Consider the following 56,688-nt stretch of genomic DNA (forward strand, 5'->3'; position numbering starts at 1 on the left):
CGCACTCCCGCCTCGCCTCCGGCATGGACATCGCCCCCACCCAGCTGTTCCTGGACAAGGACGAGACGAGCGGGCGGCGGGTGTCGTACTGGATCGCCGACCGTGACCCGCTCGCCGTCCCGGCCGGCCGCACCCCGCTGCTCGGTGCGACGCGGGTGGACTTCTGGAAGCCGTTCCCGTGGGGTGTCGACGAGCGCGGCAACCCGGTCATGGCGTCGATGCTGTGGCTGTCGCTGCTGGTCGGTGCCGTGCCCCGGCAGGGCAAGACGTTCTCCGCCCGCACGATCGCGCTGGCCGCCGCGCTGGACCCGTACGTGCGGCTGATCGTGTTCGACGGGAAGGCGTCGCCGGACTGGCGTGCGTTCACCAAGGTCGCGCATCGCATCGGGTTCGGCATCGTGCCCCGCAACGGTGTCGACCCGGTCGAGCACCTGATCAGCGCTCTTATGGAGCTGAAGGCGGACGTGGAGGACCGCTACCACCGGCTGTCCGAACTCCCGCTGCACATCTGCCCGGAGGGCAAGCTGACCCCGGAGATCAGCCGGGACCGGAAGCTGAACATGCCGCTCACGCTGGTCGTGGTCGACGAGGTGCAGGAGTACTTGCAGCACCCCGTGCACGGCAAGACGGTCCTCGAGCTGCTGGTCTACCTCACCCGCGTCGCGCCCGCGGTCGGTGTCTCGGTGATGAACTCCACGCAGAAGCCGGACGACACCGCGTGCCCGTCGGTGCTGCGTGACCAGCACCAGGGCCGTTTCTCCCTGCGGGTCGGCTCCTGGCAGGTCTCCGACGTCGTCCTCGGCGCCGGCTCCTACAGCGAGGGCCTGGACGCGTCCAAGCTGCTCAAGTCCCACAAGGGCGTCGGCATCCTCAAGGGCATGTCCGACGACTCCGGGATCGTGCGCACCTACCTCGCCGACGGCCGCGACGCCGACACCGTCCTCACCCGCGCCCGCACCCTGCGCGAGGAGGAAGGCACCCTCACCGGGGACGCGGTCGGCGAGACGACCAACAAGCGCGGCACGGACGCGATCCTCGGCGACGTCGCCGCCGTCCTCGGACGGCGTGAGGACAAGGTGTGGTCCGAGACGATCGTGGACCGTCTCGCCGAACTGAACGCGGACGCGTACGGGGAGTGGGCCGCGCTCGAGGGGCGCGCCAAGGCCGACCAGCTGGCCGCCGCGCTCAAGCCCTACGGCATCAAGACGGACCAGGTGTGGGGCAAGACGGAGTCCGGCAAGGGTGCCAACCGGCGCGGCATCGAGCGTCAGCACATCATCAACGTCGTCACGGAGCGCAACAAGAAGCGGTCCGAGAAGTAGCCGCGAAACGTCGCTAGGTCTAGCAAGCCACGTCGCTAGACCTAGCAACCTCGCTAGCGACCAAAACCGCCCCTGATCAGCCCGCTAGCGCCTAGCGGATGACCTGCGGAAACCCTCCAACCCCGTCTGGGAGCCCCCTCATGGCCCTCTCGTTCCTCGCTAGTGCCTGCCTGCTCACCATCACGTTCTGTTACGGCGTTCGGTGCTGGCTCCAGCCGTTCGGACCCTGCCGCAAGTGCGACGGCATGGGCCACGCCCTCACCTACGACCGCAAGGGCAAGCCCAAGCGCGGCAAGGACTGCCGCCGCTGCCACGGCCACGGCATCCGCATACGCGTCGGCCGCCACCTCTGGAACGTCTGGACCCGCACCCGCCGCGCCGGCACCCGCTGACCACCGAAAGGAACCCACCCGCCATGACCAACCACCAGCACCACCCCGCCGTGCGGACGGCCGTGGACGTCCACCGGCCCACCCCCCTCGCTCCCGCCGCGCCGTACGCGGCACCCCTCGTACCCATGCAGCCCGGGGCCGTCCCGGCTGTGGCGAGCGTGGTCCTGCCGGACGGCCGGATCGTCACCGGCTACGCCGTCAGCCCCATGCAGCCCGAACCGGTCGCCACCCGGCCGGCCGTGCCCAGGACGGCGGTGAACGTCGCCCTCGGGGGCGTCGGGTTCCTCGCCGTGTGCGGCGGGCTGCTGATGCTGACGACGTTCATCACCGCACTGGCCACGCTGGTCTCTCAGCTCATCACGCTGGCCGCCGTCATCTTCGGCGGATGGATCGCCGTACAGATCTTCAGCGGGCGCGGCCACGGGGCCGGGACGACGGTCAACATCCGCAAGGCCGTGATCAAGCGCAACCGCTTCTACCAGTAGCTACGCCAAGGGCGACCCCCGCATCTCGCCAAAGAACTGGGGTCGCCCTTGCCAATCAGTCAGCAACTGACCTGTTGGAGGTCTCCCAGCATGCAGCAACCCACCGCCATCCGGCGAGTGCCCCGAACCGCCACGCTCGCCGTACCCTCCCTGCTGGGCACCGCGCTCACGCTGGCCGCGCACGGCGTCCCGGTTCTGCCCCTGCGGGCGGGGAAGGTGCCGTTCGGCAACTGCCCGGAATGCGCGCGGAACGCGTGCGGCGGCCGGCCGAACATGAAAGCCCCCGGCCCCTGCGCCTGCCCGTCCCCGTGCCACGGTTGGGCGGCCGCCACCACCGACCCGCAGGTTCTCAGCTCCACAGCGTGGGGTCCGGCTTGGCGGCACGCGGTGACCGTCGCCTATCACCCCGGGGGCGCCGGCGTGACCGTGGTCGACCTGGACGACCCCGCCGCCGTCCAGTGGGCCCGGGAGACCCTGCCCGCGACCCGGACCGTGACCACCACCCGGGGCGAGCACTGGATCTACCGGGGAACCATGCCGTCATCGAACGCCGTACGGCCCGGCGTCGACATCAAGTCCCTTATGGGATACGCCCGTTGGCTCGGTTCCGGCACTGGCGCCACAGCCGCTCTCCCGGACGCTGTGCGCGCGCTGACGGTAAAGGAGCCGTCCCCGGCCCGTAGGGCACCACACACAGTGCCTCTGAGGGCCCATGGGGGCGAGTGCAGGCACCGTACGCCCGCCTATCTGGACCGTGGCATCTCCATGGCCGTGCAGCGCATCACCGACGCCCAGAGCGCCATCCACGCGACCGTGTACCGCACGTTCCTGGCGGTCCTGTCGACGCACGGCCGATGCGGCTGCCTCACCGAGGCGCACACCGCGCGGCTGTTCACCGCCGCGCAGGCCAAGGGCGAATCGCCGAGGCACTGCACGGACGCGTGGACCAACGCCCTGACCACGTTGGGACTGAGTCATGCCTGAGGACGAGAAGAACCCCGCCCGGCAGATCATCGCGGACTACGCGCAGTCCCACTTCCGGTACTTCCGCACCGCCGACGGCACCGTGTACGCGCAGAAGAACGGGCACCCCGTCGCCCGCCCGATGCGCTCGCAGGGCACCACCGGCAGCCACCGCCAGGAACTCATGGTCGGCCTGTTCAAGGACGGTCGCGGCGTGTTCAACGGATCGGCGATGAAAGAGGCACTGGACTTGATCGAAGCCCTCGCGCTGGAGGCGGACACGCACGCCGTACACATCCGCGTCGCCCCCGGCTTCGACGGGGCGACGTGGCTGGACCTGGGCCGCGACGACGGGAAGTCCGTCCGCATCCACCCCACCGGCTGGGACATCCTCACCCCCGACCCTCGGGAAGTCTGCTGGAGGCGCACCCAGCTCACCGGCGAACTCCCCCTTCCCGTCAAGGACACCGACGGCAAGGGCATCGACCTGCTCATGCGGCTGTGCAACTTCGCCAACGCCGAAACCGAATGCCTCGCCATCGCGTGGCTCATCGGCTGCCTCGGGCCGTCCGTGCCCGTCCCCGCGCCGTTCCTCACCGGACCCCAGGGCGCGGGCAAGTCCACCGGCGGCCGGATGCTCACCAGGATCATTGAGGGCATGAGCGGTGACCTGCGCCGGGCACCGAAGGACGAGGAGAACCTCATCGCGGCTGTGGCGGCGGGATGGATCACCGCGCTGGACAATCTCTCCCACATGACGCCGGACCTGTCGGACGCGATGTGCTGCATCGTGACCGGGGCCGAGAGCGTCAAGCGGGCCCTGTTCACCGACGGGGACGTCTTCCGCGTCGGCTACCGCCGGCCCCTGCTCCTGACCGGAATCGACGTGGGAGTCATCCGGCCCGACCTCGCCGAACGGCTCCTGCCCCTGCGCTTGGAGCGGCCCCGCGTCCGGCGCACCGAGGCCGAACTGTGGGCGGACTACGCGGAAGTCCTGCCCGTCGTCCTCGGCTCGCTCCTGGACCTCACCGTCAAGGTCCGCGCCGTGGAGGCGGAGACGCCCACCGACCTGCGGATGGCGGACTTCGCGCACCTGTGCGCGCAGCTCGACGCGGCAACCGGGCTCGGGGCGCTCAACGCCTACCGGGCCAGTCTGGACGACCTGAACGACGACGTGATCGAGGGCGACCTGTTGGCGCAGACCGTCCTGCGGCACGCCGACACCATCGAGCCGGGAGGGGAGCAGCGGATGACGTCCACGGAGTGGCTGCACTGCCTCAGCCTCCTCTACAGCGGCGAAGACTGCCGTGCCCTGCCCAAAGGCTGGCCGACCACCGGCAAAGTCCTCTCCGACCGGCTCAAGCGCCTCCAGCCGACCCTGGCCGCCCGGGGCGTCCTCATCGACACCGGCCGCACCAGCGAGGGCCGCTACCTCGAAATGACCCGAACGGCACCCACACCCCCACACGAGCAACAGCGGATGCATTGACCCGCGCCCGCTCGCCCGGACAAGCAAGAGGAGCACCACCGGCCGGGCGTGCTCCTCTTGCTGTTTGGCGGAACGCCGCCCAAGGGTCGCGCCGCGCAGCGGCTCCTTCTTCGCGTTCTGAGCCGCACCAGCACCGCAACAGACGCTCCCTCTTTTGTCCTAAGAGGGAAGACGCTGCGTCATCTGCGTCATGCGGGCCGGAAAACGGCACTTGACCTGCGGCTACAGCCATGACGCAGACGGCCGTGTCTGCGTCATCCTGCGTCATCTGCGTCATGGGCTGCGTCACGGATGACGCCGCCCATGACGTGGCGATGACGCACCCCCAAACCGCTGCGTCACATAAAGCAGCAGGTCACAGGCCTGAATGACGCTGATGACGCAATGACGCAGAAATCCGCACCTCGGACAGGCACGCCCCGAATCCGGATCGCCACCCGCGCACGGAGGACATGCGATGAGCACCGCACGTGAACAGCCGGACCCGCGCGCCACGCTCCGTGGCGGGTTGCCGGACCGCTACCTCACCCCCGACGACATTGCCGAGATCTTCGAGGTACCCAAAGAGACCGTCTACCAGTGGCGCCGGAAGCGCATCGGGCCGCCCGGATTCCGCATCGGCAAGCACACCCGCTACGACCCTGCCGACGTGCTCGCTCACGTCGCAGAGCGCAAGAGCACAGACCAAAGCGCTGCCTAACCCAACACCCATCGCAGACAGCAGGGAGAGCCGCTAACCGGCGGCTCTCCCTGCTGCGTGTTGAGAGGACCGCCGCCTCATGGCAGGCCACATCCAAGACCGCTGGTTCAAGACCGAGACGAACGCCGGCGGAAAGACCGTCCGCATCAAGAGCGACCGCCACGGAAGTGGTCTGCGCTACCGGGCCCGGTACATCGGTCCAGACGGCGCAGAGAAGTCCAAGAGCTTTCCCGACGGAAAGAAGCGACTCGCCGAGAAATGGTTGAGCGCCATTGAGACGGACATGACGCGCGGTCAGTACACCGATCCCAAGTCCGTGCGGATCACGTTCCGGCAGTACGCCGACAAGTGGTTGGACAGCAAGACGTCCAGCCCGATGGCCCGGAAGGAATTCGGCCGGCGTCTGCGACTGCACGTCTACCCGGTGCTTGGCTCCCGGCCGATCGGGACCTTCCGGCCCGAACACATCCGGGAGCTCCTGGCCGCGCTGGACGCGAAGCCCGGAGTAGGCCCTTCCTACACCCGGAACATCTTCGCGGACGTTCAGTCGGTCCTGTCTGCCGCTGTGGATGACGCGCTGCTGTCGCGCAACCCGTGCGGTGCACGGACCGTTCGGCGCCCCAAGCCTGACCCGCATCGCGTAGTCCCATGGGTGCCCGCGCAGGTGTTCGCTGTTCGAGCAGCCCTTCCGGAGCGGTACCGGGCGATGGTCGACGTCGGTGCCGGGTGTGGTCTCCGGCAGGGCGAGGTGTTCGGGCTGGCTGAGGACGCCATCGACGCGGACGGGCGCACGCTTCACGTGGTCCGGCAGATCAAGCACGTGGAAGGGCACCCCGTGTTCGCTCTCCCCAAGGGCGGCAAGAAGCGGGACGTGCCGCTGCCCGACTCCCTGGCGGAAGCTCTCCGGGCCCACATGGACGCCTGCAAGCCCGTGGAGATCACGCTGCCCTGGGACGTGCCCGAGGGCCCGAAGGTGTCCGCCCGGCTGATCTTCACGGCTGAGCAAGGGGGCATGGTGTGGCGGAGCAACTTCAACGGCAAGGAGTGGAAACCCGCCCTCGCGGACGCGGGCCTCATCCCGCCGGAAGCGGATGAGAACGGGAAGTACGAGTCGGCGCGTGAGCACGGGATGCACGCCCTGCGGCACTTCTACGCCTCTGCGCTGTTGGACGCGGGCGAGAACATCAAGGCCGTCAGCGAGTACATGGGCCATGCCGATCCGGGGCTGACGCTGCGGGTGTACGCCCACCTGATGCCCGAGAGCCGCGAGCGTGCCCGTCGTGCCATCGACTCCGTGTTCCAGCGCATCTCTCAGGAAGCTCACGGCCCACAGACGGCCCAGTGAGACTCAGACGGCCCCTGACCTGCCCTTCTGTGCAGGTCAGGGGCTTTTTCCTCGGGAGAACCCTCTGAAGTTCCTCAACTCTGCTTTGGCAGATGAGACGGACGGGCATCCCCCGTTCACGTGGCGCTCAGACGCCACGCGAGGCGCCCACGGGGGGCCGCTTCGGGGGACACGGAAGGAGGGTGACGTCATGGTCTTCGGCATCATCCTGGCGGTGGTCGGAATCTTGTTCGTGGCGGCCTTGCTGGTCAACGTCCGCACTCGCGGCGCCGCGAGGTCGTACCGCGGCGGCCGGTCGCGCCGGTACAGCGGCGGCGGCAGCGCGGCCGGCGGCAGCGGTGGCAGCTGGTGGGCCGGCGGGGGAGACGGCGGCTCCGGCGGCGGCCACCACGGGGGCCACTCCTGCGGCGGAGGGTCGTCCTGCGGGGGCGGCGGGTCGTCCTGCGGCGGAGGCGGCGGCGGATGCGGCGGAGGCAGCTGACACGGGGCAGCTGAGCTCCCCGCGGGGGGAGCCGCATCCGGACCGCGGGGCCCGACCCTGACCACGGGCTCCGCGGTCGCACCGATCGCACCGGTCGCACCAGTCACACCGATCGCACCGGTCCCACCGGTCGTGGCAGCCGGGGCGCTCATGGCGGCCACCTCGACTACCCGCGGTCGCGCCTTTCATGTGGGGCGCGTGGATGCACGCCTGGGCCGCCTGGGGGACGCCATGGTTGAACAATTGAGCTGTGGACCCCCCGAGGGATGGAAACCCCACGAAGTTGGGTAAAAACGCTGTGGAGCCACCGCAGTTCATGATTCCCTCTAAACCACCAACGCAGCCCCTCGGACCCCTTCGGACGTCCCCTGCGGACGACCTTCCGGACCGGGCCGACCGGGGCCGTTCTCCCGGCTTCGACCGGGGTGCGCCGACCTGCCCCCTCTCTTTGCGTCTCCGCGGAGCCGATCCATGCTCACCACCCTGAACACCTCCTACACCGACACGCGCGCGGCCGATCTCGCCTGGGCCCTGGGGCGGGAGCCGCTGCCCGCCCTCGCCACACTCGACCTCGAACTGTCCGCTGCCAAGCTGCAGCTGAGACTGCTCGGCGCATCGCACCAGGTGCTGCTGGAGGAGGAGCAGGGCTGTTGTTCCGAGACGGTGGCCTGCATCCCCGGCAGCAGTACCCCGCTCCCGCTGGGCGTCGCCAAGCGGGTCGGCGACTGGGAGTACGAGTTCGCCGCCCGCGTCGAGGTGCTCTCGCCCGGCCAGTTCGCGGGCCGCGCCCAGGAACTCCTGGCCCTGGTCTCCGAGCACCCGCACGGCCTCGCCGGCGTCTTCCCGGGCAGCCCGCACGCCTTCACCGCCCTGCTCGCCCACCGCAGCGAGGGCCAGGTGCACTGGCGCACCTGGCACGCCTATCCGCAGGACGGGCAGCTGGTGGCGACCAGGACGAGGGTGGGTATCCGCGTGCCGTCGGGCGATCCGGGCCTGCCCGTGAGCGCCTCCGCCCAAGGAGTCTGAGGCGCCGGCGGCTCAAACGTCCGGTGCCCGAACGACCTCGGATTCCACACGTGTGGGTGACGAGGGGCACCCACGCCGTCACGTAACGTCGCAGTCGTGATCGAACCGCACGCGCCGGCCCCGCCCGGTGTCCGGCCGGACCGGGAGCCGCCCCCGCAAGGGTCCGCGCGGCTTCCGGTCCGGCCGGCCACCGGGCGGTTCCTGGTCCTCGCCTGCGTGTTCGTCTGCGCGGCCTGCGGTCTCGTCTACGAACTGGAACTCGTCGCTCTCGCCTCCTACCTGATGGGCGACTCCGTCACCCAGGCCTCCGTCGTGCTGTCCGTCATGGTCTTCGCGATGGGCATCGGCTCCCTCGCCGCCAAACGGCTCCGCCGGTTCGCCGCGGCCGGCTTCGGCGCCCTGGAGACGACCCTCGCCCTGGTCGGCGGATGCAGCGCCATGTCGCTCTACGCGGTGTTCGCCTGGACGGGCGACTGGGGCGGCCTGTGGGCCCACGGCCCCCGCGTCCTCCTCGTCGCGTTCTCCCTCGCCATCGGTGTGCTCATCGGCGCCGAGGTGCCCCTCCTCATGGAGCTCATCCAGCGCATCCGCCGCCAGGACGCGGGCGGCGCGGTGGCCGACCTGTTCGCCGCGGACTACGTGGGCGCGCTGGTGGGCGGCCTCGCCTTCCCCTTCCTGCTGCTGCCGTTCCTGGGCCAGCTGACCAGCTCCCTGCTGACCGGCGGGGTCAACGTCGTGGCCGGGGCCGCCCTGGTACTGGGCCTCTTCCGGCGCGACCTCACCTGCCGGGCCCGCTGTCTGCTGCTCGTCGCCAACATCACCGTCCTCGGCGTCCTCGCCTCCGCCGCCGTCCTCGTCGACGACTTCGAACGAGCGGCCCGGCAGGCGGTGTACGGCGACGATGTGCGCGTGGCGGTGCGGACCGGCGTCCAGGAGATCGTCCTCACCGGCGGGACCGGCGGCCGGCCCCTCGACCTCTACCTGGACGGCCTCCTCCGCTTCGCGGGCCGTGACGAGCGGCGGTATCACGAGGCACTGGTCCAGCCCGCGATGAGCGGTCCGCACGCGCGCGTGCTGATCCTCGGCGGCGGCGACGGTCTGGCCGCCCGCGAGGCCCTCGGCCACCCCGGGGTGCGCCGCGTCGACATCGTCGCACTCGACCCCGGCCTGGTCCGGCTGGCCCGCACCGACCCGGGCCTGTCCCGCCTCAACGACCACGCCTACGGCGACCGGCGCGTCCACGTCGCCACGGGGGAGGCCTTCCAGTGGCTGCGCGGGGCCCCTCCGGCGACGTACGACGTGGTCGTCGTGGATCTGCCCGACCCCGGCATGACGGCCAGCACGAAGCTCTACTCCCAGGAGTTCTACGGCCTCGCCCGCCGGGCCCTCGCCCCGGGCGGCCGCCTCGTCGTGCACGCCGGCCCGGTCGCCGGCCGGCCCCGCGCGTTCTGGACGGTCGAGGCGACGATGCGCGCGGCGGGCCTGCACACCGCCCCCTACCGTGTGGACGGCAGCGGCACCGGCACCGGCCGCACCATGGCCCCCGACCGCGGCACCGGCAGCTCCCGGGCCCCCCGCGACTGGGGCTTCGTCCTGGCCACCGCCGACACCCGCCCGCCACTGCGCCTGGACCCACAGGCGCCGCGCACCCTGACCCAGGCGGAGCTGACGGCGGACGCGCGGGCGGCGGAGGCGACCCGGGTGACGGGGCTGAGGCCCTCGACGCTGGTGCATCCGCGGTACTGACCCGGCCGCCCTTGGCCTACCACCGGCCGGAGCCCGGCGGAGCCGATTCCCGGTTTCGCCGGGTGCTTTCCCCTGCCCGCTGGGTAGGCTCCGATGTCATGGAGCAAGAGGTGTTCGTTCCGGTTCCGGCCGAGCGGTTGAGGGCGGCCCTCGCAGATCCGGCGCTGGTGGCCCGGGCGGTCCCCGGGCTCCAGCAGGACGCGGGCACCGAGCCCGTCGCGGGGCGGCTGAAGGTACGGGTCGGCGGCCACACCATCACGTACCGGGGCGCCGTACGCGTCTCGCCGCGCGAGGACGGCGCGTACACCGTGGAGGGCGACGCGACCGAGGTGCGCGGCAGCGGGGTGGTGAAACCGCTCCTCACGCTGTGGCTGCGGGAGGCCGAGACGGGCACGACGCTCCGCTTCGAGGGGACGGCGTCGGCCGACGGCCGGATCGCGGAGCTGCCGCCGGAGGCGGTGGAGTCGACGGTCACCCGACTGCTCGACCGATTCGCGACGAACCTGGCCACGGAAGCCACGGAAGCAGTGGACACCGTGGAAGCCACGGAAGCAGTGGACACCGTGGAAGCCGCGGAAGCCGTGGATGCGGACGCCGTCGACGAGGTCGATGGCGTGGACGACGTCGACACGTCACCGGCGCCCGGGACCGTCTTCGAGGCGGAGGTGTCGCCCGCCGGGCTCGAGGACCTCACGGGGCCCGGAGAGCCGCCCGCCGAGGCCGCGCACGCGCGCCGGACGATGATCGGGCGCAGCGCCGAGGAGGTGGACCACGCCCCGCCGCGCGGCCGCTACGCGCCGGTCCCCGCCCCGCAGACCGTCGTACCCAACAGCACACTGCGGTGGGCCGCTCCGGCTGCCGCGCTGGTCGTGGCGTCGGCGATCGTCGTGGGCAGGGCACTGCGCCGACGCGCCTGACGCCCGGGACGCCGCACGCCGACGACGCGGGCACGCATGCCGAACCGCCCGGTTCCGGGGCGGAGCGGCCCTGTTCCTCGCGCCGCATCTCGGCCGGTCCGCCACCGCGCCGGTCTGATCGTCCCAGTAGGGTCGTCCCGTGAGTTACGAAGACATCACGCTGACCGCGGGCGACGCGGAGGTGACCGTCCAGCCGGGCAACGGCGGCCGGGTCGGTGGGCTGCGCGTCGGTGGCCTCGAACTGCTGCGCCAGGGAGAACGCTTCGGGTGCTTCCCGATGGTTCCCTGGTGCGGCAGGATCCGGGACGGCCGTTTCCGGGACGGCGGAGCCGTCCACCAGATGCCGCTCAACGCGGCGCCGAACGCCATCCACGGCACCGTCCGCGACGGCGCCTGGAAGGTGGCGCGGCGGACCGCCGCCGAGGCCGTGCTGACGTACAGCCTGGTGGACCCCTGGCCCTACCCCGGTCTCGTCACCCAGGTGTTCACGCTGACCGAGGACAGCCTGACCCTCGCGATGGCCGTGGAGACCCACGGCTCGTCCTTCCCGGCGCAGATCGGCTGGCATCCCTGGTTCAACCGCAACCTGGGCGGCCCGGACGACCAGGACGTGCGGGTCTCCTTCGACCCCGCGTGGCAGGAGGAGCGCGGCGACGACCATCTGCCGACCGGCAACCGCGTCGAGCGGAAGCCCGGCCCCTGGGACGACTGCTTCGGCATGCCCGGCGGTGTCGAGGTCGGCCTCACCTGGCCCGGCCGGCTGGCGCTGAAGGTGACCAGCCCCGAGGAGTGGGTCGTCGTCTACGACGAGCAGGAGGCGGCCGTGTGCGTGGAGCCGCAGACCGGCCCGCCCGACGGCCTGAACACGTTCCCGCGCCTGGTCACGCCCCTGGAGCCGCTGGAGGCCGGTACCACCTGGCGCTGGACCAGGCTCTGAGCCTGCCCTCCGGGCTTCGCCTTAAGCTGAGCGGCATGACGGACGTACGTGGCGTGCTGCTGCAGCAGATCAAGGACAAGGCCGTGGTGCACGGCAAGGTGACCCTGTCGTCGGGTCTGGAGGCGGACTACTACATCGACCTCCGCCGCATCACCCTCGACGGGGAGGCCGCGCCGCTGGTCGGGCAGGTGCTGCTGGACCTGACCGCCGAGCTCGACTTCGACGCGGTGGGCGGTCTGACCATGGGCGCCGACCCGGTGGCCGGCGCCATGCTGCACGCGGCCGCCGCGCGCGGCCGGCGGCTGGACGCCTTCGTCGTCCGCAAGGCGGCGAAGGCGCACGGGCTCCAGCGGCGGGTCGAGGGCCCGGACATCAAGGGCCGGCGCGTCCTGGTGGTCGAGGACACCTCCACCACCGGCGGCTCGCCGCTCGCCGCCGTGGAGGCCGTCCGTGAGGCGGGCGCCGAGGTCGTGGCCGTGGCGACGATCGTGGACCGGGCGACCGGCGCCGACGAGAAGATCCGCGAGGGCGCGGGCGTGCCGTACCTGTTCGCCTTCTCGAAGGATGAACTGGGTCTGGACTGACGGCCCGTATTGACCTGCACTGTGACCTGCACGTCGACCAGCCCGTTGACCTGCACTTGACCGGCGTGTGGACCAGGCGTGGACCATCCGCCCAGGTCTGGAAAGATGGGGACGACGATGACGTCGCACCCCAGGTCTAGGTCAGGGCCGTAGTACGCAGATCGACAGATCGCCAACCCGCAGACACCAAGGAGCGGACAGATGCCCATCGCAACCCCCGAGGTCTACAACGAGATGCTCGACCGGGCGAAGGCAGGCAAGTTCGCCTACCCGGCCATCAACGTGACCTCGAGCCAGACCCTGCACGCGGCACTGCGCGGCTTCGCGGAGGCGGAGAGCGACGGCATCGTCCAGATCACGACGGGTGGCGCCGAGTTCGCGGGCGGCCAGTACAGCAAGGACATGGTGACGGGCGCGCTGGCCCTCGCCGAGTTCGCGCACATCGTCGCCGAGAAGTACCCGGTCACCATCGCGCTGCACACGGACCACTGCCCGAAGGACAAGCTCGACGGGTTCGTCCGTCCGCTGCTCGCGATCTCCGAGGAGCGCGTGAAGGCCGGCCGCAACCCGCTCTTCCAGTCCCACATGTGGGACGGCTCGGCCGAGACCCTCGCCGACAACCTCACCGTCGCGCAGGAGCTGCTCGCCCGCACCGCCGCCGCGAAGATCATCCTCGAGGTGGAGATCACCCCGACGGGCGGCGAGGAGGACGGCGTCTCGCACGAGATCAACGACTCGCTGTACACGACGGTCGACGACGCGGTGCGCACCGTCGAGGCGCTGGGTCTGGGCGACAAGGGCCGCTACCTGCTGGCCGCGTCCTTCGGCAACGTCCACGGCGTGTACAAGCCGGGCAACGTCGTGCTCCGCCCCGACCTGCTCAAGGAGCTGAACGAGGGCATCGCCGCGAAGTACGGCAAGCCGGCCGGCTCCCAGCCGTTCGACTTCGTCTTCCACGGCGGTTCCGGCTCCACCCCGGAGGAGATCGCGACCGCGCTGGAGAACGGCGTCGTCAAGATGAACATCGACACGGACACGCAGTACGCCTTCACGCGTCCCGTCGCCGACCACGTGCTCCGCAACTACGACGGCGTCCTGAAGGTCGACGGCGAGGTCGGCTCCAAGAAGACCTACGACCCGCGGACCTGGGGCAAGCTGGCCGAGGCGGGCATGGCCGCGCGCGTCACCGAGGCCACGCAGCACCTGCGCTCGGCGGGCCAGAAGATCAAGTAACTCCTGAAGGCACCTCCGGAGGCATCTGCCGAGATACCCCCGGAGGTACTACGGGTACGGGTGAGCCCGGCGTCTGTCTACGACGCCGGGCTCGCTGTATACCTGGGGGCATGCCTGACGTCCGGTTGGCCTCGCCGCAGGGCAAGTGGATCCTGCTCACCACCGTGCTCGGTTCCAGCATGGCCCTGCTGGACTCGACCGTCGTCAACGTCGCCCTTCCGCGCATCGGCCGCGACCTGGACGCCGACCTGGCCGCCCTCCAGTGGACCGTCAACGCGTATCTGCTGACGCTGGCCGGGCTGATCCTGCTCGGCGGTTCCCTGGGCGACCACTACGGGCGGCGCAAGGTGTTCGTGATCGGGGTGGTGTGGTTCGCCGTCGCCTCCCTGCTGTGCGGGCTCGCCCCGAACGCGGGCGTGCTGGTCGCCGCCCGGGCGTTGCAGGGGGTCGGCGGCGCGCTCCTCACCCCGGGTTCCCTCGCGCTCATCCAGGCCTCCTTCCACCCCGAGGACCGGGCGCGGGCGGTGGGCCTGTGGTCCGGGTTCGGTGGCATGGGGGCGGCCGTGGGGCCGTTCCTGGGCGGCTGGCTGGTGGACGGTCCGGGCTGGCGGTGGGTGTTCCTGCTGAACGTGCCGCTGGCGGTGGTGTGCGTGCCGGTGGCGTTGCGGCACGTGCCGGAGTCGGACGGGCGGCCCGTCCGTTCGAGCGCGACCGGGAGCGCCGCCGGGAGCGTGACCGGGGGTGCGGCCGGGACTGCGGCCGGGGGTGCCGCCAAGGGCGCGGCAGGGCGTCCGCAGGGGCACTTCGACGTGCTGGGCGCCTTCCTGGGCGCGCTGGCGCTCGCCCTCGTCACCTACGCGCTGATCGAGGCCCGGAGCGGACCCGTGGGGGTCGTCGTGGGGGCGGCGGTCGCGGGACTGCTGGCCGGGGTCGCCTTCGTGGCGGTGGAGCGCCGCCACCCCGACCCGATGCTGCCGCTCGACATCTTCGCGTCCCGCCAGTTCACGGCCGTCAACCTGGTCACGCTGTGCGTGTACGCGGCCTTCGGCGGCTTCTTCTTCCTGTCCGCGGTCCAGCTCCAGGTCGTGGTCGGCTGGTCCGCCCTCGGCGCCGGTACGGCGCTGCTGCCGACGACCGTGCTGATGCTGCTGCTGTCCGCCCGCTCCGGCGAACTGGCCGAGCACATCGGACCGCGGATCCCGCTCACCGCGGGCCCGCTGCTGTGCGCCGCAGGGATGCTCCTGATGCTGCGCGTGGGGCCCGGCGCGTCCTACGTCGCCGACGTGCTGCCCGCCGTCCTGGTGCTCGGTTCCGGCATGGTCGCGCTGGTCGCGCCGCTCACCGCGACCGTGCTGGCCTCCGTGGACGTCTCACGGGCCGGGGTGGCCAGCGGCGTCAACAACGCGGCGGCCCGCGCGGCCGGTCTCGTCGCCGTGGCCGCGCTGCCCCTGCTGACCGGGATGAGCTCGGAGGCGTACCGCTCGGCCACCGCCTTCGACGAGGCGTTCCGGCGGGCGATGGTGCTGTGCGCGGGCGTGCTGGTGGTGGGCGCGGTGGTCGCCTGCACGACGGTGCGCCGCCCGGCCCCGGACTGCCGCAGGCCGGAGTGCAGGACCCACGGGAGCGTGCTGGCGCCGCCGCTGGAGGGTGAGCGGACGAAGGGGCGGCTGTCGTAAAGGGGCGGCTGTCGTCGAGGGGGCCGGGGCGGCGGTTGTCCGGGTTTCCCCGGTGGGCCGGGGCCGCGGGCTCGCGGATGGCGCAGACTGGAGGCATGTCCCTTCACGAAAACCTCCTCGGGGGCCCGCCCCCGACCCACCTCCCCGACGACCCCGAGCCGCGCGAGCTCCTCGCGAACGGCACGGCGCCCGCCGACGTCGCCGCGAAGTACCCGACGTCCTCGCTGGCCTGGGCCCAGCTCGCCGACGACGCGTTCGAGCGGGGCAGCGTGGTGGAGTCGTACGCGTACGCCCGTACGGGGTACCACCGCGGCCTGGACAGCCTGCGCCGCAACGGCTGGAAGGGCCACGGCCCGGTGCCGTGGGAGCACGAGCCCAATCGCGGCTTCCTGCGTGCCCTGCACGGCCTCGCCCGCGCCGCGCAGGCGATCGGCGAGCAGGCCGAGTGGGAGCGCTGCTCGCAGTTCCTGAAGGACTCCTCGCCGGTGGCGGCCCAGACCCTGGGTTAGTCGTTCACCTGTGTGTTCTTCCGGGGCCCGTCTGGTGTGACCAGGCGGGCCTTGCGTTTTTGGGACACCATTGCGCAATATGTGCCGGTGGGGACCGGGGCCCCCGTGTCGGTAACGGCAGGGGCGGACCGCTACCCGGAGTACACATCAGGAGACAGCGATGTCCCAGCAGGCTCAGCCCCAAGAGGCTTCGGAGCCCGAGACCCCGCATCTCGACTTCGCCGGCACGACGCCGTACGAGGACTACGTCAAGGCGGACGTGCTCACCCACCTCCAGCACACCCTCTCCGACGATCCCGGAGAGATGGTCTTCCTGGTCACCACCCAGGTCATGGAGCTGTGGTTCACGGTCATCGTGCACGAGTGGGAGACCGCCGCGCAGGCGCTCCGCCAGGACCGGGTGCTGGTGGCGATCGACGCGCTGAAGCGTTCCGTCCGCGAGCTCGACGCGCTGAACGCGTCCTGGCGGCCGCTCGGGCAGCTGACCCCGGCGCAGTTCAACTCGTACCGCTCCGCGCTCGGCGAGGGCTCCGGCTTCCAGTCGGCGATGTACCGCCGCATGGAGTTCCTACTCGGTGAGAAGTCCGCGTCCATGCTGGTCCCGCACCGCGGCGCGCCCCGCGTCCACGCGGAGCTGGAGAAGGCGCTGCACGAGCCGAGCCTGTACGACGAGGTGCTGCGGCTGCTGGAACGGCGCGGTCACGCGATCCCGGCGGCCGTCCTGGCGCGTGACGTCTCGCGCCGCTACGAGCCCTCGGCGGAGGTCGAGGCGGTCTGGACGGCCGTGTACTCGGGTGACGAGGGTGACGAGATCGCGCGTCTCGGTGAGGCGCTGACGGACGTCGCCGAGCTGGTGTGGCGCTGGCGCAACGACCACCTCGTCGCCACCCGCCGCGCGATGGGCGCGAAGGCGGGCACGGGCGGCTCGGCCGGCGTGGCCTGGCTGGAGAAGCGCGCGCAGAAGAACGTGTTCCCCGAGCTGTGGACGGCCAGGTCCCATGTCTGAGCGCCCCGGCTTCGAGCAACTCGCCGTCAAGGCGAAGGAGTTGGACGGAGGCGACGAACTGGCGGGCAAGCGCGCCCAGTTCCTTCTCGACGACGGCGTCTACCTCGACGGCAACTCGCTGGGGGCGCTGCCGCGGTCCGTCCCTGGGCACGTCGAGGACGTCGTACGGCGTCAGTGGGGCGCGCTGAAGATCCGCTCCTGGGACGAGAGCGGCTGGTGGACGGCGCCCGAGCGGATCGGTGACCGGATCGCCCCGCTGGTGGGCGCGGCGGCCGGGCAGATCGTCGTCGGCGACTCGACAAGTGTCAATGTCTTCAAGGCGCTTGTTGCAGCGGTGCGCCTGGTGGACGGCGCCCGGGACGAGATCCTCGTCGACGCGACGACCTTCCCCACGGACGGTTACATCGCCGAGTCCGCGGCCCGTCTCACCGGCCGCACCCTGCGTGCGGTGACACCGGGCGAGGTGCCGGCGGCGCTGTCGGAGCGTACGGCCGCCGTGCTGCTCAACCACGTCGACTACCGCACCGGGCGGCTGCACGACCTGCCGTCGCTCACCGCCGCGGTGCACGCGGCGGGCGCGATCGCCGTCTGGGACCTGTGCCACAGCGCGGGCGCCCTGCCCGTCGGTCTCGACGAGCACGGCGTGGACCTCGCGGTCGGCTGCACCTACAAGTACCTGAACGGCGGCCCGGGTTCACCGGCGTACCTGTACGTCCGCCACGGCCTCCAGGACCGGTTCGACTCACCGCTGCCCGGCTGGAACTCGCATGCCGAGCCCTTCGGCATGCGGGAGACGTACGAGCCGGCGGCGGGCGCCCCGCGCGGGCGGGTCGGTACCCCGGACATCCTGTCGATGCTCGCCCTGGAGGCGGCGCTCGAGGTCTGGGACGGGGTTTCGGTCGAGGCGGTGCGGGCGAAGTCGTTGGCCCTGACGGACTTCTTCCTGGAATGTGTCGCCGCGTACGTCCCGGAGGGGCGGGTCGAGTCGCTGACTCCGGTGCGTCACGAGGAGCGCGGCAGCCAGGTGGCGCTGCGTTGCGAGGAGGCCGGCGAGGTCATGGCACGGCTGATCGGGCGCGGGGTCGTCGGCGACTTCCGCCGCCCGGACGTCCTGCGCTTCGGCTTCACCCCGCTGTACGTCGGGTTCGCCGACGTGGAGCGGGCGGCGCGGGTGCTGGCGGAGGAACTGCGCTGACCCGGCCGCCACCCGGCGGACCCGGTCGGCGGACCTGTCGGCGGACCTGTCGGCGGACCCGGTGGGCAGACCCGGTGGGCTGAACCGGCCGGGTCCCCTGGGCGTACCTAGGGGTACGCCCAGGGGGTTTCCCGGCGGGCGGGCCTGCCGGGGCGGCGGAACAGCAGAACCGTTTACCTGAACCGTTTGCCTCTCACCGAGCGTGACATCCGCGTGTCCGCGCACGTCACGGGCCTGATACCGTCCCGGCCAGCGGCCGAATTCTCACCTGGTCCGCCAAATCCGTTTCACCGCTGAGAGGTTGGAGCATGCCGGACGACGTTGTCGCAGCCCGGGCCGCCGCCGAGGAGGCGTCGGCCTTCGCGCATCCGCCCGTCGAGCCCGACGTCACCACGGCGTACGGAGATCACCCCGACCAGGTGATCGACTTCTACGCACCGCGAGCACAGGTCGGGCCGGGCGGGTCCGTCCCGCTCGTCGTCGTGCTGCACGGCGGGGCCTGGCGGGCGCCGTACGACCGGCGGCACATCACGCCCTTCGCGGACTTCCTGGCCCAGCGCGGTTTCGCCGTGGCCAACGTGGAGTACCGGCGGGGCGCCGGGAGCCCCGACCCGGAGGAGACATCCCTGATCGCGGGACGCTGGCCGGACACCTTCGACGACGTCGCCGCGGCCCTCGACGCGCTTCCCGACCTCGTCCGGGAGGCCGTCCCGCAGGCCGACGCCCGCCGCACGGTGCTCACCGGTCACTCGGCCGGCGGCCACCTCGCCCTGTGGGCGGCGGCCCGGCATGTGCTGCCCGCCGACGCGCCCTGGCGCACCGGGGGTTCGGCCTCGCTTCGGGGGGTCGTCGCGCTGGCTCCGATCGCCGACTTCGAGGTCGCCGAGAAGCTGGACGTGTGCGACGGGGCGGCCCGCCAACTCCTGGGCGGGGAAGAACAGTTCGGGGAGCGACGGCCGTACGCCGACCCCGCGCTGCTGTTGCCGACCGGAGTCGCGACGACCCTCGTCCAGGGCCGCACCGACCTGGTCGTCCCGCAGGCGGTCGCCGAGGCGTACGCCGACGCGGCGGCGAAGGCGGGGGAGGTGGTGGGCCTGACCCTCCTGGAGGACGTCGGCCACTTCCCGCTGATCGACCCGGCGGCGGACGCGTGCGCGGTGGTGGCGGAGGAGATCGCCCAGCTGGCGTGGTGACAGGCCCCGGTCTGTCCCCGCCCCCTCCCTCGTCGTCAGCCCCTGGTTGTCGTACCCGTAGTACCTGAGAGCTACGTCGAAGAAGAGCTCCTCAGCGGGACGCGAACGACGAGCGCCGATCCGTAACTTCCAAGCCAGAAAGGCCCGATGTCCGGGCGCACTGGTGGGGGAGGGGCGGGATGGCGGAGCTTCGTTTTCGCGGGCGGTGGCGCCGTGCGAGGGAAACGCGTGGGGGGCGGCACTGGTTCCGCGCCCTCCTGGCCGTCCTCATCACCGCCGCCGTGGTCGTCCCCCTCACGGCGGCGGCGGCCCGGCCGCGGATCCCCGCCCCGCCCCCGGCCGCCCTCGCCCCGCTGACGGCGGCGACCCTGGAGAAGACGTACGCCGCCAACCGGGCCAACGCCGCACTGGCGTCCCGGATGGCCGCCGCCCACGGGGACCGTCACCGCGCCGCCGCCGAGCGGGAGCTGGCCGCCCCGTCCCGCAGACTGCTCTCCTTCGACGGCCGGGGCTTCGGCCGGGCGGCCGAGGTGTTCGGGGACCTCGCCCGGGCCGACCGTGTCGCCGTTCTCGTACCGGGCTCCGACACCTCGCTGGACACCTTCGGCCGCTTCCGCGCGGGAGCGGCGGCACTGCACCACCGCCTCTCCGGACAGCCGGGCGCCGACTCCCGTACGGCGGTGGTGGCCTGGCTCGGCTACACCACTCCCGGCACCGTCAGCGCCACCGTGATCACCCCGGACCGCGCCGACGAAGCCGCCCCGGACCTGCGGGAGTTCCTGCGCGAGCTGCGCTCCGTCACCGCGCCGGGCTCCAGGTTCACCCTCCTGTGCCACTCGTACGGCACGGTCGTGTGCGGCCGCGCCGCCCCCCACCTGGACGTGACGGATCTCGTCCTCCTCGGCAGCCCGGGCACGGGCGCGGAGTCGGCGGCGGACCTGCGCACCCGTGCGCGGATCTGGGCGGCCCGGGGCGCCGACGACTGGGTGGCGGACGTCCCGCACGTCAGCGCCGACCTGTTCGGCACGACGGTCGGCTTCGGCGCCGACCCCCTGTCCCCGTCGTTCGGCGCGCACGTCTTCGCGGCGGGCTCCGGCGGCCACAGCGACTACTTCAGGCCGGGCTCGCCCTCCCTGGCCAACATCGCCCGGATCGTCCTCGGCGAGACCTCGGAGGTCACCGGTGCGTGAGACACGGGAGCGTGAGACACGGGAGCGTGAGACACGGGAGCGTGGGGCAGCGGTGCGTGAGACGCGGGAGCGGGAGTCACCGGTGCGTGGGTCACAGGGGTGGTTGTCCGGGATCCGGCGGGCCGCCGTCCGGATCGACGCCGCCACGCCGGCGCGGCGCGACCGGGCCGTGGACGCCCTGCGGGCACTGGCGATCCTCGGCGTCGTCCTCGGCCACTGGCTGGTGACGGCACTCGTCGCCGACGGCGGAACCCTGCGCGCCGCGAGCCCCCTGGGGCCCATGCCCTGGCTGGCCCCGGTGTCGTGGATGTTCCAGACCCTCGCGGTGTTCTTCATGGTGGGCGGCCATGTGGCGACCCGAAGCCTCGCCTCGGCCCGGGCGCGGGGCGGCACCTACGGCGCGTGGCTGAGAGCCCGGCTGGCGCGGCTGTTCGTCCCGGTCGCCGCCGTGGCGGCGGTGTGGACGGTCGCCGCGGTCGGCCTCCTGCTCGGCGGCGCGTCCTTCGTCACCGTGCACACCGTGGTCAAACTGGCGCTGTCCCCCCTCTGGTTCCTGCTGGTCTTCGCCGTGCTCACGGCCGCGACCCCGCTGCTGGTCCGGCTCAACCCGCTGTGGCCGCTGGCCGTCGTCCTCCATGTGGACCTGGTGCGCTTCGGCCTGGGCGGCCCGTCCTGGCTGGGCTGGGTGAACGTGGTGGCGGGCTGGCTGGTGCCCTACACCGTCGGCGCGGCCTGGACCCGCGGCGAGCTGGAGCGGCCCCGCGCGGGCCGGCTCCTGCTGGTGGGCGGGGCGGTGGCGACGGCGCTGCTCGTCGCCCTGGCCGGATACCCGGCGTCGATGGTGGGCGTGCCGGGCGCGGCGGTGTCCAACCTCAACCCGCCGACGCTGGCCGCCGTCACCTTCGGTCTCGCCCAGTGCGGACTGGCCCTGCTGCTGCGTGACCGGCTGCGCCGGGCCATGTGCCGGCCCCTGGCCTGGGCGGCGGTCGCGGTGGTCAACCTCTCGGCGATGACGGTGTTCCTCTGGCACCAGACGGCCATGATGGCGACCACCGCGACGGGCCTGTTCGCAGGTCGCCTGCCCGGTCTGCACACGGTCCCCGACGGACTGGAGTGGGTGGCGGCCCGGCTGCTGTGGCTGCCGGTCTTCGCCCTGGCGCTGGGGGTGTGCTGGGCTGCGTTCCACGCCTGTGAACGCGGGCCGCGCCGTCCCGGCGGCCGCAGGTCCCGGGTGATCCGCGTCCACCACCGTTCCGGCCGGGCGGAGTCGAAGGCGGCCCCCAGTGCCTAGGTCGTGTCCGCGGAATCCCGCCCGGCTCGCGGCGTCCGGCAGGCACGCTCGCCGTGTTGCCGGATCGCCCCCGTACACCCGGTACGAGGGAGACCCTCCGCCTTGCGATCGCACGCACCGGACGCCGCGATCCCTGCCCTGCGGGCAGACGGCGCCACTTTGCGGACACGACCTAGGGTTGAGCCCGTGAACGGCGAGGAGAGCAGCACCCCGACCGAGCGCGCCGCCCTCGCACCCACCGGCCAGGCCCGCTTCCGGCGCCCGCGTACCCCCTTGCGCGACCGCTTCGGCGCGTCCCGCTCCGCCGCGGCCGCCCCGCGCCGGCGCGGATTCCGTCTGCTGCGGCGGCTCGGGTACCTGGTGGTGTGCTGGTCCGCCCTCGGGATCGCGCTGGCCGCCACCGATCAGATGGGCCGCTACGACCTGGGCACGGAACTGGGGGTGCTGACCGGGTTCGCCCAGGGCGCGGCCGTCGTCCTCGCCCTGTGGCGGCCCGTCCCGGCGTGGGCGCTGTCACTGGCCGGCGTCGTCGTCGCCGCGGTGGCAGCCCGGCCGACCCTGGTGGGGCATCCGCTGCCAGGTCCCGCCTGGCCGTGGAACACCGCCGAAGTCGTCGCCCATGCCCTCGTGCTCCTGTTGTTGGCGCTGCGCATGCGCACGCAGGTGTCCTTCGCGGCGCTGACCGCCACCGCCCTGACGACCTGGCTGGTCCAGGGCCGGATCGGCGGCGCGACCTACACCTCGACCGGGGTCACCGCGGTCGCGGTCTTCGGAGCCGTCGTGCTCGTCGGCACCGCGTTCCGCGGTCTCGGCGAGGCCCGTACCCAGCTCGTCGAGCAGGAGACGATCACCGCCGAGGAACGCGGCCGCCGCACGCTGCTGGAGGAACGCAACCGGATCGCGCGCGAACTGCACGACGTGGTCGCCCACCACATGTCGGTGATCTCCATCCAGGCCCAGGTCGCCCCGCACCTGGTGGAGAACCCGTCCGAGGAACTCAAGGAGAACCTCGCCGGCATCCGGAAGAACGCCCTGGAGGCGCTCGCCGAACTGCGCCGGGTGCTCGGCGTGCTGCGCTCGGAGAACCCCGAGGACCCCTACGGACTCGGCGCGGCCGGCACCGGAGCCGCCCCGGACACCCCACAGCCCACGCTCGACCGCCTCGACGCCCTCATGGAGAACACGCGGGCCGCGGGGCTGGACGTGGTCGCCACCGTCGAGGGCGAGTCGCCCGTGTATCCGCCGGGGGTGCAGCTGTCGGCGTACCGGATAGTCCAGGAGGCGCTCAGCAACGCCCTGCGGCACGCGCCGGGTTCCCGGGTGCGGGTGGAGGTCACCCACCATGCCCGGGGCCTGCACCTGGAGGTCACCAACTCCCGCCCGCGCGCACCCGTACCGTCCTCCCCCGGGGCCGGGCACGGTCTGCTCGGGATGCGCGAGCGGGCGGTGATGCTGGGCGGCCATGTCAGCGCCTACCCGACCCTGCACGGCGGTTTCGCGGTGTCGGCGTTCCTCCCGCGGGACGGTGCGGCGACGCCCGGCGACGACGACTTCGCGGATCCCGGCACCCCCGAGGCCCTCGAACTCGTCTTCCCGGACGACCCGGAGGACCCGGACGACCCGGAGCACCCGGACGACGACCCGGGCGCTGTGCACGACGCGGGCGCCCCGCCCCCGACAGGAGGAGAAGGAACCCCATGACGACCGGCGGCACCATCCGCGTACTGATCGCCGACGACCAGGAGATGGTCCGGCAGGGCTTCACCGTGCTGCTCAACGCCCACCCCGGCATCGAGGTGATCGGGCAGGCGGTGCACGGCCTGGACGCCGTCGCCAAGGTCGACGAACTCGCCCCGGACGTCGTGCTGATGGACATTCGCATGCCCGAGCTCGGCGGCATCGACGCCACGCACCGCATCACCCTCGCGCACCCGCACATCAAGGTGCTGGTGCTCACCACCTTCGACCTCGACGAGTACGTGTACGACGCGCTGCGGGCCGGGGCGTCCGGCTTTCTGCTGAAGGACGCCTCCGCGGACCGGCTCGCCGAGGCGGTCCGGGTGGTGGCGGCCGGCGACGCCCTGCTCGCGCCCGTCATCACCCGCAAGTTGATCGCCGAGTTCTCCCGCCTCGACGGCAAGCCCAGAGCCCCGCTGAAGGAGCGGGTCGGCGACCTCACCGAGCGCGAGACGGAGGTGCTCACCCTGATCGCGCAGGGTCTGTCCAACGCGGAGATCGCCGACCACCTCTTCGTGGCCGAGCAGACCGTGAAGACACACGTGGGCCGCATCCTGGTGAAACTGGGGCTGCGGGACCGCACCCAGGCGGCGGTGTTCGCGTACGAGTCGGGACTGGTGAGACCGTCGGGGTACTGAGCGGTGGCTCGCCCGTGGCTCCCCGGTGGTCCCGGTCGGCGGTGTCAGGCGGTGCCCCGTCGGCCTCGGTCGGCGGTGTCAGGTGGCGCCCTGTCGGCCTCGTAGTACTTGAGAGGGATCCGCACGAACCCCTCTCACTGGTGACGACCGGGACCCCTTCCCCCGCATACCGTTCTGAGCGTGACAGAGACGACGCAGACGCACACCACGCGCCCGGACGACCCGGACGACTCCCACGAGGCCTACCGGCCGCGGAGCCCGGAGTTCAGGGCGGCCGTGGACGCCCTGCGCGGCCTGCGGGAGGACCTCTTCCACGACGCCTTCGCCTACCGCCCGCTGCCCCGCAAGGAGCCCGAGGGCCGCGTCCTGCGCCGCCTGAAGGGCCGCAGGCGGGAGTACGCGGCCTGGTCCCGGCACGGGATGGTCGGGGCGGCCGGCGCCCTGGCGATGCTGATCGCCTGGTCGGACTCCGACGACAGCGGCGTCGATCTCCTGAGCGGCCTGCTCGCGCTGGCCCCGGTGCTGCTGACGCTGGTGCGGCCGGTCGGCGCGTTCTGGCTGTCGCTCGCGGGGACCACCGCCGTCGCGGCCATCGGCAGCACGTACACCGAGTGGCCCTGGCTGCCGGGCAGCTTCGCCGCCCACCTGGTGGTGCTGACGGTCGTGGCGATACGCACCCGCCCGCGCACGGCGGCGTGGATGTGGCTGGTGACGGCGGCCTACGGCTTCGTCGCCGAGACCGTCTTCAGCTGGGGCCACTACTACACGAACGTCGCGCCCATGCTGGTCTTCTCGGCGATCCTGCTGCTCGCCGTCACCGTCTGGCACATCCGTCGGCAGGCCGAGGAGAAGGTGACGGCCCAGCAGACGGTGACCGCGCACGAGCGCTCCCGCCGCACCCTGCTGGAGGAGCGCACCACGATCGCCCGCGAGCTGCACGACGTCGTCGCCCACCACATGTCGGTGGTGGCCATCCAGGCCGAGGCGGCCCCCTACCGGGTGGAGAACCCGCCGCCGGAGCTGGAGAAGGCCTTCGCCACCATCCGGGAGAACGCGGTGGCGGCTCTCACGGAGCTGCGCCGGGTCCTGGGCGTGGTCCGCGCCGAGGACTACGAGGTCCCCGACGCCCCGCAGCCCACGCTCGCCGAACTGGACGGGCTGATCGCCAACGTGCGGGAGACGGGCCTGGACGTGGAGAAGACGGTCACCGGCGCGGTGCGCGAGCTGCCCCAGGGCGTGGAGCTGTCGGCGTACCGGATAGTCCAGGAGGCGCTGAGCAACACGCTGCGCCATGCTCCCGGGGCGGGCGCCCGGGTGGAGATCGGCTATGTGCTGGGCGGCCTGGGGCTGCGGATAGTCAACGGCGCCCCGCCGAACCCGTCGCTGATCAAGCCCTCGCCCGGCGCCGGCCACGGCATCACGGGGATGCGGGAGAGAGTGAGCATGCTGAACGGCGAGATGACGGCGGAGCCGACCCCGACGGGCGGCTACGAGGTGACGGTGTTCCTGCCGGTGCCCGCCGCGAGTGAGAGTGGAACATGACGATCCGAGTACTGATCGCCGACGACCAGATGATGGTGCGCGAGGGCTTCTCGGTCCTGCTGAACGCGATGCCGGACATCGAGGTCGTGGGCGAGGCGGTGAACGGCCGGGAGGCGGTCGACCGCGTCCGCGAACTCGCGCCCGACGTGGTCCTGATGGACATCCGCATGCCGGAGCTGAACGGCATCGAGGCGACACGGGAGATCGTGGCGGCGGACGGCTCGGCGAAGGTCCTGGTACTGACGACCTTCGACCTGGACGAGTACGTCTACCAGGCGCTGCGCGCGGGCGCCTCGGGCTTCCTGCTGAAGGACGCGTCGGCCCGCCAACTCGCCGACGGGGTCCGGGTGGTGGCGGCCGGCGAGGCGCTCCTGGCCCCGTCCGTCACCCGGCGCCTGATCACGGAGTTCTCCAAGCTGTCCGACATCCCGAGACTGTCGCCGACCGCACAGGCGGCCTACGGCGATCTGACCGAACGGGAGACGGAGGTGCTGGTCCTCATCGCCCAGGGCCTGTCGAACCTGGAGATAGCCGGACGGCTGGTGGTCGCGGAGTCCACCATCAAGACCCACGTGAGCAGGATCCTGGTCAAACTGGGCCTGAGAGACCGCACCCAGGCGGCGGTCTTCGCCTACGAGGCCCGACTGGTGACCCCGGGCTGACCCTCCCGTCTGCGCCGGATCGGTTTCGCGCTCGCGGCCGGGCCCGTTGCCGCCGATCGCAGGGGGCCGAAGGCACGGTCCGGGAGGCTCCCGCCACGGACCCGGATGCATCCGCTCCAGGACGCCTGGAGCGACTCGGGTACGCCGGAACCTGCCGTCGAGGTGGGCCGCACAGCCAGGACCCCCTGGTCAGCAGCTCGCCGAGCGGCTAGCGTCCGTTCATGGCAGCAGTTGACGCTCTCTCCTTCGACCCCTGGGATCCCGCGTTCGTGTCGGACCCCTACCCGGCCTATGCCGAGCTTCGGGAGCGGGGGCGGGTGATCTACTACGAGCCGACCGACCAGTGGCTGGTGCCGCGGCACGCGGATGTCTCGGCGCTGCTGCGGGAGCGGCGGCTCGGGCGGACGTATCAGCACCGGTTCACGCACGAGGACTTCGGGCGGACGGCTCCCCCGGCCGAGCAGGAGCCGTTCCACACGCTCAACGATCACGGGATGCTCGACCTGGAACCGCCCGACCACACCCGGATCCGGCGGCTGGTGTCGAAGGCGTTCACCCCGCGCACGGTGGAGCGGCTGCAGCCGTATGTGCGGCGGCTGGCCGGGGAGCTGGTGGACCGGCTGGTGGCGGCGGGCGGGGGCGACCTGCTGAGCGATGTCGCCGAGCCGCTGCCCGTCGCCGTGATCGCGGAGATGCTGGGCATCCCGGAGTCGGACCGGGGGCCGCTCAGGCCCTGGTCGGCGGACATCTGCGGGATGTACGAGCTCAGCCCGTCGAAGGAGACCGCGGCGAGGGCGGTGCGGGCCTCCGTCGAGTTCTCCGAGTATCTGCGGGAGCTCATCGCCGCTCGGCGCAAGGAGCCCGGCGACGATCTCATCTCCGGTCTCATCGCCGCGCACGACGAGGGCGACCGGCTCACCGAGCAGGAGATGATCTCGACCGCGGTGCTGCTGCTCAACGCGGGGCACGAGGCGACCGTGAACGCCACGGTCAACGGGTGGTGGGCGCTCTTCAGGAACCCGGAGCAACTGGCCGCGCTGCGCGCCGACCACGCGCTCGTCCCCTCCGCCGTCGAGGAGCTGATGCGGTACGACACCCCGCTCCAGCTCTTCGAGCGGTGGGTGCTCGACGACATCGAGATCGACGGGACCACCGTGCCGCGGGGGGCCGAGATCGCCATGCTCTTCGGGTCGGCCAATCACGATCCGGCCGTCTTCGCCGACCCCGAGCGGCTCGATCTCGGCCGCCCGGAGAACCCGCACATCTCCTTCAGCGCGGGCATCCACTACTGCATCGGCGCCCCGCTGGCCCGTATCGAGCTCGCCGCCTCGATGACGGCCCTGCTGGAACGGGCCCCCACCCTGGCCCTGGCGTCGGAGCCCCTGCGCAAGCCGAACTTCGTGATCCGGGGACTGGAGGGACTCAGCGTGACCCTCTGAGACGGCCTTTGGGACGACCTCTGAGGACGGCCCTTGGGACGACCGGTCCCTGAGACGGCCCCTGAGACGGCCCCTGAGACGGCCCCTGAGACGGCCTCAGCGCCGGCCGCCCCGGGTCCCCCGGCCGGCCGGGGCGGCTCCGGGACGACCCGCCGGCCGCGGGCCACTCACGAGTCCGGGCCGACTGCCAGGGCCCGCGCGCCGCACCGACAGCCCGGGCGCCGCGCCCATGGCCCCGGACGACGGGTGCGGCACCCATGGCCCCGGGCGCCGCGCCCGTCGTCCGGGCGTTGCACCCCTAGCCCGCCTGACTCCTTCGAAGAAACAGGTTCCTTCGCTCTCCTCGTCGTCGGCTCGGACCGGGAGGCGCACGCGCGGCGCCTCCCGGTCTTTGTGCGCGGGGATGAACTCGGCGTGCCAGTAGCTAGACCTCGGCTGTCCGGTGCGTTCTGCCGCCGGGGTCCTCGCCCGGCTCTGCGGAGCGGGGGAGCCGTGCGGGAGACGGGTCGGCGGTGGGGGCCGACGGCTCTTGAAGCGCCGTCGCCGTCCGTTCGATGGAGTCGAAGACGACCGTGACCTCGTCGGCCACGTCCTCCAGTCGTGCCGGAAGCCGGTCGCGGACCTGCGCCCAGTCCCCGCGGTGGGCGTTCGAGAAACCCGACAGCACTTCGATCGGCTCCTGTGATCCGTTCCTCCGGTACTCGCCGACCAGCAGTTCCTGTCCGGCTGTGGTCTCCCGGAGCAGGCCGAGCAGTGCCCTGCGGAGGTCACCCGTGTAGCCGCCGACGCCGATGGTCTTGTCGCCTTCGGCCCGCGTGTTTTCACGGGCGACTCGTAGTTCGAGTTCTCGCAGCTCGGTCAGCCTCGTGGAGGCGAACCCGAGGTGGACCGCACCGCGCTCGGCGTCCCCGTCGGCCATGTCGAGGTGCAGGTCCTCGATTCCCAGCTTCATGCCGTACAGCGCGTCGCCGGGCAGCGCGTCCGTGCTGGAGGCGGCGAGCCCGCCGAAGCCTCCGGTCGCGACCGCCACGGCCAGGCCCAGTGCGGCGAACGTGCGGGCGAACCGGGACCGGGGCCGAGGCGGCGCGCCACGGTCCTGGCCCGGACGCTTGCCCTTGCCCTTGCCCAGGCCGTGGAAGCGGCCTCGAGCGGTGCGCCGGTGTGCGCGCTGTGTCGGTACGACGGGGTCCGCGACGGACCCGTCCCGGACCATCTGCTCCATGGCGGCCACCAACTGTGCCCGTTGAACGACCTTGACCTCGGGGTCGAGTACGGGACACGGCAGCGAATCCAGTGCGCTCGCCAGGAGGAGGAGCCGGGACCGCCCGGGTTCCTCGCCGTCCCGGTCCGGGCCCGGTTCATCACCCTCTTCCTGGCGAGGATCCCGGCCCGCCTCCTCCAGGGCCTGGGCGAAGGCGCTCGCGCGGCGGTGTGCCAGGACGCGGACATCGCCTCCGCCGTGTGAGGACATCGCCACGGAGCCGCCGCGCGGAGCGGCCGCCGCGAGACTTTCCGGCACAGCGGCCGTCGCGGTGCCGGTCATCGGGGCGGTGATCGGGGCGGTGATCGGGGTGGTGTTCGGGGCGGGAGCGGGGTCGGCGGCCGCAGCGGCCTGCCGGACCCTGCCCAGCATGGCTGCCTGGGCCTCCGGGGTGAGCAGCGGGAGGTGGGAGGCGAGATGGTTCTCGGCCACCGCGAGCCGTGCGGCGACCGACGGGTCCGGGTGGACTCCGGGCTTCGTATCGGATGTCTCCTCGGTCATCGCTCCTCCTCCCTCGTGGTGAGGAACTTCCGGAGCCGTCGTGCGGCGTCAGTCAGTTGGGTGGTCACGGTGCTGCGGCTCTTGCCGAGTTCCTCGGCGACCTGGTCCGGTGGCTTGTGGAGCATCCAGCTCATGACGGCAACTTCGCGCATGGCCGGCGGAAGCTCCTGGAAAGCGGCGATGACGTCGTCATAGATGATCTTTCCTTCCAGGGGGTCGGCCGTGGTCTCGAGCGGCCTGGTGGCGTTCAGCCGCTCGTGCAGACGGACTTCCCTCACGCGGTTGCGGTAGTGGCGTGTGATGCCGTTCCTGAGGACCGTGAACAGATAGGCGGCCGGGTTCTCGATCGACGCCCATCGGGTGAGGATCTCGACGAACGCCTCCTCGACGATCTCCTCGACGTCCGCGCTCGGCGCCTGGACGTGGACGAACGTCACGGCTTGTCCGTAGTAGGTGTTGAACAGGTCGGTGAACGCGGCATGAGAACCGTCCGGGGTTCCGCCGTCGCGGCTCCTCTCGGTCACCGGCCCCCGCCCGCTTCACCCACGGGGCCGGCGTCACCCACGGTGGAAGGACGGGGCGTCCCACGGAAGGGCGTGCCTGGACCGCCACCGCACCGGCGACGGCGGGGCGGCCGGGGGCCGGGAATCCTGCGGGGGGAACGGGGGGCCGCCTGGCAGACGTCGTCTCGGGGTTCCGGCAGGCGGAGTTCCCAGACCAGAACCGAGCCTGCGCGCGAGCGGTGCTCTTCGCGGACGGTGCCGCCGGTGTGGGCGAGTTCTCGCAGAACGGCGCGATTGAGCCGCTGACGAGAACGGTCGCGGACCCACAGGCAGACCGCCCGCGTGTGAGCCAGCAGGCTGACCACCAGGATCGCGCTCGGGGCGAGATGGTGCACGATGGTTCGTCCTTCGATGCGTTGGGAGGAGGTAACCCTGACGCATGAAAGGGGAAGTCGGGCCGTCATCTGACGAGTCGGCGGTAATCGGAAGAATGGGCGACGCGTCACCCGGTTGTACCTCGTTCGCCCCGGAGCAGTACGCGGCCGCAGGCCCCGTGATGCCCCGGCCCGGGGCCTGGGGCCCGGGGCCTGGGGGGTGGGCGGCGAGGTCCTCGTGGCGGCCCTGGTCACCCTGGTCACCCTGGTCGCCGCAGGTCGACCGGCCAGGGCCGCGCTGAAGAACATCGGACCTGCTAGGCCGTCATGTCCCGTCGGCGTAGGGCCGCCAGCCCCGTGGCCGTCAGCGCCGCCGCCGCACCGGTGAGCACCAGCACCGGCCCCCACTCCGTGCCGCCGCCCGGCAGCTTCGGCAGGTGGCCGTAGGGCGACAGGTCCAGGACGGCCCGCGGGGCGTCCAGCGCGGGGCCGATCCAGCCGATGAGCAGGAGGGCGCCCGCCACCCCCCACGCGGCCGGCGCCAGCCGCGGGGCCGTCCCGTAGAGCAGGACGGCCAGGGCGCCGACCAGCCAGATCGCCGGGAGCTGCACCAGACAGGCGCCCAGGATCGGCAGGATCTCCTTGCCGTAGCCGGCGGCGAAGCCCAGTCCGGCGAGGAGCATGATCAGGGTCGCGCCGCCGAAGGCGATCAGCAGGTGACCGGCCGCCCAGCGCAGTCGGCCCACCGTGTTCGCCAGGACCGGCTCCGCGCGGCCCGACGTCTCCTCGCCGTGCAGCCGGAGGACGGACGACACGACGTACAGGGCGGCGACCAGGCCGAGCGTGCCGATCATCGAGGCGAGGAACGCGTCCGTCAGGTCCGATCGGCCGCCCATCCGCTCGATGATCTCGCGGGCCCTGTCGTTGTCGCCGACCAGGTCGGCCGCGCCCTTCGTGAGCCCGCCGTACACCACCCCGGCGAGGAGGAAGCCGACGCTCCAGCCCAGCACGGCGCCCCGTTGCAGCCGCCAGGCCAGCGCGCCCGCCGAGGCCAGTCGCCCGGCCGCCGGTCCCGGCCGGGTCGGCAGGAAGCTCATGCCCACGTCCCGGCGGCCGGCCAGCCCGTACGCCACCGCGGCCTGCGCGGCGACCGCCCCGGCGAACAGCAGGAGCACCCACCACCGCTCGTCGGCGAACGCCCGCAGGTTCTCCAGCCAGCCGAGCGGGGACAGCCAGGTCAGCACCGAGGTGCCTCCGTCGGCCGCCGAGTCGCCCGCCGCCCGCAGGACGAACGCGGCGCCCAGGACGGCGGCCGTCAGGCCTCGAACGGACCGCGCGCTCTCGGTGAGCTGCGCGAGGATCGCCGCCATGGTCGCGAACAGCATGCCCACCCCGGCCAGTCCGAGGCCGAAGGCCACCGCCCCCGCCGCCCCCTGGCCCGCCAGGCCCGCCGCCACCAGCAGGGCCAGGACGCCGTTGGCGACCCCCGCCGCCAGCAGTGCCGCGGTCAGCGAGGCGCGCCGGCCCACCGCACCGGACGCGATGAGTTCCTGACGGCCGCTCTCCTCCTCGTCACGGGTGTGCCGGACGACGACCAGCAGGCTCGTCGCCGCGGCGAGCAGGCCCGCGAAGACGCCGACGCGCCAGGCGGTGAGCGCGCCGAGGGAGTCGTCGAAGGCAGGGCCGATCAGCGCGCGGAAGGACGCGTTGGTCTCCAGCCGGCGGAGCAGGTCGGCGCGGTCGGCGGGGGTGCCGTACAGGCCGTTCAGGGTGCTCGGCATGGAGAGGACCATCAGGGTGTTCACGGCCACCCAGACCGGGATCAGCACGCGGTCGCGGCGCAGCGCGAAGCGCAGGAGCGGGCCGGTGCCCGCCAGCGCGGTCATGCCCCCGCCTCCTGGTAGTGCCGCAGGAACAGCTCCTCCAGCGTCGGTGGCGTGGACCTCAGCGACCGTATGCCCGAGTCGGCCAACGACCGCAGCACCGCGTCGAGTTTGTCGGTGTCGACCTGCAACCTCACCTGCTTCCCCTGTACGTCGAGGCCGTGCACGCCGGGCAGTTGCGCCAACCCGTCGGGGGAGTGGGCGAGTTCGGCCGTCACGCTCGTCCTCGTCAGGTGGCGCAGATCGGCCAGCGATCCCGTCTGCACCGTGCGGCCGCTGCGGATGATGCTGACGCGGTCGCACAGCTCCTCGACCTCGCTGAGGATGTGGGAGGACAGCAGGACCGTCCGGCCGCGGTCCCGTTCCTCCCGTACGCAGCGTTGGAAGACCTCCTCCATGAGGGGGTCCAGGCCCGAGGTCGGCTCGTCCAGGATCAGCAGGTCGACGTCCGAGGCGAACGCGGCCACCAGGGCGACCTTCTGGCGGTTGCCCTTCGAGTACGTACGGCCCTTCTTGGCGGGGTCCAGTTCGAAGCGGTCGATCAGGTCGGCCCGGCGGGCCGCGTCCAGGCCACCGCGCAGCCGGCCGTACAGGTCGATGACCTCGCCGCCGGAGAGGTTGCGCCACAGGGTCACGTCGCCGGGGACGTACGCGATGCGGCGGTGCGCCTCGACCGCGTCGGTCCACGGGTCGAGGCCGAGGACCCGCGCGGCGCCGGAGTCGGCGCGCAGCAGGCCGAGCAGGACGCGCAGGGCGGTGGACTTGCCGGCGCCGTTGGGGCCGAGGAAGCCGTGCACCTCACCGGTCTCGACCTCCAGGTCGAGGCCGTCCAGGGCGTGCGCGCGGCCGAAGGACTTGTGCAGTCCGGACACCGAGATGGCCTTCGTCATGCTGCTGAACGTACGCTTCTTTCAGAAATTTGTGAAGTTAAGGAATCATGCAAAAGTCCTTTAGAATGCGGGCATGAGCGAGAACGGGCGGGACGCGGAGGCCGTGTCGAAGTTCGTCGAGTCCTTCGCGGCTCAGCTCGTCGAGGCGGGGATGCAGCGCATGGCGGCGCGGGTCTTCGCCGCGCTCCTCTCCTCCGACGAGGGCGTGATGACCTCCGCCGAACTGGGCGAACAGTTGCGGATCAGCCCCGCCGCCGTCTCCGGCGCGGTGCGCTACCTCGCCCAGGCGCACATGGTGTCCCGTGAGCGGGAGCCCGGCTCGCGCCGGGAGCGCTACCGGGTGCACGGCGACCAGTGGTACGAGGCGCTGACCAACCGCGACACCCTCATCAAGCGGTGGGAGGGCGCGCTGCGCGAGGGCGTCCTGAGCCTCGGCCCGGACACGCCCGCCGGACGCCGCATGGCCGAGACGCTCGCCTTCTTCGAGTTCATGGAAGGCGAGCTCCCGGCCATGATGGAGCGGTGGCGCGTCCACCGGGTGACGGTGTTCGGGGAGGGCTAGCGCGCTCCGTCGAGTGTTTCCCGTCGGGCGCTCCGCGTCGGGTGCTCCCTGTCGGGCGCTCCGCGTCGGGGTGCCCCCTGCTGGGTGTCCCCGCCGGGTGCTTTCTGCCCGGCGCTCCCCTGCCCGGCGCTTCCCGGCGGGCGCCCCGCTAGCGCTCCTTCGTCTCCTCCAGCACCGTCCGGCCCAGCAGCCGGTAGCGGGACGGGTCGCGGTGCTTGAGGTACTGGGCGTAGCCGACGCCGGCCGCCGCGATCAGCGCGACCAGCCACGGGGTCGCCTTCAGTACCAGCGAACCCGACTCGGGCCCCGCCGCGACTCCCATGTTGGACACCAGCAGCGTGACCACGGCGAGCATCGCGACGCCGCCGACGAGCGGGGCGGTGAACGTCCTGAACCAGTGCCGGCTCTCGGGGTGGTGGGAGCGGAAGTAGACCAGCACGGCGAACGAGCACACCGCCTGCACCACCAGGATCGCCATCGTGCCGAGGATCGCGAGCAGCACGTAGGTGCCGGTGTACGGGTCCTTGCCGGCCGCCCAGAACGCGCCGATCAGGACGGCCGAGACGACGGTCTGGACCAGGCCCGCGATGTGCGGGGAGCCGTGCCGGGCGTGGGTGCGGCCGACGGTGTTCTTCAGGGAGGGCAGGACGCCCTCGCGGCCCAGGGCGTACATGTAGCGGGCGGCGCAGTTGTGGAAGGCCATGCCGCAGGCCAGCGAACCGGTGATCATCAGCCACTGCATGACGTCGACGGCCCAGTGGCCCACGTACCGCTCGGTGGGGTCGAAGAAGAGCGCCAGCGGATCGGCGGTGGCGACCTGCACGGCCTTGGACTGCCCGGTGCCGATGATGGCCATCCAGGAGACGAACACGTAGAAGACGCCGACACCGAGGACCGAGATCATCGTCGCCTTGGGGATGATCTTCTTCGGGTTGCGCGACTCCTCGCCGTACATCGCCGTCGACTCGAAGCCGACCCACGACCAGAAGGCGAAGAAGAGTCCGAGGCCCGCGCTGGTCCCCTGGAAGGCGTTGACCGGGTTGACCGGGTCGATGCTGAAGCCGTCCGGGCCGCCGCCGTGGAGGGCGACCGAGACCGCCATCGCCGCGAGGATCGTCACCTCGGTGGCGAGCAGGACGACGAGCAGTTTCTCGGCGACGGAGACGCCGAACCAGGTGCCCGTCGCGTTGACGGCGAGCATCAGCACCGCGAACGCCCACCAGGGGATGTCGAGGCCCGTCTGGTCGTTGAGGGTGGTGGTGGCGAAGGTCGAGAAGATGCCGATCAGCGCCGGCTCGAACACGACGTAGGCGAAGGTCGCGAGGAGCCCGGAGGCGAGGCCGACCGAGCGGCCGAGGCCGTAGGAGATGAAGCCGTAGAAGGCGCCCGTCGAGGTGATGTGCTTCGCCATCGAGGTGAAGCCGACGGAAAAGATTGCCAGGACGACCATTGCGACGAGGTAGCTCGCCGGGGCGCCGATGCCGTTGCCCGACGACACCATGAAGGGCACGTTGCCGGTCATCGCGGTGATCGGCGCGGCTGTCGCGACGGCCATGAAGACCACCCCGAGCAGGCCGATGGCGTTGGGCTTGAGCCGGTGAACGGCACCTTCGCCGTCCGGCTTCGCCGCTGTGTCCGCCGTCGTGTCCGCCGCTGAGGCGACGCCCTCGTCCACTGCCATCGGGGTGGCCCCTCTCCTGGTCGTTGCTGGTGTGCTGGACCGGAACTCTGTAGCCCGAATGAGTCGGTCAAGGGTGTCGGTGCGTTAAATGCGTGTCAACCAGACCTTTAGAAATCTGGCCGCAACACGCGCCTCGTACGGTCGCCGCCATGAGCGCCTACACCTCCACCCTCGGCGGCGAGCGGTACCGCTTCGACTCGCTCGCCCGGCTGCTCGCCGCCGCGAGCCCCGAACGCTCCGGCGACCGCCTGGCCGGCCTCGCGGCGCACGACGCCCGGCAGCGGGTCGCGGCGCGCTGGGCGCTGTCGGAGGTGCCGCTGACCGACTTCCTGACCCGGCCCCTGATCCCCTACGAGGACGACGACGTCACCCGGCTCATCCTCGACACCCACGACCCGGCCGCCTTCGCGCCGGTGGCGTCGATGACGGTCGGGGAGCTGCGCGAGTGGCTGCTGTCGGAGGCGGCGGACGCGGTGACGCTGGCCGCGCTGGCGCCCGGACTGACCCCCGAGACGGTCGCGGCGGTCTCCAAGCTGATGGGCAACGCGGATCTGGTCGCCGTGGCCAGGAAGGTACGGGTGGTGACCTCCTTCCGGTCGACCATCGGGCTGCCCGGCCGACTGGCCACCCGGTTGCAGCCGAACCACCCGACCGACGATCCCGCGGGCGTCGCGGCCGCCCTCCTCGACGGCCTCCTGCTCGGCTCCGGCGACGCGGTGATCGGCGTCAACCCGGCCACCGACAGCCCGAAGGCCGTCCGGGACCTGCTCGAACTGCTCGACGGGGTGATCGGCCGGTACGCCATCCCCACCCAGTCCTGCGTGCTGTGCCACGTCACCACCAGCGTGGACCTGATGGAGCGGGGCGCCCCCGTCGACCTCGTCTTCCAGTCCATCGCCGGCACCCAGGCCGCGAACGCCTCCTTCGGGGTCACCCTCGGCCTGCTCGACGAGGCCTACGAGGCGGCGCTGGCCCTGGAGCGGGGGACGGTCGGCCGGAACGTCATGTACTTCGAGACCGGGCAGGGCAGCGCCCTCTCCGCCGGCGCGCACCACGGCCTCGACCAGCAGACGGCAGAGGCGCGGGCGTACGCGGTCGCCCGCCGCTACGACCCGCTGCTGGTGAACACGGTCGTCGGCTTCATCGGCCCGGAGTACCTCTACGACGGCCGGCAGATCCTGCGCGCCGCCCTGGAGGACCACTTCTGCGGCAAGCTGCTCGGCCTGCCCATGGGCCTGGACATCTGCTACACCAACCACGCCGACGCCGACGACGACGACATCGCCACGATGCTGACGATGCTCGGCGTGGCCGGAGCCTCCTTCGTGATCTGCACCCCGGGCGGCGACGACATCATGCTCAACTACCAGTCGGCCTCGTACCACGACGCGTTGTACCTGCGGGAGGTGCTGGGGCTGCGCCCGGCGCCGGAGTTCGAGGCGTGGCTGGATTCGATCGGGTTGCTGGACGCGCGTGGCGGCATCCGCGAACTGTCCGGAACGGCCCACCCGCTGACGGAGATCGCCACCGCCGGCACCGCTGCCGACGGGCCTGCCGCCACCGGTCCCGCCACCACCAGGACCACCGGGCACGCCACCGGACGGGAGCTCGCGGCATGACCATCAGCAGGGTGACCGGCGGTCAGCTCGACGACAGCCGCCGTGAGATGAGTGACAGCCGACGTGAGGTGAGTGACAACCAGGGCGCGGTGAGTGACATGCAGGGCGCGGTGAGCGGCAGCCAGGGCGAGTCGCGCGGCGGGCAGGGCGAGTTGTGGGCTTCCCTGCGGCTGCGCACCCAGGCCCGTATCGGCCTGGGCCGGGCCGGTTCCGCCCTGCCCACCCGGCACCGGCTGGAACTCCAGGCCGCGCACGCCGCGGCCCGGGACGCGGTGCACTCGCCGTTCGACCCGGACGCGGTGGCGGCGCGGCTGACCGGCACCTCGGTGGTCCGGGTCCGCAGCGCCGCCCCCGACCGCCTCACCTACCTCCAGCGCCCCGACCTGGGCCGCCGGCTGCACCCCATCGACCGGGCCCATCTGCCCACGGGCGAGTGGGACGTCGTCTTCGTGGTCGCCGACGGGCTCTCCAGCCGGGCGGTGCACGAGCACGCGGCGGCGATGATCCGGGCGACGACCGCGCGGCTGCCGTCCGGCATCCGGGTGGCGCCCGTCGTCCTCGCCGAACAGGCCCGGGTGGCCCTCGGCGACGACATCGCGCATGCCATGGGCGCCACGGCCGTGGTGCTCCTCGTCGGCGAACGCCCCGGCATGTCGGCGGCGGACTCGCTGGGCGCGTACCTGACCCACCGGCCCGTGCCGGGAGTCACGACGGACGCCGACCGCAACTGCCTGTCCAACATCCGCCCGCCGCTGGGACTGACCTACGAGGTGGCGGCGGCGAAACTGGCCGCGCTGCTGGCGAGGGCGCGGGAGCTGGGGCGGACGGGGGTGGCCCTGAAGGACGAGTCCGGCGACGGGCCCGTGGCCCCCGTGGCCGGGAGGCCGCTCTGAGCGGCGGCCGGCCTGCCCCCGGGAAGACGTGGAAGACGTACGGCACAGGTGCCTGGCCGAGGTGGTGGCCCGGCCCGGCTCACCGCCCCGGCAGCATCAGCCCCAACGCCCCCTCGCGCACCGTCCAGGTGCGCCGCCGTACCGGTCCCGCGATCATCGCGTCCGCCCGGTAGCGGAAGTCCGCGCCCGAGACGGTCACCGTCCGTCCCCGGGCCTCCAGCGGCACCGCCACCGCGCCCAGGGACAGCGGCCGAACCCGCACGACCGCCGTGCCGGACGGCCCCGGGGTCACCGTCACCGCCTCCACCGGCTGGTCGAGGTCGATCAGCGTCACCCCGTCGACCTCGATCCGCAGCCGGGCCGGGCCGGGCGGGGCCGGGGCCGCGGAGAGCCGCGAGGGCCGTGACGGCACCAGGGTCCGGAAGAGGTGGTAGGTCCGCAGCCAGGGGTGACCGCCGCCCTGGGCGAGCCCCGCCTCCGCCACGGCGGGCTCCGCCTGCGGAGCGAGCGGCACCGGCGGGATCCGCAGCGCGCCCAGCACCACCCCGTCGCTGTCGTCCACCAGTACGTCCAGACGCCGCTCGGCGCCGTCCAGGGCGGCCCGGGCGGCCGCCACCGCCCCCGTGGGCACCCCCAGGGCGTGCGCGACGCCCAGGGCGGTGCCCACCGGCACCACCGACAGCACGGTTTCGGCCAGGGCCCGCTGCCGGTGCAGCAGGGCCACCGTCCGCATCAGCGCGCGGTCGTCGCCGACGACCACCGGTCGCCGTGATCCCCGTCTGGCGAGCACCCGGGCGAATTCCTCCGGGTCCTCCGGGAGGCACACCTTCGTGCTCGCCGCACCCGCGCTGAGCACGTCTTTCGCGATTCGAACGGACTCCCCGTCCGTGCGCCGGGCGACCGGATCGATGATCACCAACAGCTGATCGGACGTGGGAGAAGTCGCCACCTCGGTCCTGCCTCGCTTCCTCGGGTAGCATCTTTGTGCAAGAGCCCCTTGCGCTATTGCGCCAGGGGCTTGGTCTATTCCGGGGCATCCGGGTCCGACAAGCGGCGGCCGACGACGGTCGCGGTGCACGTGGTGCACGCGGTGGAAAGAGCCACCGCGTACGCCCCTGGCCTTGGACATGCCCCACCCGGAAGGGGTGTACGCGCGTGCCCGCACTTGTGCTGCTCGGTGCTCAGTGGGGTGACGAAGGCAAGGGAAAGGCCACCGACCTGCTCGGTGGCTCGGTGGATTACGTAGTGCGCTATCAGGGCGGCAACAACGCCGGCCACACGGTCGTCGTGGGCGACCAGAAGTACGCACTCCACCTGCTCCCTTCGGGAATTCTGTCACCCGGCTGTACGCCGGTCATCGGTAACGGTGTCGTTGTCGACCCGTCGGTCCTGCTCTCCGAGCTGAGCGGTCTGAACGAGCGCGGCGTCGACACGTCGAAGCTGCTGATCAGCGGCAACGCGCACATCATCACCCCGTACAACGTCACTGTCGACAAGGTGACGGAACGCTTCCTCGGAAAGCGCAAGATCGGCACCACCGGGCGCGGTATCGGCCCGACCTACGCCGACAAGATCAACCGCGTCGGCATCCGGGTCCAGGACCTGTACGACGAGTCGATCCTCACCCAGAAGGTCGAGGCGGCGCTGGACGGCAAGAACCAGCTGCTGACCAAGCTGTACAACCGCCGCGCGATCGCCGTCGACCAGGTCGTCGAGGAACTGCTGGGCTACGCGGAGAAGCTCGCTCCGTACGTGACCGACACGGTCCTGCTCCTCAACCAGGCGCTCGACGCGAACAAGGTCGTCCTCTTCGAGGGCGGTCAGGGCACGCTGCTCGACATCGACCACGGCACGTACCCCTTCGTCACCTCGTCGAACCCGACCGCGGGCGGCGCCTGCACGGGCGCGGGCGTGGGCCCGACGAAGATCAGCCGGGTCATCGGCATCCTGAAGGCGTACACGACCCGTGTCGGCTCGGGCCCCTTCCCGACGGAGCTGTTCGACGACGACGGCGACGCGCTGCGCCGCATCGGCGGCGAGCGGGGCGTGACCACCGGCCGTGACCGTCGCTGTGGCTGGTTCGACGCGGTCATCGCCCGCTACGCGACCCGCGTGAACGGCCTGACGGACTTCTTCCTGACGAAGCTCGACGTCCTCACCGGCTGGGAGCAGATCCCGGTCTGCGTGGCGTACGAGATCGACGGCAAGCGCGTCGAGGAACTCCCGTACTCGCAGACCGACTTCCACCACGCGAAGCCGATCTACGAGACCCTGCCCGGCTGGTCCGAGGACATCACCAAGGCGAAGTCCTTCTCCGACCTGCCGAAGAACGCCCAGGCGTACGTCAAGGCGCTGGAGGAGATGTCCGGCGCCCCGATCTCCGCGATCGGCGTGGGCCCGGGCCGGGACGAGACGATCGAGATCAACTCGTTCCTGTAGTCCCGTGGTCCCGTAGTCCCGGCGAAGACCCGAAGGCGGCCCGGCGGCAGTACGTCGGCGGCCCGACGGCGGTATCCCGGCTTGGGCCGGTCCTGGACATCCTCGACCGGCCCAAGGCCCGTTCGCGGTGACGCCCGTAGCACCCCGTACGGCAAGAAGCTCAGGGACCTCACCTACAGCTCCACCGACGAGATCCGCCGGCTGATGATCGACTACGTCACGGCCGGGGGAACCCTGGACCCGGCCGGCTTCGCCACCGCCGGCCGGAAGCCGACGCAGGCCGGCACGGCCGCTTTCTGACGTCGGCCGCCCCGGCCTCGCAGCAAGGGAGGAATGCCGCATACGGGCATATCCTGAGGTGGATACGCATGTGTGTCGACCAGAAGGAAGTGACTGCGATGCGCATGATGCTCAAGGCGACCATGGACACCGAGAAGGCGAACGAGGCCATCCGGAACGGGACCCTCGGGAAGCTGATCGAGGAGTCCATGGCGCAGCTCAAGCCCGAGGCCGCCTACTTCACCACCGACCACGGCAAGCGCACCGCCTTCCTGTTCTTCGACATGGAGGAGAGCGCGCAGATGCCCGTGCTCAGTGAGCCCTTCTTCCTCCATCTCGGGGCCGAGATCTCCTACACCCCGGTGATGAACAGGGAGGACGTGCAGAAGGGCCTCTCGCAGCTCGGCCGTTGACCGCCCGCCGGATCTGCCCGTCCGCTCGCTCAGCTGAACACGATCATCGACCCCTGCGCCAGACTCCGCGTCGCCGCCGCGTGCAGCCCGAGCCAGACGTGCCGCTCGCGCGCGAAGGGGCTGGAATCGTACGGCGCCGGAACGGCGGGTTCCTCCAACTCCGTCGGCCCGGAGGGCGGTTGGGGAGCCAGCGGCGGATTGGCCGGATCGATGCCGATCGACGGGGCCACGAATTCCAGTTCCCTCAGCAGGGACTGCGCGGAACCCAGGGGTCCGCCGCCCGCGAGGAGTTCGTCGTTGGACAGGGGTTGCGGGAAGTCGACCGGAACGTAGGCGCCCGCGTGGTCGTAGTGCCAGACCAGGTGCGACTGCTGGGCCGTCGCCTCGAACATCTCCAGGAGCTGCTCGTAGTCGCCGCCCAGCTCGTCCACCGGCGTCACCGGCAGCCCGCACACCTGGAGGAGGTAGGCGCGGCGCAGGAAGTGCAGGGCGTCGTAGTCGAAGCCGGCCACCGGGGCGACCTCGCCGGACAGGCCCGGCATGTACTGGTACACCGGCACGGGCGGCAGACCCGCCTCGGCCAGCACCTTGTTGTACTGGGCGAGTTCGTCGGCGAAGGGATTGTCGGGGGTGTGGCACAACACGTCGACGAGTGGCACCAGCCACAGGTCACAGGCCAAAGAGAGCTCCTCACTCAGTACGTTGACCGGTCAGGGAAGACTAGTCGGTGCGACCCGCGTCAGCTCCCCTCGTGCAGGTCCCATACCCACACTCCGGCCACCCGCCTACCCGGCCGGCCGACCAGCTTCTCCACCGTCTCACGCAGCCGGTCCTCGTGCGGCTGCGGGGCCAGCACCAGGGCGCCCGCCCGCCAGTACGCGAGGTCCTCACGGGTCTCGGCCCGGGCCCGGGCGTCGATCACCGGGACCACGCCCGTGTACCGGACGTCCCGCAGCAGACTCGCCGTGAAGCGCAGCGGGACGCCGTAGACGCCGGTGCGGTCGCCGTCGCCCAGGGGGCCGTTGAAGTAGCCGCCGGGCATCCGGAAGCCGAGGCCGGCCGCCGTCTGCCAGTGCAGCGCCTCGGCGTCCTCGGGCTCGGCGAGCGGCACCGGGACCAGGGTCTCGTCGCCCCGGACGTACGTCTTCCAGGCGCCGTCGGCGAAGAAGGCGGGCACCTCGGCGCGCGGCTGCGACTTCAGCGGGGCGGGGACGAGGGGGAGCAGGGCGAGACAGACGGCGAGCAGACCGGCGTACTGCGTGCCCAGCCGGCGGGCGTGGGCGAGGCGGTCGACCGCCAGGGCGAGCAGCATGCCCAGCGGCGGGGCGCAGACCAGCGCGACCCGGCTCTCGATGACCGAATCGAAGAGGGGCAGGCCGGCGAGCGGCGCCCAGGGGCCGGGGACGGTGGTGTCGGTGAGCGGGAGGGGGATGCGCGAGCCGAGGGACAGCACGGCCGCGGCCGCCGCCGTACCGGCCAGTGCCCTGACCGCCGGCCGCCGCCACAGTCCCACCGTGATCGCGAACGCGAGCAGCACCAGCGGCCAGCCGTAGAAGGCGTTCTGTTCGGTGGGGTTCAGGGAGAGGGCGTCGGCGCGGTGGGCGTCGCCCGCGATCAGGGAGCGCTCGGCGAAGGAGAGCAGCGCCCGGACGGAGTTGGCGACGCCGGGCGCGGTGCCGTGGTCGATGCCGGTGTAGCTCTGCGGGCCGGAGAACTGCCAGGCCAGCGGGTAGACGACGAGCGGGAGGCAGACGGCGGCGGCGACCGCGAGGCCGTTCAGCAGGGGCCGTACGGCTTTCCGCGCGACGTCGGGGCGTACGGCCGCGTAGGCGACCGCGAACAGGATCATGCCCATCGCGGCGAACAGCAGCGGCTCCTCGCCGAGGAAGAACTGGTAAGCCGCCATCAGGCCGAGGACGACCGCGTCGCGGGTGACCCGTTCACCGGCCGCGAGCCGCAGCGCGCGGTCGATGATCGGCGGGATCATGAACAGCACGACGAAGTTCGGGTGCGCGTTGGCGTGGCTGATCATGGGCGGCGCGAACGTGGCCAGCGCGGCTCCGGCGAAGGCGGCCGCACGCTGGCGGACGAGCCGTCTCACGATCAGCCGGTACCAGGCGGCGGCCGTCGCGGCCAGGCCCAGTGTCATCACCAGGCCGAGCGTGACGGCCGGGCCGAGCAGCAGGGTGACGGGCGTGAGCGGGACGGACAGGCCCAGCATGGTGGTGTTGGCCATCAGGTTCACACCGTCCGGGGCGCCCTGGAGGCCGGTGAACAGGGGATTGCGCAGGTGAGCGATGTTGTCGGCGGTCACCGCGAAGAACCACTCCCACTGGTTCTGGTCCTGGAGGGAGTCGGTGAGATAGCGGTGGGCCGGGTCGGGAAGGCGGCCGGAGTAGAGGGCCACCGCCATCGCGAGGAACAGCAGGACGGCAACGATGTCCGCGGGTCTCGGCACCGGGATCCGGAGCCGGACCAGATCGCGCAGGACCCGGAGGTAGTCCGCCGGACGGACCTTCGAGCCGGGCCGGTGCGACCAGTGCACGGGCACCTCGGCGACCGGCCAGCCGGCCCGCTGGAAGTGGCGCAGCACCTCCACGTCGATGGCCCAGCCGTTGAGGCGGGAGGCGGTGAAGGCGGCGCGGGCCTTGTCGCCGTCGAACAGCTTGAACCCGCACTGGGTGTCGCGCGTGCCCCGCAGGGTCGTCCGGCGTATGAGCAGGTTGCCCGCCCGGCCCGCGAGTTCGCGTATCCGGTGCTGGCGGTCGCCGAGGGTGGCGCCGGGTACGGCCCGTGAGCCGATCGCCGCCGCGTTGCCGTCGGCGAGCGCCTTCTCCAGGCGCTCCAACTCCTCGACGGGAGTGGCGAGATCGGCGTCCATGACCAGCACCTGGCGGCCCTGGCTCGCGGCGACGCCGCGGCGCAGGGCGTGCCCCTTGCCCCGGTTGCCGGCGCCCGCGACGAGCTTCACCCGGGGGTCGCGGCGGACGGTGACGAGCTCGCGGGTGGCGTCGGTGGAACCGTCGTCGGCGACCAGGATCTCCCAGGTGCGCCAGTGGCTCCCGCTCGCGTCGAGGTAGCGGGTGACGGCGTCCAGGGTGGGGCCGAGCCGGCGCTCCTCGTTGAAGGCGGGGACGACCACGGAGAGTTCGACGGGCGTGGTGCGGTGCGTGCGGTGCGCGGGAGCGGTCGTGCCGGGGGCGTCCGCCCTGCTCATTCCGCCGCCAGTCGCTCGATCAGGGCGATGGAGTCGTCGTTGTACGCGGCGAGCATCGCCCGGGCGGTGACGGTGTCGCGGTCGTACAGGGCGTCGACCAGTTCGGTGTGGCCGGACCACAGCCGGCCGCGCAGATCGGTCGGCCGGCGCAGGTGCTGCACCGTGCACACCCAGGACTGGAGCCGCAGCCGGTGCAGGAAGTCGGCGAGATAGGGGTTGCCGAAGAGGGCGCTCAGCTCGCGCCAGAAGCGCAGGTCGTAGCCGATGAGGACGGTGAGGTCACCGGCGGCCGCGGCCCGCTGCGCCTCCTCGCCGCGGCGGCGCACCCCGGCGATGGCGGCGGCGGTCCGCGGGTCCTCGTAGTTGTGGTGGCGCTGACGGCCCTCGTCCAGGGCGAGGAACATCCCCTCGATGATCAGGCTGCGCGCCTCGATCATGCCCCGGAAGTCCTCGGCGGAGTACTCGTGGACCCGGAAGCCCCGGTGCTGGTCGGCCTCCAGCAGGCCCTGCGCGGAGAGGTCGACGAGGGCCTCGCGGACGGGGGTCGCGGAGACGCCGTACTGCTCGGCGATCTCCTTGACGGTGAACTCCTGGCCCGGCTGGAGCCGTCCGCCCAGCACCTCGTCGCGAAGCGCGTCGGCGATCTGCTGTCGCAGGGTGCTGCGCGTCACGGCTCCGTTGCCGGTGCTGCCGGGCATGGTCGGGGCGTCTCCATCGTCGGGTGCGGGAAAAGTGGCGTGCTCGTGGGTATGTACGAGCACGCCACCTTACGCGTTCGACGAAATCAAGACCTTGGACGAACAGCCTCCGCGCCACCGGGCCGCCGAAGAGACGGAACCGGTCCCCGCCGGGTCCCCGCGCGGGTCCTCGTCCGGCCCTCGCCCGGGTCCTCGTCCGGTCCTCGCCCGGTGCTAGTCCGTGTACTCGTCGGCCACCGAGAGCGCCGCGTCCAGGGCCGCGAGACCCTCCTTGACCTCGGACTCGGAGACGTTGAGCGGCGGCACGAAGTGGGTGCGGTTCATGTTCACGAACGGCCACACCCCGGCCTTCTTGGCGGCGGCGCCGAAGGCGGCCATCGCCGCGTTGGCCTCGCCCGCCGCGTTGTACGGCACCAGCGGCTCGCGGGTCTCCCGGTTCTTCACCAGTTCGAGGGCCCAGAACATGCCGACCCCGCGCACCTCGCCGACGCAGGCGTGCCGCTCGGCCAGTTCCCGCAGCCCCGGCCCGACGACCGAGGCGCCCAGGTTCTTCGCGTTCTCGACGATGCCCTCCTCCGCCATGACGTTGATCGTCGCGACGGCGGCCGCGCAGGCCAGCGGGTGCCCGGAGTACGTCAGACCGCCCGGGTAGGGCCGCCGGGCGAAGGTCTCCGCGATGGCGCCGGAGATCGCGACCCCGCCGAGCGGTACATAGCCGCTGTTCACGCCCTTGGCGAAGGTCATCAGGTCGGGCGTCACGTCGAACAGGTCGGCCGCGAACCACTCACCGGTGCGCCCGAACCCGGCCATGACCTCGTCCAGGACGAAGACGATCCCGTACCGGTCGCAGAGGGCCCGCACCCCGGCGAGATAGCCGGGCGGCGGGACCATGATCCCGGCGGTGCCCGGGACGGTCTCCAGGATGATCGCGGCGATCGTCCCCGGCCCCTCGAAGGTGATGGTCGTCTCCAGGTGCTCGAGCGCCCGGGCGGTCTCCTGCTCCTCCGTCTCCGCGTAGAAGCGGGAGCGGTACAGGTACGGCGCCCAGAAGTGGACGACCCCGGCCGTGGCGCTGTCGGAGGCCCAGCGGCGCGGGTCGCCGGTGAGGTTCACGGCCTGCTGGGTGCCGCCGTGGTACGAGCGGTAGGCGGACAGCACCTTGGCGCGCCCGGTGTGCAGCCGGGCCATGCGCACGGCGTGTTCGACGGCGTCCGCTCCGCCGTTGGTGAAGAAGATCTTGTCCAGGTCGCCGGGGGTGCGCTCGGCGATCAGCCGGGCCGCCTCCGAGCGGGCCTCGACCGCGAAGGCGGGCGCGAAGGTGGTCAGGTGTGCGGCCTGCTCCTGGATCGCGGCGACGACCTTCGGGTGCTGGTAGCCGATGTTGGCGTAGACGAGCCCGCTGGTGAGGTCGAGGTACCGCTTGCCGTCGTAGTCCCAGAAGTACGACCCCTCCGCGCCGGCCACGGCGAGCGGGTCGATGAGCTCCTGGGCGGACCAGGAGTGGAAGACATGCGCGCGGTCCGCGGCCTTCACGGCGGCGCCGGCCTGGGGGCTGGACTGAGGGGTCATGCCAGTGAGCGTAAATGTCCGCGATGCGGAAGCGGTATCGGCGTCCTGTTCCGTGGAGGGGGCGATTCCGCGACAGGTTGTCGGGCGTGGGGAGGGTGTGAGCGGCGCCGACGGGTTGACAGCTTGCTGTCGAAGTGACAGTCTCCTGTCATAAGGATCCGCCAGGACCGCAGGATCCGCTCACGAGGAGGAACCATGAGCCGCAAGCCGGTGCATCTCGCCGTGTACGACACCCTCGCCGACTGGGAGACGGGGTTCGCGACGGCGTACCTCGCACGGAACGGGTACGAGATCCGCACGGTCGGCGGGTCGCAGGAGCCGGTCGCCAGCGTCGGCGGACTGCGGATCCGGCCCGACCTGGCCCTGGACGCCGTACGGCCCGAGGACAGCTCCCTGCTGATCCTGCCGGGCGCCGACCTCTGGGACACCTCCGACGACCTCGCGCCCTTCGCCCGCACTGCACGCGCGTTCCTCGACGCCGGGGTGCCCGTCGCCGCGATCTGCGGGGCCACCGCCGGGCTCGCCCGCGAGGGCCTGCTCGACGACCGGGACCACACCGGCGCGGTCTCCTTCTACCTGGCGGCGACCGGCTACGCGGGCGGCGGCCGGTACGTCGAGGCGGACGCCGTCACCGACGGCAATCTGATCACCGCGGGGCCGACCGAGCCGGTCGCCTTCGCACGCGAGATCTTCCGGCTCCTCGGCGTCTACGAGGGCGAGGTGCTGGACGCCTGGTACCGGCTGTTCCACGACTCCGACGCGGCCGCGTACGCCGTACTGGAGAAGGCGACGGCCGGCCGGTGAGCCGGGAACGGCAGGATCTGCTCAGCCGCGGAGCGCTCGGGGTGTTCCGGCTGAACGGCCAGTTCCTCGCCGTGGCGGAGGAACTGGCCGGGCCCGCCGGGCTCACCGCCGCCGGGTGGCAGGTGCTCGGCGCGGTGCTCGGCGACCCGCTGCCCGTGTCCGGCATCGCCCGCGCCATGGGCATCACCCGGCAGAGCGTCCAGCGCGTGGCCGACCTGCTGGTGGAGCGCGGCCTCGCCGCATACCGGCCCAACCCCGCCCACCGGCGCGCCAAGCTGCTCGCGCCCACGGAGGCGGGCCGGGCCGCGGTCGCCCGTATCGACCCCGGGCACGCGGCCCTCGCCGACCGGCTGGCGCAGGCGTACGGGGAGGCGGAGCTCGCCGAGGCCGTACACGTACTGGAACGGCTGTCCAAGGTGCTGGACGGGCTGGAGCCCGCTGTTACGCAACCGTAGACACCGCGCCGCACTACTCCCCGAACGGCCGGATTATTCTCGGCTGGGTTGCACATGTCTCGATCACACATGTGCGGGAAAGGCGGCGCTGCGATGGAGAAGCTGGGCCCGGAGGACCCGCAGCGCATCGGCGGCTACCGGCTGCTCGCGCGGCTGGGCGCGGGCGGCATGGGGCAGGTCTACCTCGCCCGCTCGGACCGGGGACGCACGGTCGCCGTGAAGCTGGTCCGGCGCGAGCTGGCGGCGCGCGAGGAGTTCCGGGCGCGGTTCCGGCAGGAGGTGCGCAACGCGCAGCGGGTCGGCGGGTTCTGGACCGCGCCCGTCCTCGACGCCGACACCGAGGCCGCCGTGCCCTGGGTCGCCACCGGCTATGTCGCCGGACCGAGCCTCCAGCAGGTGGTGAGCCACGACCACGGCCCGCTGCCCGAGCGGTCGGTGCGCATCCTCGCCGCCGGGCTCGCGCACGCGCTGGCCAACATCCACGCGGCCGGGATCGTCCACCGTGACCTCAAGCCGTCCAACGTGATGGTCACCATCGAAGGGCCCCGGGTCATCGACTTCGGCGTCGCGCGGGCGCTGGAGAGCGTGACCGGCGACAGCCGGCTGACCCAGACCGGCGCGGTGATCGGCTCGCCCGGCTTCCTGGCCCCCGAACAGCTGCGCGGCGATCCGGTCACGCCCGCCAGCGACGTCTTCTGCCTCGGCTCGGTCATCACCTACGCCGCCACCGGCGCCCTCCCCTTCGGCTCCGCCGACAGCGGGGCGCACGCCCTGATGTTCCGCATCGCCGAGGACGAACCCGACCTCTCGGGCGTCCCCGAGGGCATCGCCGACCTGGTCCGCGCCTGTCTGCGCAAGGACCCGGCCGCCCGCCCCTCCCTCGACCGCGTCCTGGAACTCACCGGCGTCGACGACACCGTCTCCGACGGCCGCTCCCGCGACCCCTGGCTGCCCGGCGCCCTCGTCGCGCAGCTCGGCCGCCACGCCGTGCGGCTGCTGGAGGTGGAGGACCCGGAGGGCGCGGACCCGTCCCACTCCGGCCACCCGGCGCGCCCCACCCTCCTCGACCACTCGGCGACCGCCTCCGAGGCCTTCCCGCAGCACTCCGGCCCGCGCGGTGGCGCGCCCTCGCCGGACCACGGCCCCACACAGGCCGTGGGCGCCGACGGCATCCCGGCGCGGCCCCTTCCGTCCGGCGGGCCGGCCGCCCCGGCCCACCCGGTGTACGGCTACCCCCAGCAGCATCCGCAGCCGGCCGCGTCCCCGGCCTACGGCCACCCGCACCAACCGCCGGCCGCCTGGTCCGCGGCGCCGGGCCAGGGGGCGCCGTACAACCCGTACGCGGACGGCGCCGCGGGCCCCGGCACCGCCCCCGCCTACGACCCGTACGGGCCGGCCGGCCCCGCGGGGCCGCAGGAGCCGCCGCGCCGCAGCCGCCGGACCACCGCCCTGCTCGTCGCGGTCGCCCTGGTGGTCGCGGTCGCCGCGGGCGGCTCGGTGTACGCGTTCATGAACGGCGACGACGACTCCACCGCGAACGCGGCGAGCACCCCGTCCGGCGGCTCGACGCCCTCCTCCGCGAAGGCCTCGGAACTGCCCTCGTCGGGGTCCCCGTCCCCTTCCGCGTCCCCCTCCGCGTCCGCGGCCGACGGTGTGGTCCCGGCGGCCTACCTCGGCACCTGGACCACCACGATCGAGAACGAGAGCGGCACCAACACGCGCCGGCTGACCCTCGCCCAGGGCAAGGTGGGCGACGCGGTGCTCGCCCTCGTCGCCGACGGGGACGGCTACCACTGCGAGTTCAGCGCCGCTCTCTCCCAGCGGCCGGGCGGCAAGGGCCCGTTGAAGATAGGTCCGTCCAAGGTGACCGCCGGTGAACCCCTCTCCTCGTGCACCCCGGGCGAGGCCTCCGAGGTCACCCTGCTCGCCGACGGCACGCTGCGACGCGTCAACAACGGCACCGGGGAGAAACTGACCTACACCCGGCGGTGAACGTCGGGCGAACGTCGGTCGACCGGTCCGGAATGTCCCCTCGCACGGACATACGGTGACCCCCTACGAGCCGGTCGGCGGGAGTGGCGGGGGCGCCCACAGTGGAGTGGCTGAACGCGGAGAACGTGGTGGCCGTGGGGACGGCCTTCGTCGGCATCGCCGCGTCCGGGATCATGGTCTGGTACGAGCGCCGGGTGCCGCGCCGCAAGCGGGTCGGGTACCGGGTGCAGATGGACAACCCGATCGGCGACGACGTCAGATCCGGCCGCCCCAACCGCCGTCTCGGCCTCTTCGACGAGGCTCCCGGGATGTCGGACGCGACGCTCGTCCTGCTGCGCATCGAGAACGACGGCTCGCAGGGCATCGCCCGCGACGACTACACGGGCCCCGAGCGCCACGGACTGACCGCCGTCTTCACCGACCGCACCATCCACGGGGTGTCCGTCACCCAGCCGACCGACACCGACCACCTCATGGACCACTTCACCGCGGACCGGGGCTTCGGCTACGAAGGCAACACCCTGCGCATTCCCCGCGTCCCGCTCAACCCCCGCGAGCACTTCAAGCTGCTCGTGCTGCTGTCGGGCGGCGATGTCGGCCGGGGGATACGGCTGTACGGCGGTCTGCGCGACGGCGAGGTGCACCCCAACCGCAGCGCGACCCCGGACGACACCCCGCCGCTGTTCAGCCGGGCCGCCCGGCTGATCTCCGTCCTGCTCACGGTCTGCGTGGTCACCCTCGCGACGATCGTCGTCGTCCGGGACGCCCCGCCCCCCGTCGGCTGCGAGCGCGGCACGCTCACGGTCACCGGGTCGACCGCGTTCGCTCCGGTGGTCCGGGAGGTGGCGGCCAAGTACGAGCACGACTGCGAGGGCGCGCGGATCACCGTGGACCCGCACGGTTCGACGGCCGGGATCCGTGAACTCGCCGCCGCCGCCGCGGGCAGGAAGGGCTCGCCGCCGGTCGTCGCCCTCTCCGACGGCCCCAAGCCGGCCGGGCTCGACGAACTGCGCGAGAACCGTGTCGCCGTGTCCGTGTTCGCGCTGGTCGTCCACGACGACGTCAAGCTGAGGAACCTCGCCACGGCGGACGTGCGGCGGCTGTACCTGGGGCAGATCACCAACTGGGACGAGGTCGGCGGGCCGGACCTGCCGGTCGTCCTGGTCAGCCGGGACGCCAACTCCGGGACCCGGCAGGTGTTCCAGCGGCGGGTGCTGGGCCGCGGCGAGATCGCGAACTCGTCGGTCGACTGCGTCCACAAGGACGACCCGACGGCCCCCGTCGTCCGCTGCGAACTCGACTCCACCGACCAGGTGCTGTCCACGGTCGCCGCCACTCCCGGCGCGATCGGCTACAGCGAACTCAACCTGGCCGAGCGCGCGAAGGGCCTGCACCCGCTCGACCTGGGCGGCGACCCGCCCTCCGTGGACGCCATCGAGCACGGCACCAGCGACTACCCGTACCGCGAGATCGAGTACGCCTACACCTACGGCCGCCCCCCGGCCGACTCCCTGGCCTCGAGCTTCCTGACCTACCTCACCCGAGGCAACGGCCAGGACGTGATCCGCACCCACGGCCACCTGCCGTGCTGGACCCCGGAGGGCATGCGGCTGTGCCGGTGAAGCCGGTCCGCGAGCACTCCGCTCACCGAGGCTCGGGCGGCCGCTGCCGGGGCATGTTCGGCCGGGCGTTCGCCCCCGGCGGCATCGGAAACCGCCCGTACCCCCCACCCACGTCCGCCCGCCCGCCGGCGGCGACCGCTCCCTGGATCCCCATCGGCGCCGGCCCGGTCCGGAACTCGACCATCCAGTCCGCCGTCTCCGTGCGCACCAGCTCCGAGACGTCCTCCGAGAACCGGCGCAGCACCGCCAGGCACCGCTCCGCGGCATCGCTCGCCGTGCCCTCCGCCGGGCCCAGGACCTCCCGGACGCTCTCCGAGGCCCAGTCGAACTGGAGCGCCTGGAGCCGGCGCTGCACGGCCTGCGCCGTGGCCACGTCCCTTATCCAGCCGGACGTCACCCCGAAGAACCGGTCCACCGCCGCACACGCCACCGCGAGCAGCAGCGCCAGATATCCCCAGGCGGCGGCGCCGCCCAGCACCCGGGCGAGGTCCAGCAACGGCAGCGCGGCCGCGCACACCGCCCCGGCCGCCGCCCCGGTGCGCAGGCCCCGGGCGGCCCGCCGCTTCCACACCCGGTCCGCGAGGTACCAGGCGGCGGTCTCCAGCGCCCCGCGCTCCACCCACCGGTACAGCTCGTCCAGCCGCTCGGCGGGCTCACCCCAGTCCCCGAGCGGAAACGTCCGCCCGGCCAGATCGCCCGGCCGCAGCCCGGCCGCGCCCTCACTCCGCCCGTCCTGAGGCGGACCCTCGGGCTGCATCTCCGGCTGCTGACCCACCCGGCACTCCCTACTGATCCCGACCGATTGATCCCGACCGATCCCGACCGCTCACGTTGCGTGACACCCGTGACGCCTGATGCTGCTGCGCCGGACCTTTCCTACCTCCCAATGGGTGGCGAAGAGGAAGGTTTCATCTCTTTTACGCCCGGAAGTGGGCCTTGATCAGGTATAGGCCTCACACCTGACTCACTCGAAAGAGTGCTGGGGCGACACCCGCACAGACCACGTAGGCTCGTGCCGAGCGGGAAAAAACCCGCTCGACGGCACGTCCGACAGGCGTAGGAAACAGGAGCTGATCGTGATTCCCGGTGGTGGCCAGCCCAACATGCAGCAGCTGCTTCAGCAGGCCCAGAAGATGCAGCAGGACCTGGCCCGTGCCCAGGAGGAGCTGGCGAACACGGAGGTCGACGGGCAGGCGGGCGGCGGCCTCGTGCAGGCGACCGTGACCGGCTCCGGCGAGTTGCGCGCCCTGCGGATCGACCCGAAGGCGGTGGACCCGGACGACACCGAGACCCTCGCAGACCTGATCGTCGCGGCCGTCCACGCGGCCAACGAGAACGCGCAGACGCTCCAGCAGCAGAAGCTCGGTCCGCTGGCCCAGGGCCTGGGTGGCGGCAGCGGCATCCCGGGACTGCCTTTCTAGGACCGGTCCGCCTTTCTAAGACCGGCCTCGGCCAACTACGGTACGTACCGCAAGGAACCCCAGGAAGGACGGCAGTCCGTGTACGAAGGCGTGGTCCAGGACCTCATCGACGAACTGGGGCGACTGCCCGGCGTCGGTCCCAAGAGCGCGCAGCGGATCGCCTTCCACATCCTCCAGGCGGAACCGACGGACGTACGGCGGCTCGCGCAGGCGCTGATGGAGGTCAAGGCGAAGGTCCGCTTCTGCGCGACCTGCGGCAACGTGGCGCAGGAGGAGTTGTGCGGCATCTGCCGCGACCCGCGCCGCGACCTGAGCGTCATCTGTGTCGTCGAGGAGCCGAAGGACGTCGTCGCGGTCGAGCGCACGCGCGAGTTCCGCGGCAAGTACCACGTCCTGGGCGGCGCGATCAGCCCCATCGAAGGTGTCGGTCCCGACGACCTGCGTATACGAGAACTTCTCGCGCGGTTGGCCGACGGGACGGTCACGGAGCTGATCCTGGCCACCGACCCGAACCTGGAGGGCGAGGCGACGGCCACGTACCTCGCCCGCATGATCAAGCCCATGGGCCTGAAGGTCACCCGCCTGGCCAGCGGCCTCCCGGTGGGTGGCGACCTGGAATACGCGGACGAGGTGACCCTCGGTCGCGCCTTCGAGGGGAGACGACTCCTAGATGTCTGACGCCACGCTGCACGCGACCGACCACAACCCGGACGATTTCGTCGTCCAGATCGCGGATCAGGTCGAGAGCTTCCTGGTAGCCGTCACGGAGGTGGCGAAGGGCGACGAGCCGGGCCTGGCGGTCCCCTTCCTCCTCCTGGAGGTCTCCCAGCTGCTCCTGGCCGGCGGCCGCCTCGGCGCCCACGAGGACATCGTCCCCGACGAGCGCTACGAGCCCGACCCGGGCTTCGAGCCGGACGCCGACGAGCTCCGCGAGAACCTCGCCCGCCTCCTCGAGCCGGTCGACGTCTACTCGGAGGTCTTCGACCCCTACGAGCCCCGCAAGGCGCCCGTCCCGGCCCGGATCTCCGACGACCTCGCCGACGTCATCGCCGACCTGCGCCACGGCATGGTCCACTACCGCGCGGGCCGCACCACGGAGGCCCTGTGGTGGTGGCAGTTCTCCTACTTCTCCAACTGGGGCTCCACCGCCTCGGCGACCCTGCGCGCCCTGCACTCGGTCCTCGCCCACATCCGCCTGGACCAGCCTCTCGAGGAACTGAACGGCCTCGACACCGACCAGTCCACCCTGGGCGACGAAACGCTGGAGTTCGAGGCGGGCCGCGTCATGGAGGAGGAGATCGGCGGCCAGTTGGGTCTGGGCCCGGTCAAGGGCTGACCCCCTCCCGCCGATCGTCACCGCCGCCGGGCCCGGCGGCGTTCACCACCACCCCCACGCCGGAGAACCGCGCGTTCGGGACTAACTCCCCTGCCGTCCGGCCCGCGTTGACGGCGCAGGGAGAGGCGGGTGGGCCGCCGGCGCCCGCCGCCGAGTTCATGAAGCCGCCCGCCGCGCCGGCCACGACCGCGCCCCGGGTGCGGCACAGCGCGTCACGGTGTACCTGACTACACCATGCCTTCGGGAGTGCGCTCCCTCGTTTGCGCAGGTCCGGGACGGGATCGTTGATCTCGCAAGCGAAACCCCGAACGCCCCGGATGTCACCGGGCCTTTCGGATCCCACTCCCTTTAAGGAAGCCCTGTCATGAAGGCTCTGCTCTCCTCCCGTCCCGTTCTGTGGTTCCTGTTCCTCTTCAACCTCGCGGTCGCCGCCGTCGCGCCCTTCGTCGTCGACGGGTCGCAGGGCGTGATGACGGCCGTCGGGATGGGCGTCGTGTCGCTCGGGGCCGGTGTCAGCCTGGTCCGTGACCGGGGGCGGAAGGCCGCCTGAGAATTGGCAGGGTGCTGTACGTCCCCTGTACGTGGGCTGCACGGGCGCTAACCGGCCGGACGCGAGTCTTGGGTCATCCCAACAGCGTCCAGCCGCACAGGAGTTGCGATGACCCGCAAGACCCGTATACGCGCCGCCCTCGTCACCGCCACCGCCGTCGTCACCGCCGCCACGGTGTCGGTCGGAGTCAGTGCGGCCGGCTCCGAGAAGCCCTCGAAGCCCACCAAGAAGCAGATCGCCGCCCTCTTCGACGGCTGGAACGCCGCGTTGCGGACCGGTGACGCGGAGGTCGTCGCGGACCGGTACGCCGGGGACGCGGTCCTGCTGCCCACCGTCTCCAACAAGATCCGCACCGACCGGGCCGGCATCGTCGACTACTTCGAGCACTTCCTCCAGAACAAGCCGGTCGGCAAGAAGGTCCGGACGATCGTCAACGTCCTCGACAGCAACTCCGCCGTCGACACCGGCGTCTACGCGTTCACGCTCACCGACCACGACACCGGCGAGAAGCGTGTCGTCGAGGCCCGTTACACCTACGAGTACGAGAAGCGCGACGGCGTGTGGAAGATCGTCAACCACCACTCGTCCGCGATGCCCGAGGGCTGATCAGCCCGTCCGCCGGTCGGCCCGGAGCGTGATGCGCACGCACAGGCCGCCCCCGGGAGCGTCCGTCAGGGTCACCGTCCCGCCGTCGTCCGTCACCAGCTGTTTGGCGACGGCGAGGCCGAGACCCGAACCGGAGCGACCCGTGAGGCCCTGGCCGCGCCAGAAGCGGTCGAAGGCGCGGGACTTCTCCGCGTCGGACATGCCCGGACCGTCGTCGAGGACCGACAGCACCACCCGGTCGCCCTCCGCGTGTGTCCGGACGGTTATCTCCCCGCCGTCGGGCGACACCTCCAGGGCGTTCGAGAGCACGTTGTCCAGCACCTGGTCCAGATGACCGGGGCCGGCCAGCACAGACGGCCGGTCGTCGACAACACTCCCCCTGAGCGCGATGGTGACTCCGCGCTCGTCGGCGGCCGGCCTCCACACCGACAGGCGTTCCGCCACGATGTCCGTCAGGGACAGCGGTTCCGCCACCGTCACCCCGGCCTCGGCCCGGGCCAGCACCAGCAGCCCGTTGACCAGCCGGCTGATCCGCACCACCTCGGCGGTGGCCTGCTCCACGTCCTCCCGCACGAACTCGTCGTCGACACCGTCCGCGATGTTGTCCAGGGAGAGGCGGAGCGCCGTCAGCGGGGTCCTCAGCTGGTGCGAGGCGTCCGCCACGAAGTTGCGCTGCGAGGCGATCAGCGTGTCGAGGCGCTCGCCGGCCTGGTTGAGGGTGCGGGCCAGGGTCTGTGTCTCCTGGGGGCCGGTCACGGGGGAGCGGGCCGTCAGGTCGCCGTCGCTGAACTTGCTCGCCATGTCGTTCAGCTGGCGCAGGGGGCGGGTGATGCGGCGGGCGACGACCGCGCCGATCAGTGCCGCCACACCGAGCACTGTCACGGCGAGGCCCGCCCGGAAGCCCCAGATCGTCCACAGCCTGTGGGTGAGCCCCGAGGTCGAGTAGACGATCCGTACGGCGCCGACGACCTGGCCGTCGTCCTTCGCGGGGACGGTGATCACCAGGTCGCGGCCCCAGATGAAGTCCGACCCCCAGTCGGTGGTCGACCGGCCCTGCTCCAGGGCCCCGGCCAGCGCCGCGTCCCGCTCGGGGCGCGGCAGAGCCGGCGTGCACCCGGCGGTGGTGGTGGCCTGCACCTCGTCCTCGGTCTCCACGGCGTACGCCCGGGCCATCTCCTCCAGCGCCTGGCAGGAGACGGTGTCGCCGTTGCCGAGCAGCAGCGCCATGGTGGTCGCCTCGCGCTCGATGGACACCTCGGTGTCGCCGCGCAGCTGGGCGGTGAGGGTGAAGGCCACCGGCACGGTGAACAGCAGGATGGCGACGGCGACCAGCAGCACATAGCTGCGGATGAGTTGCTTGATCATGACGCGGGGCCGGTCGGGCCGGGGCCGGTCGGGCCGGGTGCGGTCCCGCCGACTATC

Annotated in this window: 54 protein-coding genes and 1 pseudogene (2 of these 55 only partly in view); 41 read left to right on the forward strand and 14 right to left on the reverse strand. The window is 72.1% G+C overall.

The features are described 5' to 3' along the window. From ABT070_RS35640 to ABT070_RS35765, 26 genes are all read left to right on the forward strand, one after another. Positions 1 to 1,322, forward strand: partial view of a cell division protein FtsK gene (locus ABT070_RS35640; RefSeq protein ID WP_351766922.1) — the 3' portion only. 916 nt of this gene lie to the left of the window's left edge; 1,322 of the gene's 2,238 nt are visible here — the last part of the coding sequence; the start codon falls outside the window, past its left edge; its stop codon occupies positions 1,320 to 1,322. 140 nt (positions 1,323 to 1,462) lie between these two features. Then, complete coding sequence (locus ABT070_RS35645; RefSeq protein ID WP_351766923.1) at positions 1,463 to 1,714, forward strand: hypothetical protein; 252 nt, start codon at positions 1,463 to 1,465, stop codon at positions 1,712 to 1,714. 23 nt (positions 1,715 to 1,737) lie between these two features. After that, the gene (locus ABT070_RS35650) at positions 1,738 to 2,199 is read left to right on the forward strand and encodes a hypothetical protein (RefSeq protein WP_351766925.1); all 462 of its coding nucleotides are present in this window, start codon (positions 1,738 to 1,740) and stop codon (positions 2,197 to 2,199) included. A 90-nt stretch (positions 2,200 to 2,289) separates the two neighbouring features. Further along, a complete protein-coding gene (locus ABT070_RS35655; RefSeq protein WP_351766927.1) occupies positions 2,290 to 3,183 on the forward strand; it encodes a bifunctional DNA primase/polymerase in 894 nt (297 codons plus the stop codon). Further along, the gene (locus ABT070_RS35660) at positions 3,176 to 4,651 is read left to right on the forward strand and encodes an AICE element replication initiation protein (RefSeq protein ID WP_351766929.1); all 1,476 of its coding nucleotides are present in this window, start codon (positions 3,176 to 3,178) and stop codon (positions 4,649 to 4,651) included. The genes ABT070_RS35655 and ABT070_RS35660 overlap by 8 nt, the downstream gene beginning before the upstream one ends. Before the next feature lie 457 nt (positions 4,652 to 5,108). Beyond that, a complete protein-coding gene (locus ABT070_RS35665; protein WP_351766931.1) occupies positions 5,109 to 5,351 on the forward strand; it encodes a helix-turn-helix domain-containing protein in 243 nt (80 codons plus the stop codon). Between the two features lie 79 nt (positions 5,352 to 5,430). Next, on the forward strand, positions 5,431 to 6,696 hold the full coding sequence (locus tag ABT070_RS35670) for a tyrosine-type recombinase/integrase (RefSeq protein ID WP_351766933.1): 1,266 nt from the start codon (positions 5,431 to 5,433) through the stop codon (positions 6,694 to 6,696). A 190-nt stretch (positions 6,697 to 6,886) separates the two neighbouring features. Continuing rightward, a complete protein-coding gene (locus tag ABT070_RS35675) occupies positions 6,887 to 7,177 on the forward strand; it encodes a hypothetical protein (protein WP_351766935.1) in 291 nt (96 codons plus the stop codon). A gap of 471 nt (positions 7,178 to 7,648) precedes the next feature. Beyond that, complete coding sequence (locus ABT070_RS35680; protein ID WP_351766937.1) at positions 7,649 to 8,203, forward strand: DUF2617 family protein; 555 nt, start codon at positions 7,649 to 7,651, stop codon at positions 8,201 to 8,203. Positions 8,204 to 8,299: 96 nt separating this feature from the next. After that, a complete protein-coding gene (locus ABT070_RS35685) occupies positions 8,300 to 9,949 on the forward strand; it encodes a polyamine aminopropyltransferase (RefSeq protein WP_351766939.1) in 1,650 nt (549 codons plus the stop codon). 98 nt (positions 9,950 to 10,047) lie between these two features. Further along, complete coding sequence (locus tag ABT070_RS35690; RefSeq protein WP_351766941.1) at positions 10,048 to 10,866, forward strand: SRPBCC domain-containing protein; 819 nt, start codon at positions 10,048 to 10,050, stop codon at positions 10,864 to 10,866. Between the two features lie 139 nt (positions 10,867 to 11,005). Then, the gene (locus ABT070_RS35695) at positions 11,006 to 11,803 is read left to right on the forward strand and encodes an aldose epimerase family protein (RefSeq protein WP_351766943.1); all 798 of its coding nucleotides are present in this window, start codon (positions 11,006 to 11,008) and stop codon (positions 11,801 to 11,803) included. A gap of 35 nt (positions 11,804 to 11,838) precedes the next feature. Beyond that, positions 11,839 to 12,387 carry an orotate phosphoribosyltransferase gene (pyrE, locus tag ABT070_RS35700; RefSeq protein WP_351766945.1) on the forward strand — a complete coding sequence of 183 codons (549 nt, stop codon included), beginning with the start codon at positions 11,839 to 11,841 and terminating at the stop codon, positions 12,385 to 12,387. A 201-nt stretch (positions 12,388 to 12,588) separates the two neighbouring features. Further along, positions 12,589 to 13,620, forward strand: coding sequence for a class II fructose-bisphosphate aldolase (gene fbaA / locus ABT070_RS35705; RefSeq protein ID WP_351766947.1), 1,032 nt, complete (start codon positions 12,589 to 12,591; stop codon positions 13,618 to 13,620). Positions 13,621 to 13,730: 110 nt separating this feature from the next. After that, positions 13,731 to 15,296, forward strand: coding sequence for an MFS transporter (locus ABT070_RS35710; protein ID WP_351766949.1), 1,566 nt, complete (start codon positions 13,731 to 13,733; stop codon positions 15,294 to 15,296). A 95-nt stretch (positions 15,297 to 15,391) separates the two neighbouring features. Further along, a complete protein-coding gene (locus tag ABT070_RS35715; protein ID WP_351766951.1) occupies positions 15,392 to 15,805 on the forward strand; it encodes a DUF3151 domain-containing protein in 414 nt (137 codons plus the stop codon). Between the two features lie 160 nt (positions 15,806 to 15,965). Next, on the forward strand, positions 15,966 to 16,811 hold the full coding sequence (locus tag ABT070_RS35720) for a tryptophan 2,3-dioxygenase family protein (RefSeq protein ID WP_351766953.1): 846 nt from the start codon (positions 15,966 to 15,968) through the stop codon (positions 16,809 to 16,811). Beyond that, positions 16,804 to 18,006 (forward strand): kynureninase, encoded by a 1,203-nt coding sequence (gene kynU / locus ABT070_RS35725; protein WP_351766955.1) that lies wholly within the window; start codon positions 16,804 to 16,806, stop codon positions 18,004 to 18,006. The genes ABT070_RS35720 and kynU overlap by 8 nt, the downstream gene beginning before the upstream one ends. Positions 18,007 to 18,314: 308 nt before the next feature. Continuing rightward, positions 18,315 to 19,199: an alpha/beta hydrolase gene (locus ABT070_RS35730; RefSeq protein WP_351766957.1), complete on the forward strand. Its 885-nt coding sequence runs from the start codon at positions 18,315 to 18,317 to the stop codon at positions 19,197 to 19,199. Positions 19,200 to 19,378: 179 nt separating this feature from the next. Further along, a complete protein-coding gene (locus ABT070_RS35735; RefSeq protein ID WP_351766960.1) occupies positions 19,379 to 20,389 on the forward strand; it encodes an alpha/beta hydrolase in 1,011 nt (336 codons plus the stop codon). 82 nt (positions 20,390 to 20,471) lie between these two features. Next, the gene (locus ABT070_RS35740) at positions 20,472 to 21,680 is read left to right on the forward strand and encodes an acyltransferase family protein (protein ID WP_351766962.1); all 1,209 of its coding nucleotides are present in this window, start codon (positions 20,472 to 20,474) and stop codon (positions 21,678 to 21,680) included. A 186-nt stretch (positions 21,681 to 21,866) separates the two neighbouring features. Then, complete coding sequence (locus ABT070_RS35745) at positions 21,867 to 23,381, forward strand: sensor histidine kinase (RefSeq protein WP_351766964.1); 1,515 nt, start codon at positions 21,867 to 21,869, stop codon at positions 23,379 to 23,381. After that, positions 23,378 to 24,055: a response regulator gene (locus tag ABT070_RS35750; RefSeq protein ID WP_351766966.1), complete on the forward strand. Its 678-nt coding sequence runs from the start codon at positions 23,378 to 23,380 to the stop codon at positions 24,053 to 24,055. The genes ABT070_RS35745 and ABT070_RS35750 overlap by 4 nt, the downstream gene beginning before the upstream one ends. 180 nt (positions 24,056 to 24,235) lie before the next feature. After that, positions 24,236 to 25,597, forward strand: coding sequence for a sensor histidine kinase (locus ABT070_RS35755; protein WP_351766968.1), 1,362 nt, complete (start codon positions 24,236 to 24,238; stop codon positions 25,595 to 25,597). Then, a complete protein-coding gene (locus ABT070_RS35760; RefSeq protein WP_351766970.1) occupies positions 25,594 to 26,259 on the forward strand; it encodes a response regulator in 666 nt (221 codons plus the stop codon). Before ABT070_RS35755 ends, ABT070_RS35760 begins: the two co-directional genes overlap by 4 nt. 221 nt (positions 26,260 to 26,480) lie before the next feature. Further along, positions 26,481 to 27,698: a cytochrome P450 gene (locus ABT070_RS35765; protein ID WP_351766972.1), complete on the forward strand. Its 1,218-nt coding sequence runs from the start codon at positions 26,481 to 26,483 to the stop codon at positions 27,696 to 27,698. A 424-nt stretch (positions 27,699 to 28,122) separates the two neighbouring features. Here ABT070_RS35765 and ABT070_RS35770 read toward each other — a convergent pair whose 3' ends face one another. The 4 genes from ABT070_RS35770 to ABT070_RS35785 form a co-directional block, all read right to left on the reverse strand. Next, positions 28,123 to 29,460, reverse strand: coding sequence for a DUF5667 domain-containing protein (locus ABT070_RS35770; RefSeq protein WP_351766974.1), 1,338 nt, complete (start codon positions 29,458 to 29,460; stop codon positions 28,123 to 28,125). Then, entirely contained in the window at positions 29,457 to 29,984 is a 528-nt protein-coding gene (locus ABT070_RS35775; RefSeq protein ID WP_351766976.1) for an RNA polymerase sigma factor, read from the reverse strand. Before ABT070_RS35775 ends, ABT070_RS35770 begins: the two co-directional genes overlap by 4 nt. 670 nt (positions 29,985 to 30,654) lie before the next feature. Continuing rightward, positions 30,655 to 32,223: an ABC transporter permease gene (locus tag ABT070_RS35780; RefSeq protein WP_351766978.1), complete on the reverse strand. Its 1,569-nt coding sequence runs from the start codon at positions 32,221 to 32,223 to the stop codon at positions 30,655 to 30,657. Continuing rightward, positions 32,220 to 33,110 carry an ABC transporter ATP-binding protein gene (locus ABT070_RS35785; protein ID WP_351766980.1) on the reverse strand — a complete coding sequence of 297 codons (891 nt, stop codon included), beginning with the start codon at positions 33,108 to 33,110 and terminating at the stop codon, positions 32,220 to 32,222. The genes ABT070_RS35780 and ABT070_RS35785 overlap by 4 nt, the downstream gene beginning before the upstream one ends. Before the next feature lie 73 nt (positions 33,111 to 33,183). On the opposite strand from ABT070_RS35785, the gene ABT070_RS35790 reads away from it, so the two are divergent. Further along, on the forward strand, positions 33,184 to 33,672 hold the full coding sequence (locus ABT070_RS35790) for a GbsR/MarR family transcriptional regulator (RefSeq protein WP_351766982.1): 489 nt from the start codon (positions 33,184 to 33,186) through the stop codon (positions 33,670 to 33,672). Between the two features lie 148 nt (positions 33,673 to 33,820). On the opposite strand, the gene ABT070_RS35795 is transcribed toward ABT070_RS35790, so the two are convergent. Beyond that, on the reverse strand, positions 33,821 to 35,353 hold the full coding sequence (locus ABT070_RS35795) for an APC family permease (RefSeq protein ID WP_351766984.1): 1,533 nt from the start codon (positions 35,351 to 35,353) through the stop codon (positions 33,821 to 33,823). Between the two features lie 149 nt (positions 35,354 to 35,502). Here ABT070_RS35795 and ABT070_RS35800 point away from each other — a divergent pair, with 149 nt between their 5' ends. Together ABT070_RS35800 and eutC are read left to right on the forward strand one after the other, a co-directional pair. Next, the gene (locus ABT070_RS35800; protein WP_351766986.1) at positions 35,503 to 36,972 is read left to right on the forward strand and encodes an ethanolamine ammonia-lyase subunit EutB; all 1,470 of its coding nucleotides are present in this window, start codon (positions 35,503 to 35,505) and stop codon (positions 36,970 to 36,972) included. Positions 36,973 to 37,070: 98 nt separating this feature from the next. Next, positions 37,071 to 37,865, forward strand: coding sequence for an ethanolamine ammonia-lyase subunit EutC (eutC, locus tag ABT070_RS35805; RefSeq protein ID WP_351767030.1), 795 nt, complete (start codon positions 37,071 to 37,073; stop codon positions 37,863 to 37,865). A 79-nt stretch (positions 37,866 to 37,944) separates the two neighbouring features. On the opposite strand, the gene ABT070_RS35810 is transcribed toward eutC, so the two are convergent. Further along, positions 37,945 to 38,814: a diacylglycerol kinase family protein gene (locus ABT070_RS35810; RefSeq protein WP_351766987.1), complete on the reverse strand. Its 870-nt coding sequence runs from the start codon at positions 38,812 to 38,814 to the stop codon at positions 37,945 to 37,947. Between the two features lie 206 nt (positions 38,815 to 39,020). Between ABT070_RS35810 and ABT070_RS35815 the strand changes: the two genes are divergently transcribed. The 3 genes from ABT070_RS35815 to ABT070_RS35825 all read left to right on the forward strand — a co-directional run bounded on the left by ABT070_RS35815 (position 39,021) and on the right by ABT070_RS35825 (position 40,996). Next, complete coding sequence (locus tag ABT070_RS35815) at positions 39,021 to 40,304, forward strand: adenylosuccinate synthase (protein WP_351766989.1); 1,284 nt, start codon at positions 39,021 to 39,023, stop codon at positions 40,302 to 40,304. Positions 40,305 to 40,385: 81 nt separating this feature from the next. After that, the gene (locus ABT070_RS35820; protein WP_351766991.1) at positions 40,386 to 40,604 is read left to right on the forward strand and encodes a hypothetical protein; all 219 of its coding nucleotides are present in this window, start codon (positions 40,386 to 40,388) and stop codon (positions 40,602 to 40,604) included. A gap of 98 nt (positions 40,605 to 40,702) precedes the next feature. Beyond that, a complete protein-coding gene (locus ABT070_RS35825) occupies positions 40,703 to 40,996 on the forward strand; it encodes a hypothetical protein (protein WP_351766992.1) in 294 nt (97 codons plus the stop codon). Between the two features lie 29 nt (positions 40,997 to 41,025). Here ABT070_RS35825 and ABT070_RS35830 read toward each other — a convergent pair whose 3' ends face one another. The 4 genes from ABT070_RS35830 to ABT070_RS35845 all read right to left on the reverse strand — a co-directional run bounded on the left by ABT070_RS35830 (position 41,026) and on the right by ABT070_RS35845 (position 46,480). Beyond that, a complete protein-coding gene (locus ABT070_RS35830) occupies positions 41,026 to 41,676 on the reverse strand; it encodes a putative DNA-mimic protein (protein ID WP_351766993.1) in 651 nt (216 codons plus the stop codon). A 59-nt stretch (positions 41,677 to 41,735) separates the two neighbouring features. Next, entirely contained in the window at positions 41,736 to 44,213 is a 2,478-nt protein-coding gene (locus tag ABT070_RS35835) for a glycosyltransferase (protein ID WP_351766995.1), read from the reverse strand. Then, complete coding sequence (locus ABT070_RS35840) at positions 44,210 to 44,911, reverse strand: GntR family transcriptional regulator (RefSeq protein ID WP_351766997.1); 702 nt, start codon at positions 44,909 to 44,911, stop codon at positions 44,210 to 44,212. Before ABT070_RS35840 ends, ABT070_RS35835 begins: the two co-directional genes overlap by 4 nt. Positions 44,912 to 45,124: 213 nt before the next feature. Further along, positions 45,125 to 46,480, reverse strand: a complete 1,356-nt coding sequence (locus ABT070_RS35845; RefSeq protein ID WP_351766999.1) for an aspartate aminotransferase family protein — start codon at positions 46,478 to 46,480, stop codon at positions 45,125 to 45,127. Between the two features lie 195 nt (positions 46,481 to 46,675). On the opposite strand from ABT070_RS35845, the gene ABT070_RS35850 reads away from it, so the two are divergent. From ABT070_RS35850 to ABT070_RS35865, 4 genes are all read left to right on the forward strand, one after another. Then, entirely contained in the window at positions 46,676 to 47,284 is a 609-nt protein-coding gene (locus ABT070_RS35850) for a type 1 glutamine amidotransferase family protein (RefSeq protein ID WP_351767000.1), read from the forward strand. Beyond that, positions 47,281 to 47,739 carry a MarR family winged helix-turn-helix transcriptional regulator gene (locus ABT070_RS35855; protein ID WP_351767002.1) on the forward strand — a complete coding sequence of 153 codons (459 nt, stop codon included), beginning with the start codon at positions 47,281 to 47,283 and terminating at the stop codon, positions 47,737 to 47,739. Before ABT070_RS35850 ends, ABT070_RS35855 begins: the two co-directional genes overlap by 4 nt. Positions 47,740 to 47,832: 93 nt before the next feature. Then, positions 47,833 to 49,731, forward strand: a complete 1,899-nt coding sequence (locus ABT070_RS35860) for a serine/threonine-protein kinase (protein WP_351767004.1) — start codon at positions 47,833 to 47,835, stop codon at positions 49,729 to 49,731. A 101-nt stretch (positions 49,732 to 49,832) separates the two neighbouring features. After that, entirely contained in the window at positions 49,833 to 51,353 is a 1,521-nt protein-coding gene (locus ABT070_RS35865; protein WP_351767005.1) for a substrate-binding domain-containing protein, read from the forward strand. A gap of 22 nt (positions 51,354 to 51,375) precedes the next feature. On the opposite strand, the gene ABT070_RS35870 is transcribed toward ABT070_RS35865, so the two are convergent. Beyond that, complete coding sequence (locus ABT070_RS35870; RefSeq protein WP_451101803.1) at positions 51,376 to 52,110, reverse strand: SLATT domain-containing protein; 735 nt, start codon at positions 52,108 to 52,110, stop codon at positions 51,376 to 51,378. Positions 52,111 to 52,429: 319 nt separating this feature from the next. Between ABT070_RS35870 and ABT070_RS35875 the strand changes: the two genes are divergently transcribed. From ABT070_RS35875 to ABT070_RS35885, 3 genes are all read left to right on the forward strand, one after another. Continuing rightward, entirely contained in the window at positions 52,430 to 52,774 is a 345-nt protein-coding gene (locus ABT070_RS35875) for a YbaB/EbfC family nucleoid-associated protein (protein ID WP_307164565.1), read from the forward strand. Between the two features lie 78 nt (positions 52,775 to 52,852). Further along, on the forward strand, positions 52,853 to 53,452 hold the full coding sequence (gene recR, locus ABT070_RS35880) for a recombination mediator RecR (RefSeq protein WP_351767010.1): 600 nt from the start codon (positions 52,853 to 52,855) through the stop codon (positions 53,450 to 53,452). Next, positions 53,445 to 54,110 (forward strand): DUF5063 domain-containing protein, encoded by a 666-nt coding sequence (locus tag ABT070_RS35885; RefSeq protein WP_351767012.1) that lies wholly within the window; start codon positions 53,445 to 53,447, stop codon positions 54,108 to 54,110. The genes recR and ABT070_RS35885 overlap by 8 nt, the downstream gene beginning before the upstream one ends. Positions 54,111 to 54,147: 37 nt before the next feature. Here the strand turns inward: ABT070_RS35885 and ABT070_RS46305 are convergent. Then, a pseudogene (locus tag ABT070_RS46305) lies at positions 54,148 to 54,321 on the reverse strand (sulfite exporter TauE/SafE family protein); the annotation flags it as partial. Between the two features lie 153 nt (positions 54,322 to 54,474). Between ABT070_RS46305 and ABT070_RS35890 the strand changes: the two are divergent. Both ABT070_RS35890 and ABT070_RS35895 read left to right on the forward strand, forming a co-directional pair. Further along, positions 54,475 to 54,660, forward strand: a complete 186-nt coding sequence (locus ABT070_RS35890; protein WP_351767014.1) for a hypothetical protein — start codon at positions 54,475 to 54,477, stop codon at positions 54,658 to 54,660. A gap of 108 nt (positions 54,661 to 54,768) precedes the next feature. After that, positions 54,769 to 55,266, forward strand: coding sequence for an SgcJ/EcaC family oxidoreductase (locus ABT070_RS35895; RefSeq protein ID WP_351767016.1), 498 nt, complete (start codon positions 54,769 to 54,771; stop codon positions 55,264 to 55,266). Here ABT070_RS35895 and ABT070_RS35900 read toward each other — a convergent pair whose 3' ends face one another. Together ABT070_RS35900 and ABT070_RS35905 are read right to left on the reverse strand one after the other, a co-directional pair. Beyond that, positions 55,267 to 56,631: a HAMP domain-containing sensor histidine kinase gene (locus tag ABT070_RS35900; protein ID WP_351767018.1), complete on the reverse strand. Its 1,365-nt coding sequence runs from the start codon at positions 56,629 to 56,631 to the stop codon at positions 55,267 to 55,269. It lies immediately after the preceding gene. Then, positions 56,628 to 56,688, reverse strand: the 3' portion of a protein-coding gene (locus tag ABT070_RS35905; protein WP_351767019.1) for a response regulator transcription factor. The gene runs 665 nt beyond the window's last position; the window shows 61 of its 726 coding nt (coding positions 666-726); the start codon falls outside the window, past its right edge; the stop codon is at positions 56,628 to 56,630. The genes ABT070_RS35900 and ABT070_RS35905 overlap by 4 nt, the downstream gene beginning before the upstream one ends.

Source organism: Streptomyces sp. NPDC002884 (assembly GCF_040295245.1).
GTDB lineage: Bacteria > Actinomycetota > Actinomycetes > Streptomycetales > Streptomycetaceae > Streptomyces.

Coding starts and splice junctions, on each gene's coding strand:
- ABT070_RS35645 (WP_351766923.1), top strand. CDS start 1,463: ATGGCCCTCTCGTTCCTCGCTAGTGCCTGCCTGCTCACCATCACGTTC.
- ABT070_RS35650 (WP_351766925.1), top strand. CDS start 1,738: ATGACCAACCACCAGCACCACCCCGCCGTGCGGACGGCCGTGGACGTC.
- ABT070_RS35655 (WP_351766927.1), top strand. CDS start 2,290: ATGCAGCAACCCACCGCCATCCGGCGAGTGCCCCGAACCGCCACGCTC.
- ABT070_RS35660 (WP_351766929.1), top strand. CDS start 3,176: ATGCCTGAGGACGAGAAGAACCCCGCCCGGCAGATCATCGCGGACTAC.
- ABT070_RS35665 (WP_351766931.1), top strand. CDS start 5,109: ATGAGCACCGCACGTGAACAGCCGGACCCGCGCGCCACGCTCCGTGGC.
- ABT070_RS35670 (WP_351766933.1), top strand. CDS start 5,431: ATGGCAGGCCACATCCAAGACCGCTGGTTCAAGACCGAGACGAACGCC.
- ABT070_RS35675 (WP_351766935.1), top strand. CDS start 6,887: ATGGTCTTCGGCATCATCCTGGCGGTGGTCGGAATCTTGTTCGTGGCG.
- ABT070_RS35680 (WP_351766937.1), top strand. CDS start 7,649: ATGCTCACCACCCTGAACACCTCCTACACCGACACGCGCGCGGCCGAT.
- ABT070_RS35690 (WP_351766941.1), top strand. CDS start 10,048: ATGGAGCAAGAGGTGTTCGTTCCGGTTCCGGCCGAGCGGTTGAGGGCG.
- pyrE (WP_351766945.1), top strand. CDS start 11,839: ATGACGGACGTACGTGGCGTGCTGCTGCAGCAGATCAAGGACAAGGCC.
- fbaA (WP_351766947.1), top strand. CDS start 12,589: ATGCCCATCGCAACCCCCGAGGTCTACAACGAGATGCTCGACCGGGCG.
- ABT070_RS35710 (WP_351766949.1), top strand. CDS start 13,731: ATGCCTGACGTCCGGTTGGCCTCGCCGCAGGGCAAGTGGATCCTGCTC.
- ABT070_RS35715 (WP_351766951.1), top strand. CDS start 15,392: ATGTCCCTTCACGAAAACCTCCTCGGGGGCCCGCCCCCGACCCACCTC.
- ABT070_RS35720 (WP_351766953.1), top strand. CDS start 15,966: ATGTCCCAGCAGGCTCAGCCCCAAGAGGCTTCGGAGCCCGAGACCCCG.
- kynU (WP_351766955.1), top strand. CDS start 16,804: ATGTCTGAGCGCCCCGGCTTCGAGCAACTCGCCGTCAAGGCGAAGGAG.
- ABT070_RS35730 (WP_351766957.1), top strand. CDS start 18,315: ATGCCGGACGACGTTGTCGCAGCCCGGGCCGCCGCCGAGGAGGCGTCG.
- ABT070_RS35735 (WP_351766960.1), top strand. CDS start 19,379: ATGGCGGAGCTTCGTTTTCGCGGGCGGTGGCGCCGTGCGAGGGAAACG.
- ABT070_RS35750 (WP_351766966.1), top strand. CDS start 23,378: ATGACGACCGGCGGCACCATCCGCGTACTGATCGCCGACGACCAGGAG.
- ABT070_RS35760 (WP_351766970.1), top strand. CDS start 25,594: ATGACGATCCGAGTACTGATCGCCGACGACCAGATGATGGTGCGCGAG.
- ABT070_RS35765 (WP_351766972.1), top strand. CDS start 26,481: ATGGCAGCAGTTGACGCTCTCTCCTTCGACCCCTGGGATCCCGCGTTC.
- ABT070_RS35770 (WP_351766974.1), bottom strand. CDS start 29,460: ATGACCGAGGAGACATCCGATACGAAGCCCGGAGTCCACCCGGACCCG.
- ABT070_RS35780 (WP_351766978.1), bottom strand. CDS start 32,223: ATGACCGCGCTGGCGGGCACCGGCCCGCTCCTGCGCTTCGCGCTGCGC.
- ABT070_RS35785 (WP_351766980.1), bottom strand. CDS start 33,110: ATGACGAAGGCCATCTCGGTGTCCGGACTGCACAAGTCCTTCGGCCGC.
- ABT070_RS35790 (WP_351766982.1), top strand. CDS start 33,184: ATGAGCGAGAACGGGCGGGACGCGGAGGCCGTGTCGAAGTTCGTCGAG.
- ABT070_RS35795 (WP_351766984.1), bottom strand. CDS start 35,353: ATGGCAGTGGACGAGGGCGTCGCCTCAGCGGCGGACACGACGGCGGAC.
- ABT070_RS35800 (WP_351766986.1), top strand. CDS start 35,503: ATGAGCGCCTACACCTCCACCCTCGGCGGCGAGCGGTACCGCTTCGAC.
- eutC (WP_351767030.1), top strand. CDS start 37,071: ATGCAGGGCGCGGTGAGCGGCAGCCAGGGCGAGTCGCGCGGCGGGCAG.
- ABT070_RS35825 (WP_351766992.1), top strand. CDS start 40,703: ATGCGCATGATGCTCAAGGCGACCATGGACACCGAGAAGGCGAACGAG.
- ABT070_RS35835 (WP_351766995.1), bottom strand. CDS start 44,213: ATGAGCAGGGCGGACGCCCCCGGCACGACCGCTCCCGCGCACCGCACG.
- ABT070_RS35840 (WP_351766997.1), bottom strand. CDS start 44,911: ATGCCCGGCAGCACCGGCAACGGAGCCGTGACGCGCAGCACCCTGCGA.
- ABT070_RS35845 (WP_351766999.1), bottom strand. CDS start 46,480: ATGACCCCTCAGTCCAGCCCCCAGGCCGGCGCCGCCGTGAAGGCCGCG.
- ABT070_RS35850 (WP_351767000.1), top strand. CDS start 46,676: ATGAGCCGCAAGCCGGTGCATCTCGCCGTGTACGACACCCTCGCCGAC.
- ABT070_RS35860 (WP_351767004.1), top strand. CDS start 47,833: ATGGAGAAGCTGGGCCCGGAGGACCCGCAGCGCATCGGCGGCTACCGG.
- ABT070_RS35870 (WP_451101803.1), bottom strand. CDS start 52,110: ATGCAGCCCGAGGGTCCGCCTCAGGACGGGCGGAGTGAGGGCGCGGCC.
- ABT070_RS35885 (WP_351767012.1), top strand. CDS start 53,445: ATGTCTGACGCCACGCTGCACGCGACCGACCACAACCCGGACGATTTC.
- ABT070_RS35890 (WP_351767014.1), top strand. CDS start 54,475: ATGAAGGCTCTGCTCTCCTCCCGTCCCGTTCTGTGGTTCCTGTTCCTC.
- ABT070_RS35895 (WP_351767016.1), top strand. CDS start 54,769: ATGACCCGCAAGACCCGTATACGCGCCGCCCTCGTCACCGCCACCGCC.
- ABT070_RS35900 (WP_351767018.1), bottom strand. CDS start 56,631: ATGATCAAGCAACTCATCCGCAGCTATGTGCTGCTGGTCGCCGTCGCC.